This is a genomic window from Pseudoalteromonas sp. APAL1, assembly GCF_021532475.1.
GTDB lineage: Bacteria > Pseudomonadota > Gammaproteobacteria > Enterobacterales > Alteromonadaceae > Pseudoalteromonas > Pseudoalteromonas lipolytica_C.
Genome location: NZ_JAKGAW010000016.1, coordinates 1 through 57409, shown reverse-complemented (window position 1 = coordinate 57409; position 57409 = coordinate 1). Strand labels below are relative to the sequence as shown.

The window sequence follows — 57409 nt, the reverse complement described above, 5'->3', positions numbered from 1 at the left end:
GCAGAAAAGCTAAATGTAGCTCACAAAGAGATTTTGCATATTGGCGATAGTCTCGACACAGATGTTCAAGGTGCAAATAACGCTGGCTGTCAAAGTGTTTGGTTGAATAATCAGGCAGCAAATTACAAATACAAGGGATTAGCTGACATCGAAATTAACGATATCTTTTTATTGAATCATTTAGTTAAAAAGTAACCACTTTTTGTAATTTGTTTTATGCTTAATAAAGTATGGAAGATACATGGCAGTGTTAAGTTTAAATGTGCCTAGACTTCTCGTATGGAAAATTAATTAGTTAAGTAAGGCGAAGGCACAAGTGAATTATCTACTAAAGTTACTACTCGTGTGCTCTCTTAGCCTTAATGGCTATTTCCTATGGCAATATGATAATTATAAACGATCAGCTGAGAAGCTAACCGAAAAAAACACTGTTATAAAGCCCAGTAAAGTAACGAGGTTGCCAGAGAAGTTTCAACATGCAGTCGCCTTATTTCGCAATAATCTATTTGATGAAGCAGTTCTTGAGTACACGCAACTTTTAGAAAATAACCCAAGCTTTGCACTGCAATTAAAGCGTGCTTGGCAACAGCAGCTTGAGTCTTGGCTATCCCACCATGATGACGAACTTAGCGAGCAATTTTTAACTGCCTTTTTGAATAGTCACCCTTATGATGTATCAATGTTAGAACTCGATGCAAAACGAATGATCAATCAGGGCCATGTTCAACAGGGAATTATTAGTTTAATGGCTTTACATAATCAGCTTGGAAAAAGTAAGCAAGCGCGATTCGCGAAGAGAATTTCGGAGCTAACAAAGTTAAAAGCAGAGTCATTGATTGAAGAACAAAACTGGCAAGAACTTCTCAATCACAGCCAACAATGGCTAGATTATATGCCGCAAAACACCTTTTATTTATTAGTTCAAGCGCAGGCTTATTTTCACCTAGGTGACTTAGTCGCAAGCCAAATTGCGCTTGAGCAACTTCCTGCAAACCATGAGCATAAGCAAGAAGCTGACGAATTATATCGTTTGATACAGCAAGCATTAGCAGGGGTTGAGGTTGTGCCTCTCATCCCACATGGCTCACATTATTTAGTTAATAGCATAATCAATGACGACACCGACGCTAAGCTAATGATAGATACTGGCGCAAGCTTTACGGTATTGACGCAATCACTGCTAGAACAACTAAAAGAACCCGCCCATTATCTTGGTACTATGCAAGTAAATACCGCAAATGGACTCGTTGAAGCCCAGCATTATCAAGTACACTCTTTTCAAATCGGTCAACAGCGGCTCTATAACTTCGATGTTCTAGTACTTAAAAGTCATGGCAGTTATGGTTTGCTAGGTATGAACTTCTTAGAGAATTTTAAGTTTAATATCAATCAACAAGTGAATGAGTTAGAGTTGATAAAAGATAACTATTAAGGACAGGTAATGACACTTAACGATTTCTTATCGAAATTAGCTAACACGCCACAGCAGATAGAGTTTAACGATACAATGGCTGTGATAGAGAGTAACTACCATTTCACTCCTAGTGGCTTTAACAATCATGGATTGATCAGTGCAGCAAATGAAAATAATGGCTCATGTAAAATTTTCGCCTTTGCAAAACTTAACCAACTAAGCAAACAAAATACCCTAGATTGTTTTGGCGCGTTTTATCGTGATGATGTACTGAAGAATCCTGAAGGGCAAGACCACATGAACATTCGCACCTTTATGCTTGCTCCTGAAGCAACTCCTTTTTTAGGAGTTACTTTTACCGAGCAAGAAGTACTGAAAGCTAAGTAAACAAAGATTTTTCCATAAAATAACGGCAACCATCGAGTGGGTAATTACTCATTTCATATTTAACTTGGTAGCCGTTTTTTTCGTAAAAGGGTTTGGCTTGGAAATCGAGTGTATCGAGTTGTGCTGTGTTTGCGCCAAGCGCTTTAGCTTTGCTCTCTAATTCCGTTAGTAAGCGGGTTGCAAGCCCTTTACCACGCGTTTTATCATCACACCAAAGCCAACTAATTAGCAGCCAGTTACCAAATACTTGGCCATGAATACCCGCCACAACGGTGTTATGCTTATTAACAAACTTAAAACCAACGGGGATACGTTCAGCATTAAAATGTGCCGCATTGTAGGCAACAACATGTTCTCTTAGCTGGTTATTTAAGTCAGCTGAGTCATCACTTTTTAATTGATACATAGCATACCTATAAAATGTTATGACTCAGTATACGCTTATATCGTTAATCAGTATAAGTGGTTCTTACCATAGGGTACTTCGAGCATATTGCTGGCCAATTTTTCTGGCTGACCGCACATTTCGTCATAAGCACTGGTGTGGCGTAAAACCATATCACCGTAACTTAAATGATCTAGGCGCTTTTGAATATGCAACGGACTGAGATCTCGTATAAATTCACCTTTCTCATCAGTAACATAATACTCAACGTTATTAATTACCACAGACACTTGATACAGCGCCATTTCCAACGAATGAAGGATAACTTTTTGCAGTGGCTGATGATCTGCAAGCTCTGATAACTTGATAGGCATGTGCGTTCCTCTTTGGTGGTGGAACTATTCATACGTGATTTTGGTATACTGTGATCAAATTAATTGTACAAAAAGCATCCATGACTGAAAAAGTACGACTTGCTAAATTTATTGCCCATGCAGGAGTTTGTTCTCGAAAGCAAGCATCACGCTTGATAGATCAAGGTAAGGTAACAGTAAATGGCCGTGCTGCAAATCACATAGATCATGTTGATGAGCACGATGATGTAATTGTACTTGGCGAAAAAATTTCAGCTAAAGCGCCACTCACCTACTTTGCATATCACAAGCCTGTTGGTATAGATTGCAAATTAAATGCTGACGACCCAACAAGCCTTATTCATAGCCTGCCTAAAACCACTCGCGTTTACCCAATTGGCCGGCTCGACAAGGACTCCCGAGGTTTATTGATTTTGACCAATGACGGTGAGTTTTGTAATCAACTGATCCACCCTGATTACCACCATCCCAAGCGCTATTTAGTCACCGTAGATAAACCTCTTGATAGTGATTTTTGTAAAAAAATGGCAAACGGTGTGCCTGTAGATAAACAAATAACCCTTCCTTGTGAGGTGACTCAAGTCACCGAAACACAGTTTTGCATCGTCTTAAAACAAGGTTTAAACCGGCAAATACGTAAAATGGCACGTTTTTGTGGCTATAAAGTCATCGACCTTTTCCGCACAGATATCGCACAGCTATCACTAACCACGTTAAATTTGCCCGAAGGACAGATAGTCAGTATCAAAAAAAGTGACATTCTCTAACAAAAAAGTTTGCATTAATTGATTACGCGTGTAATCTTTAATTAAAGATTACATCTGTAGGCATAAAAATGATTGAACTTTCTAAAGCTGAATTCGAAGTATTAGATGCGGTATGGCTTGGCTACCCAGCCACGGCTAGTGAAGTAATTGCACGTTTAAGTGACGATAAAGAATGGCACGAAAAAACCATTAAAACGTTACTAAGCCGTTTAGTTAAAAAAGGCGCACTAAGCTTCGAGAAACAAGGTCGCCAATATAACTACACCCCTTGCATTGCCCGTGAAGAATACACTTTAAAAGAAAGCCAAAGCTTTATTGAACGCTTTTTTAATGGCCGTATTGCGCCATTGGTGAGTGGTTTTGCTAAATCAGAGCAACTCTCGCAACATGATATTGATGAGCTAAAAAAAGTCATTGATGATTGGGAAAAACAGCAAAAGTAAGGCTTTGTTATGTTAGATGCATTTTTTAATTGGCTGTTAGAACAACAGCTTTTGATCTCATCTGCAATTTTGTTTTTATTGCTGCTAGAGCGAAAATTATTGAGCCAGTTATCAGCGCGCTTGGTTTATACGCTGTGGGCACTACTACCTATTAGCTTACTGTTAGCGAACCTGCCAAATCACTTAAAGCCGATACAAAACGACTTTATCAGTAAGCTGACCATTACGCCAAACACAGCAATAATGCCGCAATTTACGCTAACGTGGTTCGCTATTTATGGCTTTATTACGGCTACTATGCTGATCACTGCCGTGTACTTTCATTATCGTTTTTTAGCGAAACTGCAACTAGAGCCAATTACTGCTGTTCATCACAACAGCCAAAGTATGCGCTTATACCAAAGCAAACAGGTGAGCTCCCCTATGGTTGTAGGCGTTATAAATACCAAGCTAGTGCTGCCTACAAACTACCAAAGCCACTACGATAACCATGCTTTAGCGCTTATTTTAGAGCATGAATCTGTGCACATTAAACGTAAAGATAATCTGATTAATGCCATTGCTTTGAGTGCCACTATTGTGCAGTGGTTTAACCCAATCGCTTGGCTTGGCTATGCAAGCCTGCGCCGTATTCAAGAGCTTTCATGTGATGAGCAGGTACTAAAAAATAAATCGACAGAGCAACGAATTTTATACAGTAAGGCATTAGTGCACTGTGCAAGCTTTAGCAGAACAGGCTTAATGGCTTATTCACAATACGGAGATAAAAACACCATGTTACAACGTCTAAATCAAATAAAGCAGATCGACAACAGCTCATTTATTGCAAAAACAGCATTAGTTATTTTTACAATGGGCATGCTTAGCAGTTTTGCCATTGCAAAACAGCCAATGTCAGTTGAAAAGACAAAAGACTATCAAGCGGTTATGCGCGTAGAACCGATATACCCAATTCAAGCTGCGGAGCAAGGCATTAGCGGTTCAGTCGTTTTGAAATACGATATTTTACCAAGCGGCGCCACCAGCAATATTAGTGTGGTAAGTGCAGAGCCTGAAGATGTTTTCAATCGAGAAGCGAAAAGAGCATTAAAACAATGGCAATATGCGCCATCTGAATCTGGCTTTAAAAACGCCCTAGTGCAACTCGATTTTGCCTTAGACGAAAACTATCAAGCTAAGGATTTAATTGAGAAAGTTAAAGTCAGTTCTAAATAAGCTGTAGCAACTTAAGACCCTAAAGCAAGCGCCTTATTTAAGCCGCTTGCTTTGTGGTTTTTAACTATTTACCTTATAACTAGAGGCAAAGAGCGATCATCGCCACAGCGCAAACATAACCAATAAACCAGACTAATGAGCGCAATATATCTTGGTTTATGTAGTAGAAAATACAGTACAGAACGCGAGCAATAACATGCACAATCGCAAGGGTTTCAGTCACCTGATAGATATTATTACTACCGATTACCACCGCCAGCGCTACTGCAAAAATAATCAGCGATTCAAAGCTATTTTGATGTGCTGCTAATGCACGAGCACCAAAGCCGGTTAGTTTTGCTTGTTGTTCGCGAGGGTGCTTATTGTCGTAGCCTGCTAGCTTATTTTGTGCAAAAGCCACGGGGGCTTTAGCTAAATAAGGTATGAGTACTGCGATGAGTGCGCAGATAATCAGTGTTGTCATGATATTTCCTTATTTTTAACTGTAATAGCTTACCCTACAGCAAACAAAAAAAAGCCGCTACTTCTAAAAGCAACGGCTAGCAATAGCATCATTGTCACTATAGCCTAATGATTACTTAAAAGCCCTGCGACATATTGTCACAGCTGAGTTTTTCTCAAGTTGGTCGATAAGCTAATGCCCTAATACTTTGGTTTTGATACTCTAATTGCCTCTCCTCATTAATATATTTTCAATATGACTTGGATTTTCTTAACTATTTTTGCAGCGTTTATGCAGTCATGGCGCAATGCTCTGCAAAGTAAACTCAGTGCAACAGTGAGTGTTGCAGGGGTGACGCTTGCCCGCTTTATTGTTGCCAGCCCGATTGCTGCCCTTTATTTATTTGCTCTTTATCAATACCAAGATGCTGCACTTCCTGACTTTAATCTGGCTTTTATTGGCTACATTGTTGGCGCCAGTATCGTCCAAATCCTTGCCACAGGCTTGATGGTAAAACTATTTAAAATGAATAACTTTGCAGTCGGTGCTGGGCTTGCCAAAAGTGAAGCGCTGATGGCTGCTATTTTAGGTGTTATGTTTTTTGGCTCCGCACTATCATTACTAGGCTGGATTGGGGTATTTATTGGTGCAATTGCGGTATTGCTATTAAGTGGCATCGCGAATGTTAAACACTTTAATTTGGGCACTGCACTGCTTGGGCTTGCTTGCGGTACTTCATTTGCTCTTTCATCGTCGTGGATCCGCGAAGCAAGTTTAAATTCAGGACTAACTTTCCCGCACTCTGCAGCTTGGGTGTTAGTGCTGACAATCAGCTTACAAACGCTTATGCTGTGCGTTTATATTGCACTCAAAGAGCGCGATACATTTAACAAAATTTGGCATCACAAAGGCACCACGACCGCTGTTAGTGTGTGTAGCTGTTTAGGTTCCATCGGTTGGTTTAGCGCCATGAGCTTGCAGCATGTTGCTTATGTAAAAACACTGGGGCAAATTGAAGTATTTTTTACCATTATGGTATCGATTCTTTGGCTAAAACAGCCATTAAAACGCCAAGACACGGCGGGGCTTGTGTTAATTGCATTGGCAGCCATTCTGGTAATGCTACCCAATTAGGCTTATTACTAGTCATTAAAAAAGCGGCTATGCCGCTTTTTTAATGACTAATTTTTAGGGTTATTACACCACTAATTATCAAAAGTACTCCGGCAATGCGGCCAAATGTGGCAGCATCACCATATAATAAAATACCAACCAAGAAGGTGCCTGCGGCTCCTATGCCTGTCCATACCGCATAGGATGTCCCCATAGGAATATCCTTTTGCGCCAACCACAACATAAACCCACTGGCGACCATAAAGGCGACAGCTATTGCAATACCTAACCAGCGACTATCTGGCTGTTGAGACATTTTAAGGCCGACTGGCCAACCAATCTCTAACAGTCCTGCGACAATTAAATACAGCCACGCCATTATTGCTCTCGCTTTTTCAAGATCACGTCATACAGATCTTCACGGCGGTCCTTTAAGTTTCTTACCGTACCTTCACTGTGAAGGATTTTCAGTTTATCCATATCTAAATCACTGAATAACAACATTTCGGTATTCGGTGTTGCTTCATTCAGGGTCGCATCATGTGGGAATGAGAAATCAGAAGGAGTAAGCACTGCCGATTGCGAGTATTGTACGTCTAAACTCTCTACTTCAGGTAAGTTACCAACAGAGCCTGCAATCACAACATAACATTCATTTTCGATTGCGCGTGCTTGGGCACAATGACGAACACGTAAGTAACTGTTTTTGGTGTCTGTCCAAAATGGTACAAACAAAATATCCAGCCCTTGTTTAGCGAGAATACGTGACAGCTCAGGGAACTCAACATCGTAACAAATTTGAATACCGACACGACCCGCATCCGTTTCAAATACGGCAATTTTGTCACCGCCTTGGATCACCCAGTCATTTTGCTCATGGGGCGTAATATGAATTTTGCGCTGCTCATCAATTTTACCGCTACGGTGGCACAAATAGCTGACATTATAAATCTTGTCGTCTTCAGCAAGCGGCATAGAACCGGTGATAATATTGGCGTTATATTCAACCGCCATACGCGACATAGCATCACGGAATGTTTCTGTGTATTCAGCCAGATAGCGAATTGCTTCGGTTTGATTGCTTTGCTCAGTAAGCCCCATTAACGGGGCATTGAAAAACTCCGGAAACAGAATAAAGTCACTCTTATAATCTGATACCGTATCAACAAAATATTCCACTTGCTTAAGCAGCTCTTCAACAGACTCAACACAGCGCATTTGCCACTGTACAGCACCGACGCGCACAATTGATTTGGTTGACTCAAGTACCGTATCAGTCGGCTCAAACATAATGTTATTCCACTCTAGTAAAGTGGCATAACCAACAGATTCCTGATCTTCAGGAAGATACTTTTTAAGTAGACGTTTTACTTGGAAATCATTAGATAGCTGAAAGCTTAAAATCGGATCGTACAGCTCTTTGTGGTCCACTTTTTCGATGTACTCCATCGGAGTCATCTCTGCACTATGATTGTAATAACGCGGTATTCGCCCACCTGCTAAAATGGCCCGTAAGTTATACTGGCGGCACAACTCTTTTCGCGCATCGTATAAACGACGACCAAGGCGCATACCTCGGTGAGTCGATGAAATGACCACATCTAAACCATATAAGGCATCACCTTCAGGGTCACTAAATACACGGTCGTGACCATCAACAATGTCTTCATAAGTATGTGGGTTAGAAAAGCGTCCGTAATCAACCTGTACGCTAAGCGCAATTCCGACCAAAACACCGTCATCAACAATGCCTATTTGCCCTTCCGGAAACTGGTCTATTAACCTAAAAATAGTGTGACTTGGCCAAGCACCACCGAGCCCCGGATACGCTTGATCCATGAGAGTTTTGATTTGTGGATACTGCTCTTTAGTTAAATTACAGATCGCTAAATGCGTTTTTTCCGCCGGCATACTTACTCCTTTTAGGCACGAGAGGATAATCAATAAAACAAGATATTCTCATGTTTCTAGATTGGTTTTATTTAGAGTGGCATCAATTATGAGCTCTGCCAAGCCTTAAACTTAGCAAACTGCAGGTGAACAAGGCTTTAATTAGCATTATACAAAAATTTTATTGTGCTGATATTAAAAGCACCTGACAACACTGCCGCATTGTTCAAATAATCATCTATACTTTAATTTCTCCCTGTAAGTGTGTATGAGGTTGGTTTGATAAAACATTTACTAAGACAAACCAAACAGTCTGGATTAGAAGAAATAGAGCATGTAAAGTTTCTTATTATTACTAAAATTGCCTATTTCGCATTAGCTGTACATGCTTTACTAATCCCCGCTTTCGCGCACATTGGCGCGAACATGCTCGCTATAGTTAACATTTTAAGTGTATTTGCTTGGGGCAGTGGTATTTTCCTTATAAAGCAAGGCTTAACCTCTCTTGCTTTGAGGGTGTTTTGCCTCGAAGTGCTTATTCATGCAGTTATTGTCTGCGCAACTCTTGGCTTAGGTGCTGGGTTTCAGTTCTATTTATGGACTGTGTCGTGTATTTTGATGATTGATTACCAGCTTACTTTTAAATGGGCTGCAACATACAGCTTGTTAATGATTGCTACCTTTGCTTCGTTGTATTTATTTTTCTCAGACGTAACCTATGGTTTCGCTTATCCTGAACTCCTTCCATATATCAATGTGATAAACATCATCATTGCCGGATTACCTATGGTGTATGGGATGGGGCTTATTCGTGAAATTACGCTTTCACAACGCGTTGAGCTCACCGAGATGGCCGCTCGAGATCCATTAACAAAATTATACAACCGACGGTTTGCGAAAAAGCTCATCTCAATGGCACATAAAAAGAGTATCGAGCAAGATGCCAATCTATGTATGGTTATGGCTGACATTGACAGGTTCAAAAGTATTAATGATACCTTTGGTCATGATAAAGGTGACACCATCTTAATAAATGTATCAAAACTAATTAGTGACTTTATCAGTGAGGATGATATTGCTGTTCGTTGGGGAGGTGAAGAGTTTTTATTGATACTTACAAATACTAATGAGCAACAAGCTTTTGCTAAAATAGAAGCGCTTCGTCAACAGATAGCCGAGCTTGATGCCCATCCCGATTTCCCTGATTTAACGATCACTATGAGCTTTGGTTTAATCGAGTGGCAGCCTCTTGCACCGATAGAAAAAATGCTACAACACGCTGATACGGCCTTGTATCAAAGTAAACACTTGGGTCGAAATCAAACCACTGTCGCGAAAGGTTCCAACCCTACTTTCGATGATATTGATGCGGTTAGTTAACCGCATCAATACGAATACTATGAATAATCTCTTGTGGTAACAGAGGAGTTAAACCGTTACTCACATAGTCGTCAAATCCAGCTCGATAAAACTCCGACAACGGATGCCCTGATTGACCACCAGGAATCGCCATAATCGCTTTATCTAAATGGCCTGGTTGTACTATAAAACGCTGTGAAGCGCCAAAGCTACGACCTTGGACTGCTGGCATGAAGGTATCTCCAAAGCCAGGAGCTGTAGGCATATTTAATAAGCTTTTAAGTGCCGGTATTTGCTTGGCAAACGGGTGCTCAATCACTAATTCGTTGACCTTACCCCATTGCCAACTGTATGGATTATTACCGTACTGCTCTGTAAGTTTAGTAATAACGCGGTCAAAGGCTCCTACCATTTGCTGTTGCCAGTTTGCATAATCAGGGTTTAACCATGTTTGAGGCTGAGCTTCGATAAGTTGCCAAACGGCAGGCTCTAAATCTCGCTTAACTGGCTTTAAACTACTGTCGAGCTCTTTTAGCTTATTTTCTAATGGGCTAAATAAGCTATTAATCACTTCACTGCGGTAACGTTTTACTAAGGTGTAACCAATTGAGTCGCTACAAGCACACGCCTGCCAGTTATTTAGCTCTTTTAAATACAGCGCATATTTATCGCCTGCAGTGCTAAGCTGTTTAACCAGTAATTGATGCCATGGTGCTAAAAAGCGCGCCTCGTTATCATGCTGTAATGAATAAAAATCTTGCTCGGTAAATTGCTGCTTTTCAAATAAACGATCGCGAATTTGTGCTGATCTTGCCCCCATCGCGTATGCACCATTACCAAATCGCTCATCATCTTTAGCCGAAACAACCCGAGAATTACCAGTCCATAAACGACCGCTCTCAGGATTTTTTACAAAGGGACGATCCGTTTCATTCTCATGCCAAGCTGCAGAGTAAGCTTGTTCAGACACAGCCAGTTGATGAGGCACTTTACGTGCAGGCACTGCTCCCATATTTTTCCATGCAGCATTGCCTTTATCATCGACCACCATTAAGTTTTGTACCGGAATACCAACGTCTGCAGCAATAGCTAGCGCATCATCAACCGTTTTTGCACTTTCAAGCTTTAATAAGTCCATATCAACGGCATAATCATGGTGAGCAACCCAACTTAAAGCATAGGGTTTGCCATTAATTTCTTTAACGGGACCATACTCACTCATGGTCAAAGCATAATTTTCAACCTTGCCATCATTAAGTAAAATGGGTTCATCTATTTGCCACGTTTTCTCTTTACTCTCAAGCGCTACCCAATCGGCGGTATCTAAATAACCATTGGTAAAACCCCACGCGATTTTATTATTTGTACCAACCACAATTGCTGGTGCCCCCGGCAATGATACACCGGTAATTTGCTGCATCTGACCATCAACAGGATAATTAAGTTGAGCGCGATACCAAATGATTGGCACCGCAAAAGAAAGGTGCATATCATCAGATAACATTGCAGCGCCCGTTTTAGTTAACTGCCCTGTAACGGCCCAATTATTACTCCCTAATTCTTTTCGGTCGAGAATATCGTTGATTACCCATGATGATTTGTTTAAAGCAGGGATCCCTGCACCGTATGCAGGTAACAGACTGTTATCAAGTGCAGCCTGATAAGGGCTTGGCTGGGTAATAAAGTCAACCATGTCTTTACCGTAAAGCTGCTCAATTTCTATCAGCGTTTTATCTCGTTCAAATGTTGCTGTTTGTAAGTCTAAGTACATACTAAAAATAACCAACAAACTGTCTTCGCTTTGCCAAGGTTGAGCACTCGAGCCTGTTAATATGTATTCAAAGCTATCAAAACCCAATTGCGCATAACCTTCGTTCACGCCATTAGCATAGGCTTTAAGTAGCGTCTTATCTGCAGCAGGTAGTTGCTCAACTAAAAACTGGCTACGCTGACGTAATTGATGAAAACGCATTTTTTTATCAAGCTCTAACGCAGCTTTACCAAACAGCTCACTTAATTCACCCGCCGCATTACGGCGCAATAAATCCATTTGAAAGAATCGGTCTTGGCCATGCGCAAAACCAAGCGCATAAGCAGCATCTAAGCGATTTTGAGCGCTAATAACAGCTTGCCCCAAAGCATCACGCTCAATCTTCACTGAGTGAGTAATTGCATTACTTTGTCCTCGACCATCAAGTGCTGGCAAACTTAGATTCAACACCCCATAGATGAGGCCTGTTGCCAATAGTCCGATGATGAGCGAAGCGACTAGTAACCATTTGATTATCTTAAACATGCTTGCTTCCCTTAGCTAAAGTAACACTATATTAACCTAAGTTTTGTGAAAAAATAGTGTCTTCATACAAAATAATGATCACTGAACTGAGAAAACGACCCACAGACAAATAACTTACATATCAAAGTCCCCATTGTTAATTACAAGGTAAATTGTCTATAGTAATTAAATAGTAAAAAAATCAATGCTTCTAATGCCATTAACGATCGACACTGATAATAAGAAATTACATAAATTAAAGTTAGCTTTTTGGCTATCTCTCGTGCTTGTTATCGTTATAAGTATCGTGATTGATCGGATAAATTATCACCGTGAAAAAGATGCTTTCCGTGCGCAAGAGCTAGCAAAAGTAAGTGCTTATCGGGCTGAATTAGAAGCGATCCTCGTCTCAAATATTCAACTTGTTCGCGGTCTCGCCGTAGCTATAACGGCGGAGCCAAATTTAGATCAAGCTCGTTACAGCCAAATAGCCTCTCCACTATTTGAAACCTCATCTGAACTAAGAAATATTGGTGCGGCTCCCAATATGGTTATTCGAATGACCTACCCCCTTGAAGGTAACGAAAAATCAATTGGGCTTAATTTTTTAGAAAATGCAGCACAACGCGCAGATGCGCTCAGAGCACGAGATGAAAACCAGATTGTTATGGCTGGCCCATTAGAGCTAGTACAAGGTGGACAGGCACTCATCGCACGTATGCCTGTATTTATTCCTCCAGAACAACAGTTTTGGGGATTATTATCTGTGGTACTTGATATCAATAAAATATATGTAAACTCTGGTTTAGTTTCGCTCAGTGAAAATTATGATGTTGCCCTGCAAGGGCGAAATGGTCTGGGCTCACAAGGAGATTTCTTTTACGGAAAAAGTGCAATTTTAAAAAATGATCCTCTCGATTTTATAATTCACTTCCCGGGTGGTAAGTGGCAAATGTACGCATCACCCAAAGCAGGTTGGCACCCCCCTGCTTCTGCCATTTGGCCACTACGGTTAGCCATTATTTTATTTTGTGTTTTATTTGCAGGTTGCTCATGGTTTTTTCTGAAAATGCTTGAGCGGCAATATAAGAGTGAGCGAATGCTAGAGACTATGAGTAGTCTTGCCAAAGTAGGGGCATGGTCGTTCAACCTAGAAACAAAATCTGTGTATTGGTCTGATATGACTAAACAAATTTTTAAATTCCCGCTGAGCAAGCAGCCCGAGTGGCCTCAAAATTATAGTTATTTTAAAGCCGGTGAAAGTCGCGATAAAATCCGCCAATTGAATGAGCGCGCTATAAAAAACGGCGAAAGCTTTGAAACTCAGGTACAAGTCGTCACAGCTGATGGGGATGAAATATGGGTGTTAGTTCACGCCGAAACCGAACATCGTAATGGCCGCTGCATAAAAGTATTCGGCTCACTGCAAAATATTGATGCCCGTAAACGAGTTGAAATTGAAAACAGGAAAGTAGCTTTACACAACGAGATTTTAGCGTCGCTCACAGTTAATGATGCTGTACTAACGGGTAATTTGAATTTATCAAAGCATGTCATTGTACAAGCTATTTGTCATGCTTTTGATGTTGACCGTGCCAGCATTTGGTTATTTAGTGACGACAGAGAGTCTCTAGATACCTTTGCTGTTCATGACGAGAATACACCACAAATACGAGAAGCAACCACACTAAAACAAATTGATTACCCTGATTACTTTGACGCCATTAATAACAATGCCGTTGTAAATGCTAGTGATGCCCCACACCATCCGTTTTTAAAAGAATTACGAACAACTTATTTTGAACGATTTAAAATATGCTCAATGCTCACGGTGATCATTCCCACCGGTAGTAAAACCATGGGGGTTGTGTGCGCAGAAAAATGCAAATCTCGCAGGCAATGGAGCAAAAACGAAGAAAGTTTTTTAATTGCCGTTGCAGCGCTAATTGGTAGTTTACACGCCAGCCAACGCCGTATAGAAACCGAGCAGCAACTAGTGCAAGCTAAAGAAGCAGCTGAACAAGCAGTAAAAGCAAAAAGTGAGTTCTTAGCAAGTATGAGCCATGAAATACGCACTCCAATGAATGGGGTGATTGGCATGCTCAATATCATTAAGCAATCTAAATTAGATAGCCAACAGAGTCATCATCTAGAGCTAGCACAATCTTCAGCCGAGTCGCTTTTGCATATCATTAACGACATCTTAGATTTCTCAAAAATTGAAGCCGGTAAACTAGATATCGAAAATGTTAGCTTTAATATTTCAAAACTGTTCGGCAACACCATCGAATCATTTGCAATTAAAGCCGAACAAAACAACACCAGACTTATCCTTGATACGACTGATATTTATCACGAATTTATTGTCAGTGATCCAAACAGGATCAGACAAATTATCAACAACCTTGTTAGTAATGCGGTTAAATTCACTAAAAATGGCAAAATAATTATTATTGCTAAGCTTGAGAAATTAGATGACGAGCACTTTTTAAACTGTTCCATCATTGATACCGGAGTCGGTATTAAGCCTGAAAAGCAAGCTACATTATTTGACTCATTTACCCAAGCAGATACCTCAACAACTCGCCAATATGGCGGTACAGGGCTTGGCTTAGCGATTGTTAAGCAACTATGTAACCTAATGAAGGGCGATGTGAGTGTAGTCAGCTCATATGGAGAAGGCAGTACTTTTAATTTCTCTGTAAAAGTGAAAATAGATCATAAAAAGAAAGCCCTAGAACCCAGCCATATTATTGATAAAAAACATATATTTATTGCAGATAATTGTAAGTTGAGTAGCAATATAGCGAAAAAACAGCTGCAACTATGGGGTGCCAGCGTTGAAGTATTTACCGATATGACACGTTTATTGAGTCGCGCGGCTATGACGGAACATGTCGAATGTGACGCGATTTTCGTTGATTTCTTGTTTTATACCAACGCAACTAAAGAGCAACAACAAGTTTTTGTTAAACACTTTAATGCTGAACAGTGTAAACGTATTTTAATGGCACCAATGAGTTTGACCGAAGTGCAAAGCAAACAGGCCTTAAAAGCTGAGAGTATCATTTTTAAACCTTTGACCCAGTCAGATTTATTTAACTCACTTGCTAACGAAAAATACATTGAGCAACAACAAGTAAACAACGACACACTGATTACAAAAGTTGCCACTCAAGATGAAAATTCTGCTTCACAAGTGCTGCTAGTTGAAGATAATAAGGTTAATCAAATTGTTGCTGGATCGCTTTTAAAGCAGGTAGGTATCAGCTTCGACATAGCTGAAAATGGCCTTGAAGCAATTGCTAAGCTATCTCGTCGCGAGCAAATGCCTTACCAACTCGTGCTTATGGATTGCCAAATGCCAGAAATGGATGGCTACCAAGCAACTCGGGCAATTCGTGCAGGTGAAGCTGGTAAGGCACATCAAGATGTAACTATCATTGCGCTCACCGCCAATGCAATGCAAGGTGACAAAGAACGCTGTTTAAATGCGGGCATGAATGATTATGTTACCAAACCTTTGAAGTTTGATACGCTCAGTAAAAAACTAACCGTGTGGTTAAGCACTGAAGAATAGAGAGTAAAACAATGCAATTATCAATAAATCAACAACGCGTCATTGGCTGTTTGCTCGAAAAACAAAGTACAACACCTGAACATTATCCATTATCTTTAAATTCACTTACCAACGCTTGCAACCAAAAATCTAATCGAGATCCAGTACTGTCGTTATCTGAATCACAAGTACAAGATACCCTTGATGAACTCATTGCGCAGCGATTAGTAACCTTAGATGAAGGCCTTTCTGGGCGGGTTAATAAGTACGCGCACCGCTTTTGCAATACCGAGTTTGGCAGCTTGCAATTTACCGAACAACAGCGTGCTATTATCTGTTTGCTACTATTACGCGGACCACAAACCCCCGGCGAGCTTAGAACCCGAAGTAACCGCCTTGCTGAGTTTAGTAATGTTAATGAAGTGGAAGCAGCTTTAGCTGCATTAATCGAGAAAGAATATGTCACTCGCTTAGCCCGTGAGCCAGGAAAACGAGAAAGTCGTTATATGCACTTATTCGTAGATCCAGATAGTATCGAAGAGATGCTGAGTGAGCCTGAAGCAATTAACAGTAGCGAAGTTCAACAATTAAGAGCTGAAATAGACGAACTTAAGCAACAAATTAACGAAATAAAAGCGCATTTAGGTCTTTAATAATAACCTGACCCGTAACATAATGTAGTTACCCCATTCGTCTTGGGGCTTCCACGCTGACAACCAAAAGTAAAAAAGGAGCTCTACCATGCGTGCCGACATTCTGGCAGAAATGAAAGTCCAACCCACTATTGATGTAAAAGCGGAAATCACTCGTCGCGTCAACTTTCTAAAAAGCCGTCTCATTGCTGCGCACTCACGCTCGCTTGTATTAGGGATCAGTGGCGGTGTTGATTCATCAACCTGTGGTCGTTTATGTCAATTAGCTGTAGATGAATTAAACCAAGAACATAACACCAACGATTATCAGTTCATTGCTGTACGTTTACCTTACGGTGTACAAGCAGATGAAGACGAAGCACAACTCGCGGTTGACTTTATCAAGCCATCAAAGCGCATGACGGTTAATATCAAAGCAGCTGTAGATGGTATGCATGAACAAGCTATGGCCGCGGTAGTCGGTGCAAGTGCTGAGCTTCCTGAACAAGCTAAAATAGATTTCATTAAGGGTAATGTTAAAGCACGCCAGCGCATGGTCGCACAATATGAAATTGCAGGCTTCTGCCAAGGATTAGTTGTTGGCACCGACCATAGCGCTGAAAATATTACCGGCTTTTACACAAAATTTGGTGATGGTGCATGTGATCTTGCTCCTCTATTTGGTTTATCTAAGCGCCAAGTTCGTGCTCTTGCAGAGCATTTAGGCGCACCAGCAGTGCTAGTGCATAAAGCTCCTACCGCTGATTTAGAATGTGACCGCCCAGGCTTAACCGATGAAGAAGCGCTCGGCCTAACTTATGATCAAATTGACGATTTCTTAGAAGGCAAAGAAGTCTCAGCAGAAGTTGAAGAGAAGCTAACTGCGATTTATCTTCGCACTCAACATAAACGTCAAGCTATTCCAACCGTTTACGACGCGCTGTAAGCAACAATATTATTTGCTGCACTATTTTCTAGCTGTAGGCAATTAACACTGTTTAATTGCCTACAGCTAACTCTTCCCTGATACCTAAAACTTCCTTTAGTCCGGCGTTAAAAGCTGCTAGGTAATGATTTTTTGGGTTTGCTTAAGACATGCTTTTCTTATCAAAACCAAGCTAACTACAATAACTCCATTACTAAAAATGATCTGGGTTATCTTCATTTGCGTAGAAAGTTTAGCAACATCATTGCAGTAAAGATGAAATAGTTCTGTAATTTGGTTTATAGTTGATAGTGTTAAACACATTACTCATTACATTAAAAATCTAAGGTTTTATATTAGTTTATGTCATCGCCCATATTAATTACTGGCGCAGGCCAACGAATTGGACTCGCTTTGGCCGAGCACTTTTTAGCGCAAGGGCAAGAAATCATTGTTACCTACCGTACGCGTCATCAAGCCATTGATGTACTAGCTGGACAAGGGGCTACATGTATTCATGCTGACTTTAATAGTGATGAAGCGATAGCCAACTTCATAGAACAATTAAAATCGCATACCAATCAACTTCAAGCCATTATTCATAACGCTTCTAGTTGGGACTGCGAAGCAAGTAACCATGATTATGCAGCGCTTTTCGATAATATGATGCGAATTCATGCAAAAGCGCCCTACCTAATAAATTTAGCAGTGAGCGATTTACTGCTACACCATTACGAAAATACAGGACACCCTGCCGATATTATTCATCTCACCGATTATGTCGTTGAAAAAGGTAGTCCAAAACACCTTGCTTATGCTGCAAGCAAAGCTGCACTTGATAACTTAACAAAATCATTCGCGGCTAAGTTTGCCCCTGCAATAAAGGTCAATGCAATTGCGCCGTCATTAATCATTTTCAATGAAGATGATAGCGACGAATACAAAGCAAAAACATTACAAAAATCACTGATGGGCATTGAGCCTGGTTGCGCTGAAATTATTCACAGCGTAGAGCTATTACTACACAGCCATTACATTACCGGGCGTTCGATGCCTGTCGATGGTGGCAGACATTTAAAATAACGAATTACTGAGAATCCTATGCACGATGATTTAAAAAAGAGTTACCACGAAATTATTAGCGCCGTGGGTGAAGATCCACAACGAGAAGGGTTACTCGACACGCCTAAGCGCGCCGCTAAAGCAATGGAGTATCTGACAAAAGGTTATCGCCAAACGTTAGACGAGATCACTAACAATGCGGTATTTACATCAGACGCCGATGACATGGTACTGGTTCAAGATATTGAACTTTACTCTATGTGTGAGCATCATTTGCTGCCATTCGTTGGTCGCTGTCATATTGCCTATATCCCAAATGGCAAAGTTCTTGGTTTATCTAAACTTGCGCGTATTGTTGACATGTACGCACGCCGTTTTCAAATTCAAGAGCAATTAACCCATCAAATCGCTAAAGCGGTTGAAGAAGTAACCGGAGCAAAAGGCGTGGGTGTAATTGTTGAAGCAAAACATATGTGTATGATGATGCGCGGCGTTGAAAAGCAAAACTCAAGCATGCGTACATCGGTCATGCTAGGCAACTTCAGAGCAGATCCAAAAACCCGTAACGAGTTCTTACAACTAGTTAGAGGGTAATGATGGCTAACGCAATTATTAATGTCACTAACCTCAGGCTACGAACCTTCATTGGTTTTAACCCTGAGGAACGCGAGAAAAAGCAAGATGTAGTGATTAATTTAGAAATTCACTACCCTGCTGATCAAGCTTGTGAGACTGACGCAGTCGATAAAGCGCTAAACTACAAGACTATTACTAAAGAAGTGATCAGCCTTGTCGAAGAAGGCCACTTTTTACTGTTAGAAAAATTGGTTGCTGAAATTTTAGCGATTTGCCACCAGCATCAAAGTGTTCACTATGCCAAAGTGCGTGTCGATAAACCGCATGCGCTGCGCTTTGCTGATTCAGTATCACTGACTCTTGATTGGCAAAAAAGTTAAAATAACTTTTCTAGTCCTACCGCAAAGGCAAGCACAGCTAAATAACGTGCGCCTTTGCCTAGGGTCACGAGTAACAAAAAGATTGAAAACTTAACCCTAAAAATTCCGCCAACAACCGTTAAAGGATCGCCGACAATAGGCAGCCAAGCAAATAGCAAGCTGTAGATACCATACTTATTAAATTGCTGTTCTGCTTTATCTATCGACTTTTGCGATACAGGAAACCATTTACGGTCTTTAAATCGCATGACTTGCGTGCCCAGCCAATAATTCACACAACTCCCAAGCACATTACCCACGGTTGCACTTAGCCATAACAACCAAAGTAGATAATCGCCACTGGCAATCATGGCGGTCATAACTAACTCAGAGGAGCTCGGTAATAAGGTTGCGGAAATAAACGCGCTGAGGAATAAGGAGAAATAGGCCATAAATACCACAAAATAAGCTCAGCAAAGGGCTGAGCCCTCATTATATGGCAATCAGTTTATTTTATAAATTCAATCGTCAATGGGTAATTAACTTCCTTCCCATCACTGGCTTTAATTGCCGAGACAATAACCATAATCAAAGAAAACAGTGCAACGATTGGTAATAAAATGACACCAACAACAACAAACACCAGTAAGAAGCTAACAATGTAAGCAATCATCATGGTGAGTTGAAAGTTCAATGACTTGCGGCCATGCTCAGCAACAAGCGGCATTTCTTCCTTTTTCACCAGCCAAATAATAAGCGGACCAATAACCGAGCCAAATGGGAAAAGTAATCCCGCTAATGCACTTAAATGACAAAACATCGCCCAATTACGCTGCTCTTTATCGGCCACAATTATTTCAACTTTTTGATTATCATCCATTTTAAATTCCTTGTTATGGTCTGTTTATGTTTCTACTATAAACCTTTAGGCTACTTTACCATAGATAATTTGCTTAGATTTAAAACAAAAACGTGCACAAAAGACAAACAAAAGGCTTTTGAGAAGATTTTTTTGGCTGTGATAAAAATGTGATAACTTTGTGAAAGTTTTTGGATATTGCTGTTCGATACTGATTCTGAATCATCAAAAACAGGAATCGATCATGAAAGCTTTACCTTTAACTTTGTTTGCTGCATGTGCAGTCACTAGCCTTACAAGCCAAGCTGCTGAGCTTGATATAAAACTAACTAACCTTACGCAAGGCTTACACTTTACTCCTATCTTAATTACTGCTCACACTAACGATAGCCAGATGTTTAACGTAGCTACACCTGCTTCTATGGCTCTTCAAGCGATGGCTGAAGGCGGTAACATAGAACCATTAATGAATGAAGCAGCTGCAGCAAATAACGATATGGTTGCCAACCCAGCCGAAGGCTTATTAGCGCCAACCAGCTCTACAATGGCTTCGCTTACCACCAGTGAAGGTAACAACTACTTGTCGTTAACAGCTATGTTACTGCCTACCAATGATGGCTTTGTTGGTTTAGACAGTTGGATGATCCCATCAGAAGCAGGGACTTACACCCTGTATTTAAACGCTTATGATGCAGGCACCGAAGCAAATGACGAACGAGTTGTCGATGGCTCTGGTGCTATGGGAATGCCTGGTATTCCGGCTGCGCCGGGCGGTAATGCCGGTATGAATGCAAGCGGTGTAACTAGTAGCGAAAGCAATATGATGGTTCATATTCACCCTGGGAACTTAGGTGACGATGATCCTGAAGGTGGAATGAGTGACCTTAATAATACCGTTCACAGATGGCTTAACCCTGTTGCTATGTTAACTATCACAGTGAAATAGGAGGTTATTATGCGCTTTTCAAAAAGCTTACTCATCATTGCACTCGCAGGAAGCCTCACAGCTTGCGGTGGCTCTGATAAAAAGACTGTTGATATGACAGACAGTGTGGATGAGATGACTAACCAAATGGGAGAAATGGCAGAAAGCCATCAATTTACCGTGCAAGTGACTAATCTCACTGCCGCTCAACCCTTCTCACCTGTTGCCGTGATTGCCCATACCGATGGCATGCTATGGCAAATTGGCGAACCAGCTTCTAGTGCTCTTGAATTAATGGCCGAAGGCGGCGACAACAGCGAGCTTTTAGCCAGTGAATACAATTTGCAATCCGCTTCTGCAGAAAGCCCACTACCACCGGGTCAACAGGTTACTATGGTACTAACAACCGGGGAGCTTGATTCATTAAAAATCAGTGTTGCAACTATGTTAGTGAATACAAATGATGCGTTTACCGGTCTTAATGCTATAGACGTGTCTTCGTTAGCGGTTAATGAGTCACTGTCTCGTACTAGTTTTTCCTATGATGCTGGCACTGAAGCCAACTCTGAAGCTGCTGGCACTATTCCTGGTCCGGCTGATTCAGGTGAAGGTTTTAACGAAATGCGAGACGACATTAATCGTGTAGCAATGCACCCGGGAGTTGTAACTCAAGATGATGGTTTAGCAAGCTCAGTGCTTACAAGCCAATACAAGTTTGATAACCCCGTTGCTCGAATAGTCATAACGCGGACGCAATAACAATCGCACTCCTTACGCTAAGGTCATAAGGATGTGCCTTAGCTACTTGGATTAAACGATGCGCCCTGAAAAATTACTCATAGTTGAAGACGATAAAACCATTCGCCAACTCATCACCACCCAGTTGACTAGCTTAAACCTGCACATTGACGAAACAGCAAGTGCTGAGGCCGCGATAAAAAAGCTGGCTAATCAAAGTTATGGGTTGGTGTTGCTAGATATCAATCTACCGCAAATGGATGGCCTTAGCTTATGTCGAAAAATTAAAGAGCACTATCCGCAAACAGCTGTCATCTTATTGACTGCACTAAGTAGCGACATGGATCGGGTAATTGGTTTAGAGATGGGTGCAGATGATTATATTTGCAAACCTTTCTTTGCGAGAGAGTTACAGGCAAGGATCAAAACACAACTGCGCCATAGAGCACAATTGCTCATCGCACAATCAACTAATGAACAAGCGCATAATGCCGAATCCATTCAACTTGGGGATCTACATATCGAGTTTTCAAGTCATCAGGCTTTTTTAGCTAATCAAGCAATCAATCTTACTGCCACCGAATTTGATTTGCTGGTGTATTTTGCTAAACACCCAAATCATGTATTTAGTCGCCAGCAATTACTTGATCACGTTTGGGGGTATCAACACTGTGGCTATGAACATACAGTCAATTCACATATAAATCGTCTGCGTAGTAAGTTTGAGCAGTATCACGCTAGCAACTTTATTGAAACGGTGTGGGGGGTTGGCTACAAACTAAACCCATCGCAACTGAGCACACACTAATGAAAACAATGACACTCTATCAAAAGCTCGCATGGTCGCTTGTACTTATTTTTAGCCTACTATGTGCCCTAGTATTTAGTTGGAGCAAGCATCTTGAGCAAACTTCGCAGCACCATGCACAGCAAAACTTACACTTACAGCTGGCTGAGCATCTCGTTCATGACAATCCCTTAATAAAACAAGGCGTGTATGATTATGAAGCCTTAGAGAATTTATTTCATACCCTGATGATATTAGGCCCCAACTTTGAATTTTATTTTGTAGACCCTCGCGGAGAATTACTTACATACTCTGCAAAACCGGGCCAAGTTATTAAAAAACAGATCAACCTTACTCCCATTAAAAAGCTCATTAACGACCCCACTGCCACACCTATTTATGGTGACGATCCACGTAGCCAGGACGCAAAAAAGATTTTCTCTGCCGCCCCGGTGTTTAATCAACAACAACTGCAAGGCTATTTATACGTTATTATTGGTGGTCAAGCATTTGATACAACCTTAAACAATATCAAAGAAAATGATGCACTGTGGCTAGGTGCGGCTTGGTTTATAACAGCTATGCTCGCGCTTTTTATAGCCATGCTAATATTATTTAGGTTCTTTACATTACCGCTAAAACAACTCAACAAAGAAATTTGTCAGATTGAAGCGGCCAATTACAGCCTGACAAAGATGTCGCTCAGACCAAGTTACACGGGTAACAATGAAATTGGTAATTTAAGCAAAGGCGTACATGCAATGTTGTCGCGCATCGATGAGCAATTTCAATCCCTACAGCATGCAGATAAGCAGCGTCGCGAATTACTAACCCACCTCTCTCATGACTTAAGAACACCGCTGTCGTCATTACATGGCTTTATCGAAGTAATTAATAAGCCTAACAGCCATTTAAGTGAGCAAGAGCAGCAACATTATCTAAATTTAGCGATGGATAATTGCCAACAGTTAAAACAACTCATTGAGCAAATATTTGAATTAGCTAACTTAGAGTGCGGGCAAGTAAAAATAAATGCCGAAACATTTAATTTGGGCGAGTTAATTTATGACTGTGTGGCAAAACTGGAATTAACCGCTCGCTCTGCCGGTATTAAACTTAAGGTTATCCCTGAGATATGCGATTTCACAGTAACTGCTGACATTGCCAAGTTAGAACGAGTGCTAACAAACTTAATCGAAAATGCTATTCGCCATACCCCAGATGGCGGAGTGATTTCAGTTAGCGTTTCTGAGCAAGCTAACGAACTATTTGTAGCGGTATCAGACACTGGTGTTGGCATTCATGCCGACGAGCTCACTGCGATTTTTGAACCACATTATCAGGCTCGCAATAGTATAAAACGTGGCTCTACCGGATTAGGGTTAGCTATATGTAAACAACTACTTATGCTAATGAATAGTAAAATCGAAGTACAAAGTACTGTTGGAAAAGGCAGTGAATTTCGCTTTAATTTAACCATGCAGGCATCCGCTTAATCACGGATGCCTGATGGGTGATTATTTTTCTATACCCGCTAAATCTAACATAAAGGCATAATATAACGCGGTATCTTGCAAGCTTTTAAAGCGCCCAGATGCACCACCATGCCCTGCTTCCATGTCGGTTTTGAACAGTAATAGGTTATCATCAGTTTTATATTCACGTAGCTTAGCCACCCACTTTGCCGGTTCAAAATATTGCACCTGTGAATCATGCAATCCGGTAGTGACTAACATGTTTGGATATGCCTGCTTTTTAACTTGGTCGTATGGTGAATATGACAACATATAATCGTAATAGACTTTATCGTTCGGATTACCCCACTCGTCATACTCATTTGTTGTTAATGGTAAGCTGGCATCAAGCATGGTCGTCACTACATCGACAAAAGGCACTGCTGCAATAACGCCTTTATAAAGCTCAGGTGCTTGATTGACAACAGCCCCCATTAGCAAGCCACCAGCACTGCCACCCATGGCAAAAATATTATCTTTATCACCATATTTTTGAGCCGCTAAAGACTTAGTCACATCAACAAAGTCATTAAAGGTGTTTTGTTTATGCAGCAACTTACCATCTTCATACCAAGGACGGCCTAACATTTGCGAACCACGGATATGCGCAATTGCAAATACAAAACCGCGATCAAGAAGGCTTAAACGCGAGCTTGAAAAGCTCGGATCCATAGTTGCACCGTACGAGCCATAGCCATATTGCATAAGTGGATTAGAGCCATCTTTTTTGAACTTGTCTTTACGATAAACAAGGCTAACGGGTACATCAACACCATCTCGGGTCGTTACGTAAACACGCTCAGAGGCATAGTTGTCTGGGTTAAAGTCACCTAACACTTTGCGCTGCTTCAGTAGCGTTTTTTCACCATTTTCAAGATTGATATCGTAGCTGCTACCTGGGGTCGTCATGCTTGAATAGTAAACACGTAAGTTAGGGTTATCTAACTCACTATTACCATAGCTAAAAACCATGTAAGTTGGGTCATTAAAAGCAACTACTTGCTCTTGTTGGTTACGAAGATCGCGAATAGTGATACGGGTTTGACCCTTTTCACGCTCTTCGTAAACCAAATGATTATTGAATAACTCAATATCTTCAAGTTTCACATCATCACGACCAGCAATAAGCGTTTGCCAATTTGCTTTATCATGCGCTTTATCGCGGTGAACTTTCATCAGTTGGAAGTTAACTGCATTTAAATTGGTAACAATATAATACCAATCACCCAATTTTTTGATGTCGTATTCAAGCCCTGCTTCGCGTTCAATAAAACGTTTTGGCATTGCTTTTACATCATTGGCATCAATAACCGAGATGCCCGAGGCACTGGTGCTGCCATGACTAATATAGATTTCTTGTTGATCTTTGCTTTTCGAAATACCCGTGTAGTAACTGGTATTTTTTTCTTCATACACTAGCTCATCGTCGGCTTGAGATGTTCCTAGTGTATGGCGATAAACTTGGTAGCCTAACAGTGTCTGTAGGTCTTTTTTAATGTAGTAAAAGGTTTTGTTGTCATTCGCCCAAACAACTTCACCTTCAGTGCCTTCAAGGCTCTCTGACAACATTTTACCTGTGCTTAAATCTTTTACTTTAATTGTGTAAATACGACGACTCACCGTATCTTCACCGTAAGCAAGCAAATTGCCATTTGGGCTCACTGCCAAACCTGTTACAGCAAAATAATCATGATCTTTAGCAAGGTCATTTACGTTCAAGATAACCTGCTTATTCTCACCCTGGCTATCTTTGCTGCGCACATAAACCGGGTATTCGTCATCACCGCGCGTTTGTGAAAAATAGTAATAATCACCTTTTTTGGTTGGCACTGTATCGTCATCTTTCTCAATACGTCCTTTAAGCTCTTCGAACAGGGTGTTTTGCAATGGCAGAGTGTGTGCGAGCATACTTTCTACATACTCATTTTCAGCATTTAAGTGGGCAATGACGGCTTCATCTTTACGCTCATCATCTCGCATCCAATAATAGTTATCGATACGAGTATCACCATGGATGGTCATTTCATAGGGTATTTTTTTGGCGACGGGAGCAGATATCTGAACTTGCTCTGTAATAATTGCTTGTTCTTTATTATCTGGAACTTTATTACACGCTGATAGAACAGCTAAAGAGAGTGCCGCAAGGCAAAGTGAATGGCCAACTTTCATAGGGATCCTAATTAATTTTTATTATTAAGTCCCTAATATAAGTAATTAACCGTGAATTTATAAGTAGCCTTTGTGAAGCAATGTAAAAAGGGAGCCGAAGCTCCCTTTATTAGTTACTTATCAAGCAATTACTTTTGCTTACGACGACGCATAAATGCGAACGGCGCAGCAAGTAATGTTAACCATGCTAGCGAACCTGAAGAAGATTTTTTCTTCGCAGGTTCTTCAGCTACAACATCTTCTGCCGGGTCTTGTGTTACTGCAATAGTAATCGTCACCGCTTCAGACATATTGCCTGCAGAGTCAACTGCTGTCACTGATACTTCGATAGAGGTTGTTTGCTCATAATCGATTGCACCCGCAACCATTAACTCACCTGTATCGCTGATGCTGATGCTATCACTGCCTGTCACTTCATAAGTAGCGATAGGAGTCAGATCTGCATCTGGGTCAGTCGCAGTCACAGTGCCAATTACAGTACCTTCTGCTGCGTTTTCTTGAACCGTGAACTCACCAAGATCAGCATCGATTACTGGGTTAACTTCTTCTGGCTCGTCAGCAACGTTCATAACTTCAACAGTCACCATCGCAGGTTCAGAGATATTGCCTGCAGAATCTGCAGCAACAACTTCAAGCTCAATAGACGTAAGGCCTGCATCGTAATCTAGCATCTCTGCATTCATTACCACAACTTCTCCAGCCGCGTTCACAGAAACCGCTGTAGAAGAAGAGCTCAGTACGATGTACTCAGAAATTGGATTTGCAAGTTCAGCACCGTAAGTCGCTTCAAGCATACCGATAACAGTACCTTCTGCGCTATTTTCATCAACGCTGAACGAAGCATCGGCAAGCTCAGGCGCTGTATTAGCATCTGCACTCGGTGTTGCTGCGTATGCTTTAGAACCAGAATCAGATAGGATCATGAAGTCTGCACCAGCATTCAATAATGTTGCTGAAGCGCCTGGTTCAATTGAACTTACAGCCTCACCAGATTCATCAACAAGCGCTGCATAGACATCATTTGATGCATCAGTGAATGTATATGTGCCCATTGCAACATCGCCTTCGCCTGATGCAATTGGAGTCCAAGTTTCTTCTTCTGTACGGAAACGTACATTTGCAGTTGCTTTACCAATATCATCAGCCGTTAGACCAAATGCACCTAAACAACTTTGCATCGTTAGATGGTTATTACCAATAATTTGGTAAATGTTATTAAGATTACCTGAAGAGCTACCGTAGCCATGAGTGAAGGTAATAGCAGTGCCTGGCTCAACATCGTAGAACCATTCTAACTTGCCATTTTGTACTGTAACGTCGTACGTGCCATCCTGATCAAGGTCGAAGTCAGCCATGAAGCCACCCACATAAGAGTGAGTGATACCATCATTTAGTACCATAGTTGTTAATGTTACATAACCGCTATCACAGACCTCTGCTGGTACTGCAAATGTTTCAATCGATGCGCCAACCAAGTCTAAACGTTGATCTTCATCGACTTCATCAGTCGCTACCGTTGGTGCAAACACAGGCTCTAAAGCAACAGCGCCAGTATTTGTCAGTTGGTGAGCAACACCATCATCAGTCATGACTGGCATAAAGCTCATTGCTGCATTCGCTTTTGGCAATACGTGGTAAACAAGGTGGAATGCTTTCTCGTCACCATCTGAGAATATTAACGCACCGTCTAACTCAAGGTTCGTTAAATCCGTCGTTGAGTCTTGAGAACCAATGTTGTCATCAGTCAAAGTCCACTCAGGTAATGTTGTCGGGTCGATTGTCGCAGTGACATCAAATGACAGCATTTGACCAGCTGGAACTGTGATTGTTTCTGGGTAATCAAGTGAGAATGAACCACGTTCTATATCGTCTTGATAACGCTGTTCAAGTGAAAGCGTATAAACCTTTGCTTCATTTGAGAAGTTTTTAACGTGAACAGTTTTAGTTAGTTCTACTGTTTCTGATGCATTTACTAAACCAAACGAAAGCGCAGCTTGTTTAGTATCTGCAGCCCACGCAGCAACTGGTAAGTTAGCCGCTTTATTTACATCAACTAAACCTGCCCCGATATAACTAATTGGCGCAAGCTCAGCATCAGGGTTAATCGCTAATGGCTCCATTGTGACATTGAGGTTAGCGGTATTCATTAGCGTAGCTTTTAACTCAAGTGCATTACGTTCAGGCAGTGCTTCTTTTAATAAGCTCACCGCACCAGCCGTGATTGGACCTGAGAATGAAGTACCTGTTGCGCCAGTAAGACCATCACCTAAACCTGGGTGAGCAGTCATGATGTTTACACCTGGTGCTGTAATTTCAGGTTTTAACAGACCACCCATTGAAGGACCACGCGATGTGAAGTCAGCAATAGCGCCAGAAAGAACTAAACGTTCAACTGTTAGGTTAAATGTACCGCCTGCTTTAAGTGCTGTACCTGCGGCAAATGTTACGCCGACAGAAGGGATAGTTACACTTGGATCAGAACCACCCATAGGAGCTGGCGTACCATCATCGTTATTGTTTGCAATAATAACAAACTCTGCACCTTTAGCTTGTGCTGCTAATACTTTAACTGTAAATGCACATGCACCACGGTCGATGATAACTCCCTTACCAGTAAAATCTACGTCATCAGCAAACGCTTCACATGCTGTTTGGTTCGCATCTGGGTAAACAAGTTCAATATCGTCATTTGAGAAACTAAACGCAGTTTGAGGACCAAAACTTGCTGGCTGCACAATTGCTTCTTCGCCATTAACTGTACCACTACCAATTGACTCAGCACCTGTAGGGTGAGTCATTGCCCCAACAGAAAGAGCATGCTCAGTGGTACTTGGGCCACCAACGATAAATGGATATGCGCCATCATTACCTGCAGAGATAACCACGTTGGTACCTAGTTTAACTGCTTGGTTGATGAATAAGCCTACAGCATCATTTGCAATATCACCGTAATCACCACCTAAAGACATGTTGATTACGTCAACACGGTCACTGATATCACCATTACCATCTGGGTCCATTGCACTTTCAAGCGCTAATAATTGCGCAAGACCAGGACAACCACTATTACATACAGAGTAAACGAATAAATCTACGTTTGGTGCGATACCGTTAACCGAGTGAGAAACGTGTGTACCATGATTTGTATCTACATCAATTGGATCATTATCATTATTGATGTAGTCATAACCGCCTAAAACTTTACCTTGTGGCCAATCAACTGATGCAGGATCAGCAATCGCAGCAGCATATGCTTCATCAGTACCTTCACCACCGAATGCTTTGTGTGTGTAGTCGATACCTGTATCAAGTACCGCAACGCGAACACCTTCACCTGTTGCTAAACCATTCGCGACAAGAGGTGTTGCCTCAATATAATCGGCACTGTCTGCAACATGCAATTCATAATCATAAACAGGGTAGATACCCTCAACTTGCGCGTTAGAGAGAAGCTTTGCAACGTCCTGCTTATTACCATTGACTACGATTGAGCTGACAAGTGTTGATGTTTTCGCAACAACTTGCAGCGGTAAATCCATGCTACTAATCGCTTGCTCTACACTTACTTGTGCCGCTTGTGCTTGTGACTGAATACTCGCAATATCTGCACCACGTGATGTTGCATTTACTGTTGCTGGTGCATTTAACTTAACTAACCAACTTGTTGCTTCGCTGCGAACTTTTTGCTCTTTTTTAGTAACAGCACTTGATTTAATTAACTTTTTGCCTGCTAGATTGTATTTTGAAAAGTCATTGGCTTGTGCACTAGCGCACATTGCACTTGTTACAGCCAAAGCAACTGCTGTTCTTTTTATTAGATTTTTAGACATGGGTTCCCCTGGGATATGTTATTTTATCGTCCTAAATAGTGATTGAAACAAAGTTTCATCACCAATATAAAGCGTAAACACACTCAAGAACAACATTTCAGTTACATTATAGTTACAGTAAATTTATTAGATGCGAGAAAAAAACTGACAAGACTTTGTTTTAAAAGCGTTTAATGAAAAAGCATGGGTTGTAAATATTTGTAAATGAATCAAATGCAAAAAGGTAAACATAATGAACTCAGAGGTTATTAATATTCTTACTATGGCTAAGGTGATTCAAACAGCCGTAGCCCCGGTATTCTTAATTACGGGTATTGCTGCCACATTAGGTGTGTTATCTAACCGTCTAGCCCGCATTACCGACCGTGCAAGGCAGCTTGAGCGTAAGTTAAAGGTCAGTACTGATGAAGACTTTAATAAGTCTCTAACGACTGAATTAAGAGCGTTATTAAAGCGCTCGCGCTGTATCCATATTGCATTTAGTGCAAGTGTGCTTAGTGCCTTATTAGTGTGCGCTGTGGTTATGTGTTTATTTCTATCACATATCCAATCTATTAACCTAAGCGTGACAATTGCCAGTTGCTTTGTGGCCGCTATGGCCCTGTTGATCTGTGGTTTTTTATCTTTACTAGGCGAGGTTTTCTTAGCAACCAGAAGTATGCGCCGCGGGATGATATTCGCCGATATTGATATAAATGATTAGGGCGTATTGACCTTTTATGATTAATTTTGCAGCAGTGTGTTTGGTATTTAGGCAAGGCAGAGCCTATGTAGTGTGGTTGTTCCACATAAATAGGCGATAACGCAGCATCAATGCCAAACACGCGCTGCCCTTCGGGTTCTTCCTAGGGGCGATTAACTCTTTGTTGCTCGATTTTTACTTAGCCCACTAGGTTACAAATCTCGCGCCGCGATTAAATCGCCCCTAGAGTGAACAAATTTAATCCACAAAGGTAAATACGCCCTAGTAAACCGCAATACACTTGAATATTATATTGAGCTAAGATACAACTCAGTTAGTTTACTTTTATGACATCTTAAGGGGCAAAAGGAATGAAATTAAAACAATTAGTATTGGGTGCAATGCTATCTACAATGGCACTAGGCGCATCAGCAAATTCTGTATTTGAAGAACCAAGTGATGCAATTGAGTATCGTCAGGCAGCATTTTCAATGATCCGCGTACAAATTGGTGACATGGGCGATATGCTAAAAGGAAAAGTACCTTTTGATGCTGAACGCTTTCAAAAGCGTGCCAACAATGCAGCTGCACTATCAAAAATGCCTTGGGAAGCTTTTGTCGCGGGTTCTGATAAAGGCGATACATCTGCACTTGCTGCTGTATGGAGCGATAACGAAACCTTTATGAAAAAAGCAGTTGCTTTCCAACAATATGCTGATGAACTAGCAGTTGCAGCACAGAGTGGCGATGAAAAAGTAATTGGTAAAGCATTTGGCGCATGGGCTAAAGGCTGTAAAGATTGCCATAAGTCTTTCAAAGACTAGTCTAGTAATTATGTAAACTAAAAAGGCGCTGATAAGCGCCTTTTTAGTATCTTGAGAGGTCTACCCAAGCAAATAACTGAGCGGCTCTGCGCCCCAAGTTGTAAATAGCACCACTAAGCACACAGCAAAAATAATAAAAGCGAGCATAGGTGATTTAGTGACAGGCTCAGTGACTGAAACCTGGTCGCTACTGCCCGTTAGCATAGGTTTGACTAAATTCTTTCCCTTAATGCGGTAAATCACAATTGCCAATACATGCAACACAATGGCATACAACAAAATATCAAAGTTCAAATGATGCAACCATCCCGCAAATTCTACGGTATCTGATGATACATGTGCGACTAGCGGGCCGTCTGTTAAGATATCGTCGCTGGTCATAAGTCCCGAGGTTAACTGCACAAGTATTAAAACAAAAAATGCAATCACCATATAACTGCCCGCCGCACCATGACCTGCCTTATGCTCATTGCTTGTAAATGACTTAATTGCAGCAACAGGAGAGTGAATAAGAGCAGAGAGCTTTGCTGTTTTGCTACCAATAAGCCCCCAAACAAGACGTGTAATAATCAGCGCCAAGGTGAAGTAGCCTGCTGCAAAATGCAGCTCTAACATACCCTCTTCAGCACTAAAATAGAGTGTTGCGATGGCTGCAACTAACAACCAATGGAAGCTTCTTATAAAGCCATCCCATACTTTAACTTTCGACATTGTAACTTCCCCTTTAAAAGATGCTTATACCAATTCGCTTAATTAAGTGATCTATTTTGAGGCAATAAAACCTCGTAGATAGCAAGGCAAAAATTTCGTTATTTAGTTGTTCTAAATCAGAAATTTTTAACGCAGATAGCGACAGGTTTAATCCCTCAAAATGATTAAGTATTATTGCGGATTGGTATCATAACTTGCAGAACTGAATTTCAGCAACGGGTTCGGCTATACATTATTACAAACTTCAGTTATTTTGACACACCTCTATTTCAGCTGTTTTGATCTGAGCCACAACAACAAACATGAGCGATAAAATGCATAAATCAACAATAAGAGCATTACTAAAAGGGTTTTTCGACATGCTCCCCTTGTGCCTTGCGGTGTTACCTTGGGGCATTTTATGTGGCTCGTTAGCCGTCCAAAATGGCTTTAGTGCTTTAGAAACACAAGCGATGTCATTGTTGGTATTTGCAGGCTCTGCGCAGCTAGTCGCAATTGAATTAATGGCCGGCAATACCCCTTTGCTTACTATATTGTTTACCACACTCATTATTAGCTCGCGGCACTTTCTATATGGTTTAGCTATTCGCCACAAAGTCATTGATCAACCTTTTCGTTGGCGCCTTCCTGTTAGCTTTGTACTCACGGATGAATTATTTGCGTTTTCGCACCATCGCAAAGCCTACCGAACAAAAGTGCGCCTTATTTACGCGCTCAGTGCAGGGTTTAGTTTTTATATTGCGTGGAATATATGGACTTTGCTTGGCATAGTCGCGGGTAGCTTACTGCCTGACTTAACAGACCTTGGGCTTGATTTTGCCATTGCTGCCACATTTATTGCCTTAGTTATTCCAGGTGTAAAGAACCTTGCTACGTTGGCTACTGTGCTCACCGCAGGCGTTGTCGCTACGCTTTTAAAAAGCCAAGGCTTTCAGCTATGGTTAGTGACTGCAGCGCTAATAGCCATGACAGTAGGTTATTTAATTAGTCGCTGGCAAGCAAAAGAGGAGCATACACTATGATGACCACCATTTTATTGATGGCGTGTATTACCTTTTTCACACGTTACTTATTTTTGCACCGCGCATTACCGTTTAAAGTCGGTCCGAAAATGCAGCAATTTTTAAGTTTTAGCGCCCCTGCGGTACTTACCGCAATTTGGGTACCCATCGTCTTTATAAATGAGGGAGAGATTAACTTAGATTGGCAAAACCCTTATTTAAGTGCGGCTGTATTAGCCATTATTGTCGCATATAAAACACATAACATTTATTACACCACGCTTGCAGGCATGGGGCTATTTATCATTTTAAGTTAGTCTTTTTTGTCGCCAAATTTGTACTTTTGGCCTTTCAGAGCAACATACTTTGAGTTTAAAAAACTGACATCAACTCTAACACTGCTCACAGTTGGCTATAAGGTATAAAGTGTGATTAAAATTTATACTTTTATACCTCTCTAAAGCGGGTTAGAATTAATTCAACAATAATAATAAGTGATACCTATGAGTGAATTTTATCAACTGAGTGCCACCAGCCTTCAAGGTCAAACTATTGATTTTAATGACTTTGAAAATAAAGTCGTTCTAATTGTAAATACGGCGAGTAAATGTGGCTTTACCCCTCAGTATGAAGGCTTGCAAGCACTCCACGAAAAATACCATGATCAAGGCCTCGTCATTATCGGCTTTCCATGTAATCAGTTTGGTAAGCAAGAACCGGGAGATGCTAAAGAAATAAAAGAAGGCTGCCTAATTAACTATGGCGTTAGCTTTTTGATGATGAGCAAGGTCGATGTAAATGGCGAACATGCACACCCTGTTTTTAGATACCTAAAATCAGAGTTACCTGGGTTTATTACCCGCAAAATAAAATGGAACTTCACCAAGTTTTTAATTGGTAAAGATGGCAAAGCTATTAAACGATTTGCTCCTTTAACAAAACCAGAGCAGATCGAAGCTGCGATTATTGCTGCATTAAACAAATAAAATCACATGCCAATAAGCAATAAAGAGGCAAAATGCCTCTTTATTTAAATTTATGCTTAGTCGTTCATGTACTCGTCAAAGTCGTCTTCGCCTAAGTTTCTGCGTAAGCGTTTTTGCTCAAGATAATCTTCTAGCTTCTTCTTAACGCGTTGCTTTTTTTTGTCATGTTGATTACGCCCAACCATTTCGTACTCGTCTTCAACAAAATCGTCATCTAGCGCATCATAACTAAATGTCTTACCCACAACCCACTCCATAAAGTGTTTGAGACCAATTTCACAAATTTAAAGTTTGCTCTGTGAATTGGCAAAGTTTAAAAAGCTCAGTGATTAATTAGTATGTAAAAAACCACCAAAATAAAGCCATATCGCCATGCTAAATGGGTGATATGTCAATATTGTGAATAAATAGCGCTAAATTCGGATTCTGAAAAGTGAGAGTTTTTTATCGTTTCGATAAAACCCATTTATGCATGTTTATTTTTTAGTTAATTTGACCAAATTTTAGTTAAAAATTTAATTCTCATAACTTCTAACTACACTTAATAAAATGATAACCCTATGAAATAAAATAAAAATATAAATTTGGCATTAAGTTTGATTATGTCTAAATGTCATTTCAAACAGGAAAGAAAAAAATGAAAAAGTTATTGTTAGTAAGTTCTTTATTTATCGCTACCAGCGCAATGGCTCATAACGATAATGATACAAATATTTCATTCAGCGGTGAGCAATGTGATGTTGAATTTAAAAATGATGTACGCATCACACCAAGCGAGTTAGAAGTATACACAGCCGATAATCGCTCTATGAAAATCATCGATCAGCACACTTTGTATATCGATGGTCAAAGCGTATCACTTGATGCTTCACAACAGCAAGCAATTGCAGATTACTCAGACAGCTTACGCAGCCAACTTCCTGAAGTAGCAAATATCGCACTTGATGGCGTAAAAATAGCAGGCGTAGCAATTGAAGAAGTGTCAAAAGCCTTCAACATTGACGGCCTAAACGACATTTCAGAATTAATGGACGATATCAGCGTAGAAGTGCAAAACGCCTTCTATCAACAAGGTGCGTTCACAATGGGTCAGCAAAATTTTGAAAAATTTGGTCAAAACTTTGAAGACCAATTCGATGAGCAAATCGAATCAGCAGTTGAATCAGCCATGATGCAATCAATGGGTAGTATTTTGGTCGCGCTAGGCTCTGAACTTTTAGGTTCGGGTGGCGACATGAATGAGTTTGAACAACGTATGGAAAACATGGGCGCACAAATAGAAGCGCGCGTTGAAACACAGGCAGCTCAACTTGAAGAGCGTGCAGATGCATTATGCGGCAGCTTTGCTGATATCGCTCATAAAGAGCAAGAGTTAGTGGCGCTAGTACCAGAACTAAAAGAGTATCAACTTTTTATCTTCAAACAAAACGCAGAGTAATGAATTAACATCCCTGAACCAAAACACTTGGTCCTTTCGCGCAGAGCTTGCTCTGCGCTTTTTTATTTTTTGGCCAACACAGTCAGTTGCGATAACGTTTTAATCGCCTGCTCTAAATTTTCAGACCAAGGCAAGCCATAACTTAAGCGAAAACAACTACGGTACTTTTTACCCGCTGAAAATATCAGCCCTGGAGTAATACTGATCCCCGCCTCAAGTGCCAAATGAAATAATTTTACCGCATCATATTGGCTACCAAGATCAACCCAAATAACACAACCCCCTTGCGGGTTACTTATGCGTGCACAACTTGGCATGTGCTGCTGCAAACACCAAATCATACGCTCTTTGTTGGTACTTAAGCGCTGTCTTAGTAAACGAATATTACGATCGTACTCGCCAGTGGCTATAAATTCATACAAGGTCCACTGATTAATAAGTGGCGCAGAGCAACTAAGCGCCCTTTTATAGCGCCTTGCTTGTTCAGCAAACTTACCGGCAATGATCCAACCAATACGGTAACTTGGCGCAGCTGTTTTTGAAAATGACGCGCAGGTGATCACTAAACCCTTTTTTGAATAAGCTTGTGCAGGAGTCGCTCGCTTAGCTGTAAAATGTAGGTCGCCATATACATCATCTTCAATAAGCACGACATCGCGCTGCTCTAAAAGTGCCACCAATTGTTCACGCTTGGCATCAGGCATAAAGCTGCCAACCGGGTTATTTAATGAGGTAGAAAATACACAGGCTTTTATATCATGCTCATCGAGTGCTTGAGCCAAATCATCTAGCCATATTCCTTCATCAGGACACAGCGGTATTTCCAGTGCCTTTAAGCCTAAGCTTTCGATTAATTCGATAATGCCAAAATAGCAAGGCGACTCGATAGCAATAACATCTCCGGGTTTAGCGACACACTTAAGGGCTATCGCCAACGCCTCTTGAGCGCCATTGGTGATCACTAATTCATCGCTATCAACCCCAATGCCGAAGTCTAAATAACGATGAATGAGTTGTTTTTTAAGTGGTGCAAAGCCATCCATCGGACCGTAATTAATTGCCGATGCCCCAGCGAGTGTCATTACCCGACGCATGGTTCTTGCCAATGCTTTATCTGTCGGTGCAGCAGCCACAGGATTGGCAATACCAAATGGCACCACATTAGCTTTGTGGATAGCGCTATATACTTGTTCTATTAAGCCTTGTTTGTTGACTGTGGTAGGTTCTCGACTCAGCCTGACTCGCTTTGGCCGCGACTGATTTAATTGTGAAGACTTTAAAAAGTAACCTGACTTTTCTCTGGCTTCAATTAGCCCCTGTCCTTCAAGTAATTGATAAGCTTGTTTTACCGTCGGAATACTAATATTAAGCTTGTCAGCCATTTTTCTGAGTGATGGTAATTTTTCACCTGGTAATAACGAGCCTTGCAAACAAAGATCTCTAACTAACTGAATAACTTGTTGATATAAGAACTCACTGTTACTACGACTGATTACTTGTGACATAGCCCACCAAACTGTATAGGTTGCATTTCTAGTTTTCTGTATATGTTAAGTATACAGAAGCGATTTAAAATGAACATACTTTCAATTTTTAGGTACTAACTATGAAAAGCGCTGCTCTCTACCTTGCTACAGTACTGATCTGGGGATCGACTTGGCTTGCTATTGAGTTTCAACTGGGTGATGTCGCTGTTGAGGTCTCTTTATTTTATCGCTTTGCCATTGCAGCTATTTTAATGTGGGCCTTTGTGCTCGTAAAAAAACTTCCTATGCAATATTCACTGCGTGATCACGGCTTTTTTGCATTATTAGCTTTATTTAACTTTGGTTTAAATTATTTAGTACTGTATTGGGCGCAGAACTACCTTACCTCAGCAATGGCTTCAATTGCCTTTTCGATGTTGTTATTGATGAACATTATTAACACCCGCTTGTTTTTCGCAAAGCCAATTGCGAAACGAATTTACTTTGGTGCTCTGCTCGGCGTAATGGGTATTGCAAGCTTGTTTTGGCCACAAATTCAGCAATTCGACTTGAGTAATGGTGCGTTGGTCGGGTTACTACTTGCGCTATCTGGGACCTTTGTGGCTTCATTGGGGAATATGGTCAGTGTTCGAAACTCTCAGCGAAACATTGGCGTACTTCAGGGCAATGCCTGGGGTATGTTATACAGCGCTTTAGGCCTAGCAGCGTATGTTTTAGTAAGCGATGTTGAGCTTACATTGAATGCCCCAACCAGTTATTGGATATCGCTTTTCTATTTAGCTGTGTTTGGTACCGTAATCGCATTTGCTTGTTACTTCGCACTACTTAAAAATATTGGCCCTGAGCGCGCAAGCTACGTAATCGTATTATTCCCACTGGTTGCAGTGGTATTAAGTACCTTATTTGAAGGATTCGAATGGCAAGCGAATACCTTTATGGGCTTTAGCCTAGTGTTATTCGGTAATGCTATCGTGCTAACTCCAACTCGACAAATTAAAGCATTTTTTGCTGCACGTAACCTACAGCAAAAAAGCTCCGTCCCCAGTTAGATGTGGCAAGGTCACCTCTAACACCAAGCGCTGGCAAAATATGCCGGCGCTTTTTTATGGCACATGAAAACGAAGCGCTTGTTTATGCACCTTAACTTTGGCTGGTGTAAAACCAACGAGCTCTCCATCAGCCTCAATACTAAGCCCTTTGGTGGTTACTTCCGCAGTTGTTAAACAGGTATATTTCAGCCTTTTTAAACTATGATGTTTCACAAGTAGTAAATATAAAAAGCTAATCAGGTTTTTCAACAAACCATCTGCTGGCATGCAGTAACAATCAAGCTGACCATCATTTAACTTTGCCCGAGGAGCAATCTTTAAGCCACCACCAAAGTAATGATGATTAGCAAAAATCGTCGCTAAATTACTGTAGCTAAGTGGTCTACCATTAAATTCACCCTGAAGTGACCGTGCCTGAAATGAAAATAGCTGCTTGATACCCTGCCAAGTGTAGCCAAACGAGCTAAAACTTCCGGCTTTGTTTAATTGAGTTACCACCTCAGCATCAAAACCTATCCCCGCTACATTGATAAAATAACGCTGATTTATTTGCCCAATATCAATGAGCTCAGTACGGCTATTGAAAACAGCGTCATGCCAAGCTTGCTGCTTGCGCGCAAAGCCGCGAGCAAAATCATTACCAGTACCTGCAGGAATTAAGGCGATAGAACAATTGCTCGTCATTAATGCATTAACAGCTAAATGTAGCGTCCCATCACCACCAATTACCACAACTTGTGTCTGGCTTTTAGCTAAAAGGGCAATATTAGCGCAATCTTGAAGAAAATTGCCTATGGTTAAATATAACTCAGGCTCAATCTGTCTTTTTTTACATTCTTTTTGTAGCCAATCAACACTATTTTTATGATTTTTTTTGTCACTTGGCTTTATTATTATCAACATTAATGGCACTTCTTGTCTTGCATGGTAAAAACACCACACTCGTTCAAATTATATTAATCTGAATAATTAGTCACTTTCTTACTCTAAAAACGCATAAATCAAAGTAACAATAATTAAAAACCTTTTATTTACTGACACTTCAACACAAAAACAACTGCATAAGCATGCAAACCACTGCAGATATAAAAACTTAACCCTATGTTAATAAAAGACTTTCGGATTAGAAAAAGTTATCCGGCAGACTCAATTTTTATCGTTTTATTTTTGTTCAGTTTGGTTGCAAAATACTCACGTTTTCAATCAAACACAACCCGGAGCAAAGTAATGAACCCAATTAATACATTAAACCAAAACGCAGCAGCTCATGTTGCCGTAAAACCAACAAACCGCAAAGCAAAAATGTTGGCAAAGCTTAATCGCTACGGCAAAAAGTTAGCACTTGGCGGCGCAGTACAACACAAGTAACCCCCAACCATGGTTACTTTATCGGTGCAGTAAACAACCAACCACTAACGAAGATCCTTCTTTAGCTCCTCCGTTTACTGCCCCAACCCTCTTCTTTTAAGTCAAAAACAGCAAAAAATTAAACCTTTTTACAAAAAACGCCCTTATTACGCTCAAAAAACAAGCAAACAAACTTTTTCCTATTTACACAGCCGATTCAGCTAAGTATTATTCTCGCATCACGACGTGGAGAGATGGCAGAGTGGTCGAATGCACCGGTCTTGAAAACCGGCAGGGGTTTGTAGCCCCTCTAGGGTTCAAATCCCTATCTCTCCACCACTTATTTTTATTTGTTGATTAATTTCAGCAAGTTACAATCAGAATTATGCGTTGGAGAGGTGGCCGAGTGGCCGAAGGCGCTCCCCTGCTAAGGGAGTATAGGGTTTGTAGCTCTATCGAGGGTTCGAATCCCTCCTTCTCCACCATTTTATTATTTAAAACCGCTTTTTAGCGGTTTTTTTATGCCTAAAAAACTTGCACACTTCAGTTAATTTCATGCATGCTAAATGTATATATATTAGTCAAAGTGATTAGTGCTATGCTCCGTTTTGCCTCTTTCGCTGCAGCCTTGTTGCTCAGCTTTTACAGCCAAGCCACGATCTATAAATGCATGATCGATAATGTTGCCACATTTTCGCAGCAACCATGTGGTAAAGATGCCGAAATAGTTAATATCACTCCACCACCCAAAACCAAGCTACCACCAGAAAAAACGCAAGAGACAAATGAGCTAAGTGTTGAAAACTTTCTCAAAACCAAAGAAGCTGATCGCGAAATTGAGCGCTTAAAACTAGAAAGTAAAGAATTACAAAAAAAGCAAAACGAGCGTATAAAAAAAGTGTACGAAATGACCCAAGATGCTGCAAATAGACTAGGTGCAGAATCGATCGATGATGCCATTAAAAAACAAAGTGAGCGCATCAATGCCTACTATAACAGCCAGTTAAATATCATAAATAAGCAGATTGAAAAACTAGAAGAGAGTAAAAGGCGACTTACAGAGAAGCAAGACTTCTAACTTACCTAAACTGGTCAGACATGCTATAACAGGGTTTATTAAATTATTAAGGCCTTATGTAGCAATGCACATTCATACTTTAGAAGGTTATATTCAAAACATCTATTTGGTTGAATATCCAGACAAACTAATGCTGCTTGATGGCTGTTGCCGTGCCGATGTTGATACCGTGTTTGATTATATCACCGAGCAACTAAAGCGCCCTGTTACCGACCTAAAACTAATTGTAGTTACCCACATGCACCCAGATCATGCCGGTGGTGCGCATGCATTAAGAAAGTTAAGCGGTGGCAAAATAGCCACGTCGAATGCCCCTGGGCAATGGTATAGAGGTATTGATGGCTTCTTAATGCATTTAACCGATATCGCTTTGGCTTGGTGGGTTGCGGGGAGATTAAATAAAAAACGCCACAACCTTTGGTACAACCGCCATCTCGATGCCGACTATTATCTTGCTACCGATGCAATTTTACCCGGCTTTGATGACTGGCAAGCACTTCACACCCCCGGTCATACCGACCGAGATATCAGCTTATACCATATTCCCAGTAAGAGAATTTACATTGCTGATTTACTGGTAAAAGTAAAAGGGCAGCTCGTGCCACCCTTTCCTGTTTTTTACCCAAAGCTGTATTTAAACTCTTTACTAATGTTAAAAGCCTTACAACCAAAACGGATTATGTTTGCCCACAGTAACGAAGTCGGTATTGATGACATCGACTTTGAGCAAATTTTAGCGCTGGTCCCCAAAAAACCAATGACGCACTGGCGTTCCGTCAAAGCAAAGGCCCGACAAGCACTTAACCTAATACCAACTCGCAATAACACTTAATTAAGCGTTTTGTTATAAAGTGCTTTTCACAGTCTTGATAAATGTATCAATATCCTGCTGATCATTATAAATATGAGCAGAGACTCTTAAACCCAAGTGACGCTCATCAACAGCGATATTCGCAGCTTCAAGCGCAGCTTTAACAGCCGCTTGTTGCTCGCCAAAATGCATAATGGCCGTTCCAGAGCATTTGTCAGCCTGTATCGGTGAGCGCATATAATCAGCTAATTGGTCATGAAACTGAGCGAGCATAGCTAAGTTATGAGCGCGTACTTTCTCAATCCCAAGCTCTGCAAAGTAATTAATACTATGGGATGCCAAAATATAAGGTGCAACTGAAGGGGTACCGCCCCAAAAGCGTAGCGCGGTTTGATGATAAGCAAAGTGCTTAATATCAAATTCAAACGGGTTTTGATGTGAAAACCAACCAACATCTTTTGGCTGACAAAGTGATAGCTGCTTGCTGTTAACCCATAAATAAGCAGCACCAGGCCCACCGCATAGCCATTTTACACTCGAGCCCAGCATAAAATCGGCATCAAGCTTAGTTAAGTCGACCTCTAAAATACCCGCAGACTGCGCAACATCAACTAAGCTCAATGTGTTGTGTTGTTTCGCGATATTTATAACTTCTTGAATAGGCGCTTGTTGACCCGTGTTTGAGTAAACATGGCTAATAAAGACTAAATCAATATCATTATTCGCTAAATATGACTGCCAAACCTGCGCACTGGTTAAATCTTCATGCTTATCAATGAACACGATTTCAGCACTTTCCGGTAAGGCTTTTTGCATTGCAAAACCCATACTTGGAAAGTCACTTTCGGCCATCAACACTTTGCAATTTTCTTGTTGAAGTCGCGGGTGCGACATCAAAAGCTTTGTTAAACCACTCGATAAGTTAACTTGTGGACAAAACAACTCACTGTGCGAGTTAAATAATTTAGCGAGACTACTCGTAAACGCCTCTACACCTTGCAACCACTGTTGCCATGGCTCTTTATTTTCATTTTGCCAAGCGGCAAAAAACTGCTGATGGAAATGCTGCTCAGCAGATTTTAAGGGGCGCCCAACAGAGTGGTTAAGCAAATAGCTGCCTTGTGGAATTACAAAATCGTCTTTATTCATTACTTAATCCACTGTTTTAACTTAGTTAAATCATCGAAACGGGTGCGAATATCATCCCGTTTTGCTGCCGCACGGCGATCACGTAACTGCTCTAATGAGTTAAGTAATACATGTAAAGGCGGCCCACTGGCAGTAACTTTATCCATATGTTGTTGCTGCATTTGCTGTGAAGGCTGCGCAATGTATTTACTAACCAATTGATTATGGTGACCAATCGCAGTATCACCATGCAGTTTACACACTTGAATAAACAGCTTTAAGTTAGTTTGTAGCCACTCGCTATCGCGCTCAGCTTCTGCTGCTAAAAAGTCATCCATAATACTTGTCATACGCATACTTTCACGCAGAATCTGCTGATCTTCAGGCATCATATACAAGAATTTATCCACCAGCATTTGCGAGTAGCTAGGTTCATTGGCAAAACAAAGACCAAGTAATAAATCGATGACATTAATGCCCGCAAAATCACCGGCATTCGCACCACGATACACCTCTTTACCTACTCGATAAGGCTTGTAATACGGGCGTACACAATAGAAAAAGCGGTCTGTATCAAGCTTATTGTATAACGTATTGTTCGACTCAATTACATCAAGCAGTGCTTGCTTTGCCACGGCAAGTAAATCTGCCGTGATAGGGTGCGATATTCCTAATGGCTGAATTTTTAATAAAGCATCCGCTGCACGCTTATACGCTAAAATGCCCTTGGTATTATAATCAACAAAGATTTTCTCATCTTCAAGGTCAGTAAAGCGCTTATACAAACCATCAACCGCTTTGTTGTGGGTGGTTAAATGCGCCGTTGCAAAACGCGGGGTAACACCAATAGATGCACCGATGTGCATTGCCAATGCAGAGGCTTCAACGAGGGGTGAGCTTGTTTCACGAGAAGGCTCAGTGATCTCATGTCGACGGCATGCCGCCATATACAAGCCAACATTACCTAATAAGTCGAAAGCGTTATCAAACCCTTCATCGGTATTACCCTCTGCAAGTAAAGCACGAATATGCTCATTACCTTCTTGCTCTAATTGACGCTTAAGGTGCTCACCGACCCCCTCTACATTCGCTTTATCGTCTTGTTGCCAATATAGTTTTTCTAGTTCGCTATTGATCTCAACAAAACGAGTGCGAAGCCAGCTATCAAATGCCTTGGTGTTCTCAGTCACAGGCTCACTCCAAAATAATTATATTGCGATAATGTTAACAGAGTTCAATGAGTGCTAATCGCCAAAATATAGACTAGAATCCACCTAGATTAGTGAAAATCACTCAAATTAAAATGAAATTAGATAAAAAAGACCAACAATTACTTAATGCTCTACAAGACAATGCAAGAACTTCTGTCTCAGATCTGGCACAGTCGGTTAGCCTGTCAGATACCCCTTGCCTGCGCCGCATTAAAAAGCTCGAATCAGCGAATGTGATCAGTGGTTACCATGCTGCAATTAATCCTAAAGCGGTTAATTTAAACGTGTCTGTGTATGCCTTTGTACGCTTAAACCAAAACTCAGTTGCCGCTGCTGAGCAATTTGAACAACAAGTAGCAAAACTTGAACATGTGCTTGAGTGCTCAGTTATTTCAGGTAGTTATGATTATCTACTCAAGATTGTTGCTACAGATTTAGAAAGCTATGAAAGCTTTGTGAAACATAAATTAGGTAGTATTGATTGCATTGCTAACATCGAGTCGACGGTGGTCTTAAAACAAGCATTCACTAAGCGCCATTTACCGCTAGCTTGACGCAGCTTGCTTGCAAATAAAACATAACTCGATAAGCTAAAAACAGGCTTTAAAAGGACGCTTAAAATATGAAATTCATAAACTTAGTTGCTATCTCTTTGGCCATCAGTGGACTATTTAGCAGCCCATTAATGGCACAGCAGCAAACCTGCCTTTCTCAGCTTGAAGACCAAGCTTTGATGATGAAAAGTAAGCGCGAAGGACTGTTTAGAGAGCCATTACCACGCAGCCATAGCACCTTTAGCTATAATATCGAGCAAGCATTTAGTGACTATTTAACCGCTGCTTACCTTGAAATTAGCAGTGAAAATCCGCGAGCGAACTTACCATGCCCAGTTTATACCGATACCTATCAGCAACTTGTTGCACAAGGTTCTCGACCTGCTAACGCAACAATTGCCGATTTAATTAGCCCATTCGAACTTAAACAGGCCGATAGCCGCAAAGCTGTACTTTTAATCCATGGTTTAACCGACTCTCCATTTACCTACCATGACCTTGCACAGGTGTATTATCAACAAGGTTATACAGTTCGCACAATTTTACTGCCGGGGCATGGCACTGCCGCAGCAGCTTTGCAAGAGGTTGATGCTGATGATTGGCGAAAAGCCAGTGTGTATGCCATTGAGCGCACTTTAAAAGACTTTGATCAGGTAATATTAGGGGGCTACTCAACGGGTGCAGCACTGGTTGTTGATTACTTAACTCAAGCTCCTGTTGATAATAAAATTACTGCTGCGATGTTGTTTTCACCAGCAAGTGAGCCACACAATAAAAACGGTTGGTTGGCCAAATGGGTCGATGCAATTCCATTTGTTAATTGGATTGATAAAGACGCGGATCTGGATTTTGCTAAGTATGAGTCGTTTCCATTCAGTGCAGCCTCAGCTAGCCACGAAGCAATGAGCCGTATTAGTCTTGATGAGCTTCGTTATCGTCAACTGCCGAATGTCGCAATATTTAGCACCTTTAGTGATGTTGACACCACAATAGATAATCAAGCGACCTTTAAATTACTAGCTAAACTGCACGACCCAAAAGCGCGTAAAAATAACCAGCTTGATCGGCTAGTTTACTACGGTGACGACGATAATATTCCAGCCAACTTTCCTGCTGATTACCACATAATCCGTGATGACTGCGATACCGATGACTGTAAAAAGATCAAAGGGATGTCACACATTGGTATCGTTAATAAACCCAGTAATCCTTACTATGGCCGTAAAGCTTCGTATCGCAATTGCGGCAGCTACTTAGATGACGATAAACTTTATACAGCCTGCAAATACCAAAAAGACATCGTGATGGGTGAGCGCACAGTCGAAAATTTACAAGCACACAAACCCTTTGCACGACTCACGTTTAACCCTTATTTCGATAAGCTAGCTATGCATATAAACAACTTCATCAAAGATATAGAATCGGCTGCACAATGAGTGAGTTTAGTCACCGCTGGTTTAATCAAATAAGCGAGATTGATGCCGCACTTTGGCAGTCATTTTTTGATGATACACCCTTTACTGATCACGCTTTTTTAGCGGCTTTAGAACAAAGTGGCTGTGTGAGTGAAGAGTCGGGCTGGCAACCCATGCACTTAGCAATTTACCAGCAAGAACAGGTCATAGCCTTACTACCGGGGTATCTAAAACATCATTCTTATGGTGAATATGTATTTGACTGGGCTTGGGCTGAAGCTTATCAACAGCATGGCTTAGAATATTACCCTAAATGGCTGTGTGGCGTGCCATTCACACCTATTGCAGGGCAACGAATTAGTATAAATCACAATGACGCCGCAAAGGTCTATGCGTATATTCAGCACATACTCACAGCAACAGCAGCGCAGTTAGGCTGGTCAGGTTGGCATATAAATTTTTGCCACCAGCAACAAGCTACTGCATTAACTAGCGACACCGTAATGCAACGTCATGGCGTGCAGTTTCAGTGGTTTAATGAAGACTATAAATGCTTTGATGATTTTTTAGCTTCACTCACCGCAAGAAAGCGTAAATCGCTCAAAAAAGAACGCGCTAAAATAACTGAACAACAGATAGTCATAGAATGGCTCGAAGGTACTGACATCAGCAAGCAACACATGCAGCAATTTAGTCATTTTTACCGCCAAACCTATTTGAAGCGCTCAGGCCACAATGGTTATTTGAATACCGCCTTTTTCGAATTATTACAGCAGAGCATGGCCGACAAACTGGTGTTAATGTTCGCTAAGTATCAAGGAGAGGTGATTGCCGCCACACTCAGTTTTAAAGATAAGAATTGTTTATATGGTCGTTACTGGGGAACAAATTATGAGCTTGATAGTTTGCACTTTGAGCTTTGCTACTATCAAGGCATTGAGTACTGCATTGCCAACAAACTTAAACAGTTCCACTCTGGCGCGCAAGGTGAGCATAAAATAAGTCGCGGATTTAAGCCCGTATAAACCTATTCACTGCATCATATTCAGCACGGTGATTTTGCAGCAGCCATTAATGATTTTATTCGCAGAGAACGCCAACATATGGCGCTCTATAAAGCCCAATGCGAAAGCTTACTGCCGTTTAAACAGCAATAATTGGTTGTTCGCTGGCATTTGCACATCTTCAACAAAGGTTAAGCCAGCTTGCTCTGCAAGTTGGCAAATCGCTTCAAAATCACGAATTGCACTATTAGCATCTTGCTGTTTTAAAAAAGCATCAAACTCAGCATTACTGGCACTGGTATACTTACCTTGATACTTAAATGGCCCATAAATACATAACTTTCCTTTAGGCGCTAAATGCTTTGCTACCCCTTGAAAAAAGCGCTCCACCAGTGGCCAACTAATAATGTGCATCGTATTCGCGGTGAAAATAGCATTCACTTTATCAACTGGCCAAGGATCATTAAGATCGAGTGTGAGTGGTGCATGCAAGTTAGTTAGTGCAGCTTCTTGATGCCATTGTAATATCCCAGGGTGATTAACCTCACGATCACTACAATGCCACTGCAAGTGTGCTAAATGCGTTGCAAAATGCACGCTATGTTGCCCGGTACCTGAGCCAACCTCTAATACATTCGTTACATCAGAAAAGAACTCTTTTAATACCTTTAAAATAGGTGACTTATTGTTTTCACAGGCTTGAGAGAAGGGTTTATCCATACAAATTAATGCACCATGTTTGGTAATTAGTGCACAACAGTAAAGCAAAAATAATCACTAAAGTCGCGGGTAATTTATTAGATAAAAATATAAAAACAACAAATTCAAAAACTTATCTGTTTTTGTCAATATTGGTACAGCTTATGCTATTTCATAAGTGAATTAATCAATAGGAGCAACATTATGTATATCTCACCCTACACCGCTGTAGATGCAGCACTTGCAGCCAGCGAACGTGCTGAAAGCGAAAAAGCCGCCTTAACTAGTTGTGACGACAGAGCAACCGTTATCGACCTTCTTTCTCAATGTAACAAAGAAAATGTACAGGCGCCGAAAAAACATGAAACAGACCAGATTTTTATTCTCGGCTACAATTAATCACACACAGTTAATCCATTCAGTCTTAGCTACACTAGATAAGACTTGCACTAAAACCGATTAGCTGTAATGATAATAGTTATCATTACAGCTAATCGGTTTTTCTATGCACTCTCACAATGCTATGCTCCAGTATCAGCGGCAAATGAAATGTGTTTGCCAAAGACCAGGGCTACATGCCCCAGCACTTGTTGCTAACTATGTTGAAGCGGGTTTGAACATTGCACGCTATTACGAAAAACATCACAACTTTATTTTGCAAGAGCTGTATCTAAGACGCACCTTTCATGAACTACTTGAAAAGATGTGTGATTCATTAGTGCATAATGCAATTCGTAAACAATGTTTGGCCCAGCTTTATAAACCGCAACTTGCGCTAAAGCGTTACTACAAAACTCATAACTGTATTGAAAAGTATTTCAGTTTGGAGCGAGAAGCGTGCCTTCTCAGCCAAGAATTTAACCCGATTTAGGAGTGTTTATGAGCCAATTTAGAACCGAATCAGATAGCATGGGTGAACTACAAGTCCCTGCCAATGCTTTGTATCAAGCTCAAACGCAACGTGCTATCAATAATTTTAAAATTAGTGGCTTAGCCATGCCTAAGCAATTTATCACCGCCCTTGCCTACATTAAACAAGCTGCTGCGCAAAGCAATACAGCTTTAGGCCATTTGAGCCAAGGTAAAGCAAAAGCAATTGAGCAAGCATGCCAAGAGATCATCGACGGTAAACATTTTTCAGAGTTTCCAGTTGATGTATTTCAGACCGGCTCAGGTACTAGCTCAAATATGAATGCCAATGAAGTTATTGCAACACTAGCGAGTAAATTTGCTGGCGAAACCATTCACCCCAACGATGATGTGAACATGGGACAAAGCTCAAATGATGTGATCCCTACTGCGATTGCAGTAAGTAGCGCCATTAACATCATTTATGAACTATTTCCTAAACTCGATAAACTTAGTCAAAGCCTTCAAAACAAACAAGCCGAAGTGGGCCATATTGTTAAAACTGGCCGCACTCATTTAATGGATGCAATGCCTGTGAGTTTTGCACAAACATTGGCTGCATGGCAGTTACAAGTGGATCATGCAATGGCTGGGATTCGCCAAGCACTTGAGCGAGTTTGTGAACTTGCACAAGGTGGCACAGCAGTTGGTACCGGTATTAATGCCGACCCTGCGTTTGCTGGTGAGTTTTGCCAACACTTGAGTGAGAATGTGGGTATTCGCTTTAGCCCAAGCAAAAACTTCTTTTATAACATAGGATCACAAGACGCCATTGTTGCGCTGTCAGGTCAGCTAAAGGTACTTGCCGTAGCACAAATGAAAATAGCCAATGACTTACGCTGGATGAACTCAGGCCCTCTTGCTGGCCTTGGTGAAATTGAGCTTGAGGCTTTACAACCGGGCTCATCAATTATGCCGGGTAAAGTAAATCCAGTGATCCCTGAAGCGGCCGCTATGGTCAGCGCACAAGTAATTGGCAATGACGCGACTATTACAGTGGCTGGTCAAGCGGGTAACTTTGAGCTCAATGTAATGCTACCTGTGATTGCCTTAAACATTTTGCAAAGTATTGAACTGCTGGCGAATAGCAGTGAAGCACTGGCAGATAAAGCGATTGCCAGCTTTAAAGTAAACCAAAGCAATGTTGATAAAGCGCTCGCTAAAAACCCAATTCTGGTTACTGCGCTTAATCCGGTGATCGGCTATAGCAAAGCCGCAAAAATTGCCAAATTAGCTTATCAAGAAGGTCGTCCTATTATTGATGTTGCTGCAGAGCACACTGATATTTCGCGCGAAGAATTGAGTGAATTACTTGACCCTGCCAAACTAACCCAAGGTGGTTTATAGAACTTTTATCTTACTGTAGCTCTGTGAATACAGAGCTACTTACTGAAAGCTAACGTTTTTATTGCTCCACTTTGAGCAATGTGTATGATAGTGAGTACTTATTCAACGATTTTTAGGTATGTTATGCGCTATCCTCTATTGGCAATTTTATTTCCTGTGTTATTAACTGCGTGTTCGGACAATAATGAGCAAGCCGAATCAACGGCAACCAGCAATAAACTTGTCGAGGCGCCAAAAGCCGTTGAAATAAAAAACGCTGAAGAAGTGAGCAAAGCAGCCCCAGATAAAGCCACTATTAGCTCTGCCCACGAACAACTTAAACAGCTAATCGATGATCCAAGCTGTGATAACAGCAGCCAATGTAAAGTATTACCTGTTGGTAGTCGCGCCTGTGGTGGGCCAAGTAGCTTCATTGTTTATTCAAGCAAAACAGCTAACACTGCTGAGGTTGAAAAACTTGCAAAAGACATCACCGCCCTTGAAAAGCAATTTAACGCAGCAAACGACATGATGAGTATTTGTCAGCATCTAACCGCACCGGGTGCGCAGTGTTCTGAGAATACTTGTGTTAGAATCGAAGGCTCAGCGGCAAGTGTATACTAAGGAATAAGCAATAATGGTTCGTTCATCGACTTTTAAGAAACTTTTCATCACCACAACTGTGTTAGCAAGTATTGCTTTAACTGGTTGTGAAACAACAACGTCAGGTAGTTCTGCACGCGTTGATTTAGGTGATTTAAATGATCAGCTGAACGATATCGTTAGTAATAATAGCTGTAATGCAAGCTTTCAATGTAAGGTGTTAGAAGTCGGTGAACGAGCATGTGGTGGCCCAAGTCGCTATGTGGTCTATTCAACGTTAAACACCGCACAAGAACAAGCGGAGCAACTTGCAGAGCGAATTACAGCGGCTGAGAAGTCATCTGAGCAAGCATTAACCGTTAACGATTGCTCGCCAGTCCTGCCGGTACAATCGCTGTGTATTTCACAGCAGTGCCAAGCAATCGAGATTAAGTAAACAATGCAATAAGGCCGGATACTATCACCACGCTGATGATACAAATCCCGGCCTTATAAATGTACTTTACCTGCATTGTATTATGCACCCAGTAAGCGTAAATGTAGCGAACAAAGTAACTTGCTGCAGTGCCAAATAATGCAAAAATAACTAAATACGCAAGTAAAATAATATCCAAAGTCATGTCACTTCTTTAAAACATCTAGTCTCAGTGTAAGGGCATAAAGAAGTAAAGGCAAAACCTTAGCTTTTTTTACTGTGCGCAATGAGTAGTTCTGCCACACGCTGTTTCACAGCTCGCTTATCATCAGCAGCAACACCAAACCGCTCAGCCAATAGGGCAATTTCTTCATCATTTAAGTTAAACGATAAACGCTGTCTGGTTTTTTTCGACTTAACGTCGAGCTCCAAAATCTTACGGATCATATCTGATGGCGTAAGCTCTTGGTCAATGGCTTGCTTCTTAATTGATTTTTGCACTTCAGAGCTTAAATCAAACGCCATTTGTGTGGCTCTAACTGCTTGTTCCTGACGCTGCCACTTAGCTTTTGCATCACTCACTTGGCATCCCCAGGAAATAAGTCAACAATATCGCTAATTGGTCTGGTTAACGTCAGTGATACCTCTGTTTCACCGCCTTCCCAAATTTCAATATTTAAACTATGCGATTCATCATCAGAGCTTAAACAGATCATTTCACACGGCTCACCGCCCTCGTCTTCATAGCGAGGTAAAGGCTTATTGCGGTAGTCCTTATTATGGAAATAACACACATAAGGTGCTTCTGTTTGTTTGTAGCTCGATGCCAAAAAGTGACTAAAACGTTCTGGGCTATTTTGTACATTAATTGCCGTTAATTCGTCTTCATCAAAAATACGAGCGAACTCATCAAGAGTAAAAATTTCATCAACATCATCGCGTTGAACTTTGATCGCAAAGTGTGCCCACTGTTCACCGTCATCTGACTCGATTTGCAAAAACACCACTTGGCCCGATTCGCTTTCGAGTACCAACTCATACTCTGCACTACGTTGATACTGATACGTTTGCACATCAGTAACTCGCAAAGTCTGTCCTTTTAACCAGCTTGGGTAAGCAAACGAATCAATCACAGTTAACATATCACCAACGAGTAATTGGCTTGGATCAGTGAGTTGACGCTCTGGAGCTTTTTTAGATTTAAAAAAGTTAAACATTGGCTGACTCCTTGTTGAAGCAAAAAAGGTAACCCAGTGCGTGGGTTACCTTTTATCTTTCCGTTAACTGATTAGCTATTTTGTTTTGCTTTAATACGCGCCAAAATATCCGCGCTTTTCGGGCTCGTATCACCAATACCCGCTTCAGCCATTTTCGCTTTTAAATCATCGCCGTTAGTGTCAGCTTCTAATTGCTTAGCCGCACCTAACTGGTCTTGGCGGTCTTGCTGGCGTTGTTTAATACGCTCTAGAGACTCACGTGCTGATGTCATTGATGAGCTATTCGTATTTAGCGTGCTGTTTACAGCCATTGTTGCTTGCTGCACACTTTCTGTCGTTTTAACCATCGTTAATTGGCGTTGGTTTTCTTTAATCGATTTTTCAGCTTCTTTAACTTGCTGCTTTAACTGCACGATATGGTTACTAAAACCAGCTAGCACTTCTTCGTGCTCTGCTTTCTCAGCTTCAAAATCACCAATTTTTTCTGCGATTTCTAATGCTAGCGCTTCGTTGCCTTTTTCAAGCGCTTGACCTGCATACGCTTCATGCTCAGCAATTGATGCATCTAGTGCGCTAATTTTACGCTTCGTTTGCATCTCTTTTGCCATTACTTCAGTCAGGCTTTTTTTTGCACGTTGTAAGGCATTTTGTGCATCAGCAATTTCTTGTTCAAAGATACGGATACCGTTTGCATCAACAATTGCTTGTCCTGCTTCACGAGCGCCACCACGTACAGCTGTAAATAGTTTCTTTAAAATACTCATAATCTTAACTCCAGAAATTGCTAATTAATCGTTTAAATAAATGGTCACGGCTTCAAGCGCATCAATCGCATTGTCTGCCAGTGTTACCAACTCATGGGTAATATCATCAAACGATGAATTAACCGATAAGGCGCCAAAAATAGCGTACTTATCATCAATTTTTGCAAATGCGCTTAATGGAATTGGTACATTTAAACGTAGTAACGTTTCGTTTAACTCATTACGCATATCTGCTTGTACTTCGTCTTCAGCAAACAGGTAGCTAATACACAGTAATTGCTCTTCTGTTTGAGTAACAAAGATAGGTAACTCATCATTCCCATCGACGATAACTTGTAACACATCTTGCTCACCTTCGTTGGCAATCAAGAAAGACTCAAAGCTCACACCTTCCGTTTCAAAAGAAGCCAGTTTGATTGATAGTTCATTTAATTCCATGTCTCACCTTTTTACGTTTTGACATATTATGTCTGAGTTAAGATTTGCATAGCCGACATATTATGTCAACTATAAAATATCAATTTTTGTACAATTCGGTTTCAACTTGCCACGCTTGACGGTAATAATCATATAAGGTTCCAGAACCTAATCTATTGACTTCAATCGTGTTTACTTGTTCAAAAAAATGATTCGGAAATACAAAAGAAGCCAATAAATATTCTTTACTTACCCAACGAGATGGCACGGGTAATTCGTTAATTTCACGAATTCGCTGACTTGCTGATTTGCCAGCAGTGGTCGCGATTGTCCAACCCCATTGACCAAACGAAGGAATATTTTGCTGGTATTGCTCAACATAACCAAAACCAGCTGCTTTCATTGTTTTAGCAATACTCAAAAATGCTTTCTTCGCATGATAAGGCGATGTTGATTGCACAGCCACAGCCCCGTCAGGCGCCAATAGCTGACGCACATGATTATAAAAATAATCACTGTACATCTTATTGAGATCAGGGTGATTAGGGTCTGGTAGGTCAATCAAAATAGTGTCAAAACGCTCACCTTTAGCAAGCATTGCTTCGACTTCTAAAAATGCATCTGCAATACGAATATCAGCGCGAGGATCGCTCATAGAGTGATTATTAAGGGTTGTTAAACGTGTTCTGATCTCTTCTGGCGCATCATAGTCACCTACATCATTGCCAAATAAGTTTAACAGTTGACCATCTAAATCAACCAAGGTTACATGCTTTACAGGCCACTTCAAAACATCACGAAGTGCCAGCCCGTCACCACCGCCGATGATCAGTACACGGTCGTGGCGATTTGAAGCCAACATGGCAGGATAGACAAGCATTGAATGATAAATTTGCTCATCCACACTTGAGAACTGTAAACGGCCATTTAGATAAAGATCAGTAATTGCATTCGGCTGATTGCGACTCAAACGCTCAGTTAACACCAAGTGCTGATACTTAGTTGCTTGCGAGTAGATGACTTTATCTTTGTATAAAACATTACTTAGGTTTTTCATCCAGCTAGTGCCAAGCACAAGCACAAACGCAAAAAACACCAACAACAGTCCATGACAAATTAACAGTAGCTTAGCGAAGCGAACATGTTGATGATAGCGCCATAAGAACACGAGACCGGCAATAATATTAAATAATGCCGTCCAAGCTGCTGCTTGCATAATTGGCATCGCGAGCATAATACTCACCCAAATAGCAGCACCGACACCGGCACCAATATAATCTGCCCCGTAAATGGTACCCGCATTGTTTTCTAAAAAGCGCCCGTAGACTTGCTGACGAATACGCGCAATTAGCGGGATCTCCATACCGATTAATAGCCCAAGTAATAGACCAAACACATAGGGCAAGAAACGCGACCACTCTTGCAGCTTTTCAAACACGTAGCCGTTAAGTACGGTATCTGGAGGCAGGTTAAAAATTTCAGAGAAGATATGTGGTAATGAATAACTGACAGCGATAACACTCGCAATCGCTAAAATACAGCCCATGCCGACCAAAGCAATAATGCTCTCAAGCCAAGCAAAAGCAGTAAATGCATCTTTAAACCAACGCGCTAAAAATGCACCGATCCCCATTGCTACAATCATGGTGCCAATCATGGCATAAATGGCACTCTCGACCGAGCCTAAGACACGACCTGCATAATGAGATAGAAGGTATTCATAAATAAGGCCGCACCCAGCGAGTACGGCCATAACAGATATTAATAGGAAATCATGCCCAAGTAGATTGGCTCTACTTGGGACGCTTGTTGTAGTAGACACTAATTAGGCACCTAACAAGGTTGCCATAGTCGAACCAATCGCAAATGAAACCGCTGCTGAAATAGCGGCTACACCTACGTTCTTCTGACGGTTCACTTCGTCTGAAATATCACAACCAGATAGGATGATTTTGATAGTCACTAAGTGTAGTAAAATGAAGGCAACTAAACTTACCGCTGCACTTAATGCCCAGTAACCTAAACTAGCTACAATATTGTCAGCCGCATAAGGAGCAATACCTGATGCAGCAGTTAATGCCAATGCACTACCCACTAAAAAGCCAGCGTAACGAATACCTACCGCTAAGTTGCCGTCAATAACCGCCTGTTGTAAGCAGTCACCACTGCGATTAGTGCGCTTAAATAACTGCACTCGATATTGGCTGATCAGTAGCATCGCAATGCTGCCAATTGCAAAGGCCGCGATCACGATTGGAATACCATGCCAGCCTTCGGTTGCCACCCAAAATAAAGCTGAGCGAATCACAATAGCGACACTCACTACATGACCAAAATCAATCAGTGCAGCAGTTGCGTTACCTTTTACGATTTCGTCATGCAGACTCACTTTACGAAGCGCTACCTTGTCTTGGAAGAAATGACCAAGCTTAATAAGCACAATTGCCATCACACCATAACCTAGCATTTGTAATGCTTCTTGTTGCAAGGTTGGTGCAAATGAGCCGCTGCTTACACCACTAAGAACAATTGCCAGTGCCACAAGCCCCGCAGCAAAGCTAATACCAAAAGCAAAATTGTCACGCTCAGTTATTTCATCATTAGCGTGTAAGTTAGACACCCAGCCTTTGATAAATTTTAGGCTGACAAATAAAGCGATAATGATTGCAAAGTCGATTGCTAAAGCTTGCAACGACCAAGTTGTTATTCCATTAAATTCATACATATGTTGTAACTCCGGTGGTTATTCTTTTCACTACTTACCGCGGCTAATGCCACGTGATGTTCTGCTCGAGCTGTTGCGTAATGACCCAGAGCTTTTACTGTAACTACTGCTAGAAGCATAGCTACTACGTGTGCGTGGCGGCGTATAGCTGCTACGGCTTAATCCAGATGCACCACTGCGCTTAGTGGCATACGGACTAGTGAATTGTTTACCTTGGCGTTGATAAGACTGACGAGTTCGCGTCTCTACAGTCTGTTGTGCTTTAATCTGTTTTGGACTCGAATAACGGTAACGGCCATAGTCATTGTAATAACTGTACTTTCTATGACGGCTCCAGCGACCATATTCAACTCGGTCAAATACATCACCCAACATGCGATACATTCCATACCAAACCCAAAAGCTGGTACCGCTGCTATTTGTTTGCCACTGCCCATAGTTAGGGTTGCCAACTAATTGGTTACCAACGCTTTCACCTTCAGCTGCTTCACTAATTGCACCAACCCGCGCTAGTGAGCCCTGCGACATATCGGCAAGCATATTAATAGGATCAGTCAGTGCATCCTGAAATAAAGATGGCTTGGCAGCATCACGAATAAGATCAAGTTGATGAAGGGTATCTTCATAAGGGGGTATTAGATAAGTAGACTTAACATCTGCTAAACGTTGTTTAAGACCTGTATAGATAGCCCCTTCACGAGTGGCATCAAGACTAATTACTCGCGCGATCTCAGAAAGTTGCGGCTGCTGCTCAGCAAGCACCTGTCCGTATTGTTTAAGTATCGTCGCATTACGCAAAGAGCCATTATCAAGCGCCGTACCAAGCTGATTTAATTCAACCTCAGCTTTTTCTATGGATTGTTGTATTGTTTGTTTAAGCTGCTCTTCTTTCGACTCACAGCCCATAAGCAAGCTTACCAAACAAAACAGGCTAATAAGTTTCCAAGCTTTTATTTGAGACATTCATGTCACCTGATTGTGGTTTAAAAACGCAAATAGTTTTACATAGCTCAGGTACTAAACCAAGATTAAAATTGCAACAAAGGGTAAATTGGGTCGTGAATTGCTAGTTAGAAAGGGGAAAGTTTAAAGCCTGGCGTAGGTTGGGTAGAGCGAAGCGAAACCCACCACAGAGCTATCAGCTTTCAGCCTTCAGCGATCAGCCGCGCGATGTGGGTTTTTGGTACTGCGTCTTCCTCTAACGAAGGTTCTAGGCAAAGTGTACTTGTAGGAATGGCTTTAGCCATGAATGTGTTTGTTATGGTCTAGATTCGACACTGAAGTGCCTCCTACGGGGGTTGTTGCTGAGGGTGACTCTGTACTAAACAACCACACAGTTCAACTTTACCCTTGCTAACTTGTAACTAGCTAACTCGTTGGGTTTCGCTCCGCTCTACCCAACCTACCTGGAGAATGGATAGGGCACGTTGTATGAATAGCTGAAACGCAAAAAAGCCCGACTCTTTCGAATCGGGCTTTCTCTAATTTGGAGCCTGGCGATGTCCTACTTTCACATGGCAAATGCCACACTATCATCGGCGCTGTTTCGTTTCACTACTGAGTTCGGCATGGGGTCAGGTGGGTCCAAAACGCTATTGTCACCAAGCAA

General features: G+C 41.2%; 60 protein-coding genes, 2 tRNA genes, 1 rRNA gene and 1 pseudogene (1 of these 64 cut by a window edge). 38 read left to right on the top strand and 26 right to left on the bottom strand.

What is annotated here, in order from left to right:
• The 3 genes from L1264_RS10060 to L1264_RS10050 all read left to right on the top strand — a co-directional run.
• Window positions 1-195, top strand: partial view of an HAD-IA family hydrolase gene (locus L1264_RS10060; RefSeq protein WP_138557874.1) — the end only. It extends 516 nt beyond the left edge of the window; only the last 195 of its 711 coding nucleotides appear in the window; its start codon lies off the left edge, out of view; it ends in the stop codon at window positions 193-195.
• A gap of 262 nt (window positions 196-457) precedes the next feature.
• Window positions 458-1432, top strand: coding sequence for a retropepsin-like aspartic protease (locus tag L1264_RS10055; protein WP_199526014.1), 975 nt, complete (start codon window positions 458-460; stop codon window positions 1430-1432).
• Window positions 1433-1441: 9 nt separating this feature from the next.
• Window positions 1442-1801, top strand: coding sequence for a HopJ type III effector protein (locus tag L1264_RS10050; protein WP_138557876.1), 360 nt, complete (start codon window positions 1442-1444; stop codon window positions 1799-1801).
• Here the strand turns inward: L1264_RS10050 and L1264_RS10045 are convergent.
• The gene (locus tag L1264_RS10045; RefSeq protein WP_135923158.1) at window positions 1794-2207 is read right to left on the bottom strand and encodes a GNAT family N-acetyltransferase; all 414 of its coding nucleotides are present in this window, start codon (window positions 2205-2207) and stop codon (window positions 1794-1796) included. The two genes, L1264_RS10050 and L1264_RS10045, sit on opposite strands and share 8 nt — an antisense overlap.
• Before the next feature lie 47 nt (window positions 2208-2254).
• On the bottom strand, window positions 2255-2560 hold the full coding sequence (locus L1264_RS10040; RefSeq protein WP_063528566.1) for a DUF6482 family protein: 306 nt from the start codon (window positions 2558-2560) through the stop codon (window positions 2255-2257).
• A gap of 80 nt (window positions 2561-2640) precedes the next feature.
• Between L1264_RS10040 and L1264_RS10035 the strand changes: the two genes are divergently transcribed.
• The 3 genes from L1264_RS10035 to L1264_RS10025 all read left to right on the top strand — a co-directional run bounded on the left by L1264_RS10035 (window position 2641) and on the right by L1264_RS10025 (window position 4985).
• The gene (locus L1264_RS10035) at window positions 2641-3327 is read left to right on the top strand and encodes a pseudouridine synthase (RefSeq protein ID WP_199526051.1); all 687 of its coding nucleotides are present in this window, start codon (window positions 2641-2643) and stop codon (window positions 3325-3327) included.
• A gap of 68 nt (window positions 3328-3395) precedes the next feature.
• Window positions 3396-3770: a BlaI/MecI/CopY family transcriptional regulator gene (locus tag L1264_RS10030; protein ID WP_054554650.1), complete on the top strand. Its 375-nt coding sequence runs from the start codon at window positions 3396-3398 to the stop codon at window positions 3768-3770.
• A 9-nt stretch (window positions 3771-3779) separates the two neighbouring features.
• The gene (locus L1264_RS10025) at window positions 3780-4985 is read left to right on the top strand and encodes a M56 family metallopeptidase (protein WP_199526016.1); all 1206 of its coding nucleotides are present in this window, start codon (window positions 3780-3782) and stop codon (window positions 4983-4985) included.
• 79 nt (window positions 4986-5064) lie between these two features.
• On the opposite strand, the gene L1264_RS10020 is transcribed toward L1264_RS10025, so the two are convergent.
• Window positions 5065-5448 (bottom strand): MAPEG family protein, encoded by a 384-nt coding sequence (locus L1264_RS10020; RefSeq protein WP_135923156.1) that lies wholly within the window; start codon window positions 5446-5448, stop codon window positions 5065-5067.
• 234 nt (window positions 5449-5682) lie between these two features.
• Here L1264_RS10020 and L1264_RS10015 point away from each other — a divergent pair, with 234 nt between their 5' ends.
• Window positions 5683-6561, top strand: a complete 879-nt coding sequence (locus L1264_RS10015; RefSeq protein ID WP_199526017.1) for a DMT family transporter — start codon at window positions 5683-5685, stop codon at window positions 6559-6561.
• Window positions 6562-6601: 40 nt separating this feature from the next.
• Here the strand turns inward: L1264_RS10015 and L1264_RS10010 are convergent, their stop codons facing one another.
• Window positions 6602-6919: a DMT family transporter gene (locus L1264_RS10010; RefSeq protein WP_199526018.1), complete on the bottom strand. Its 318-nt coding sequence runs from the start codon at window positions 6917-6919 to the stop codon at window positions 6602-6604.
• A complete protein-coding gene (locus L1264_RS10005; protein WP_135923153.1) occupies window positions 6919-8451 on the bottom strand; it encodes a carbon-nitrogen hydrolase family protein in 1533 nt (510 codons plus the stop codon). The genes L1264_RS10010 and L1264_RS10005 overlap by 1 nt, the downstream gene beginning before the upstream one ends.
• Before the next feature lie 258 nt (window positions 8452-8709).
• On the opposite strand from L1264_RS10005, the gene L1264_RS10000 reads away from it, so the two are divergent.
• Window positions 8710-9810 (top strand): GGDEF domain-containing protein, encoded by a 1101-nt coding sequence (locus L1264_RS10000; RefSeq protein WP_206769074.1) that lies wholly within the window; start codon window positions 8710-8712, stop codon window positions 9808-9810.
• Here L1264_RS10000 and L1264_RS09995 read toward each other — a convergent pair.
• Window positions 9803-12085 (bottom strand): penicillin acylase family protein, encoded by a 2283-nt coding sequence (locus tag L1264_RS09995; RefSeq protein WP_199526019.1) that lies wholly within the window; start codon window positions 12083-12085, stop codon window positions 9803-9805. The two genes, L1264_RS10000 and L1264_RS09995, sit on opposite strands and share 8 nt — an antisense overlap.
• 193 nt (window positions 12086-12278) lie before the next feature.
• On the opposite strand from L1264_RS09995, the gene L1264_RS09990 reads away from it, so the two are divergent.
• The 6 genes from L1264_RS09990 (at window position 12279) to folX (ending at window position 19198) form a co-directional block, all read left to right on the top strand.
• Window positions 12279-15644 (top strand): ATP-binding protein, encoded by a 3366-nt coding sequence (locus L1264_RS09990; protein ID WP_199526021.1) that lies wholly within the window; start codon window positions 12279-12281, stop codon window positions 15642-15644.
• Window positions 15645-15655: 11 nt separating this feature from the next.
• A complete protein-coding gene (locus tag L1264_RS09985; protein ID WP_135923150.1) occupies window positions 15656-16276 on the top strand; it encodes a YceH family protein in 621 nt (206 codons plus the stop codon).
• 88 nt (window positions 16277-16364) lie between these two features.
• On the top strand, window positions 16365-17201 hold the full coding sequence (nadE, locus tag L1264_RS09980; protein ID WP_135923149.1) for an ammonia-dependent NAD(+) synthetase: 837 nt from the start codon (window positions 16365-16367) through the stop codon (window positions 17199-17201).
• A 342-nt stretch (window positions 17202-17543) separates the two neighbouring features.
• Window positions 17544-18263, top strand: a complete 720-nt coding sequence (gene folM, locus L1264_RS09975) for a dihydromonapterin reductase (RefSeq protein ID WP_135923148.1) — start codon at window positions 17544-17546, stop codon at window positions 18261-18263.
• 18 nt (window positions 18264-18281) lie between these two features.
• Entirely contained in the window at window positions 18282-18836 is a 555-nt protein-coding gene (folE, locus tag L1264_RS09970) for a GTP cyclohydrolase I FolE (protein ID WP_235403950.1), read from the top strand.
• A gap of 2 nt (window positions 18837-18838) precedes the next feature.
• Window positions 18839-19198 (top strand): dihydroneopterin triphosphate 2'-epimerase, encoded by a 360-nt coding sequence (gene folX / locus L1264_RS09965; RefSeq protein ID WP_054554637.1) that lies wholly within the window; start codon window positions 18839-18841, stop codon window positions 19196-19198.
• Here folX and L1264_RS09960 read toward each other — a convergent pair.
• Window positions 19195-19629, bottom strand: coding sequence for a YqaA family protein (locus L1264_RS09960; RefSeq protein WP_235403948.1), 435 nt, complete (start codon window positions 19627-19629; stop codon window positions 19195-19197). The two genes, folX and L1264_RS09960, sit on opposite strands and share 4 nt — an antisense overlap.
• A gap of 56 nt (window positions 19630-19685) precedes the next feature.
• On the bottom strand, window positions 19686-20057 hold the full coding sequence (locus tag L1264_RS09955; protein WP_135923145.1) for a DUF4870 domain-containing protein: 372 nt from the start codon (window positions 20055-20057) through the stop codon (window positions 19686-19688).
• A gap of 223 nt (window positions 20058-20280) precedes the next feature.
• On the opposite strand from L1264_RS09955, the gene L1264_RS09950 reads away from it, so the two are divergent.
• Genes L1264_RS09950 through L1264_RS09935 form a run of 4 tightly spaced genes read left to right on the top strand, consistent with a single transcriptional unit; the run spans window position 20281 to window position 23982 of the window.
• Window positions 20281-20982, top strand: a complete 702-nt coding sequence (locus L1264_RS09950) for a spondin domain-containing protein (protein ID WP_135923144.1) — start codon at window positions 20281-20283, stop codon at window positions 20980-20982.
• Between the two features lie 9 nt (window positions 20983-20991).
• Window positions 20992-21720: a spondin domain-containing protein gene (locus tag L1264_RS09945; RefSeq protein WP_235403946.1), complete on the top strand. Its 729-nt coding sequence runs from the start codon at window positions 20992-20994 to the stop codon at window positions 21718-21720.
• 58 nt (window positions 21721-21778) lie between these two features.
• Window positions 21779-22507 (top strand): response regulator transcription factor, encoded by a 729-nt coding sequence (locus L1264_RS09940; protein WP_138557886.1) that lies wholly within the window; start codon window positions 21779-21781, stop codon window positions 22505-22507.
• A complete protein-coding gene (locus tag L1264_RS09935; RefSeq protein WP_235403944.1) occupies window positions 22507-23982 on the top strand; it encodes a sensor histidine kinase in 1476 nt (491 codons plus the stop codon). Before L1264_RS09940 ends, L1264_RS09935 begins: the two co-directional genes overlap by 1 nt.
• Before the next feature lie 21 nt (window positions 23983-24003).
• On the opposite strand, the gene L1264_RS09930 is transcribed toward L1264_RS09935, so the two are convergent.
• Together L1264_RS09930 and L1264_RS09925 are read right to left on the bottom strand one after the other, a co-directional pair.
• On the bottom strand, window positions 24004-26169 hold the full coding sequence (locus L1264_RS09930) for a S9 family peptidase (RefSeq protein ID WP_235403942.1): 2166 nt from the start codon (window positions 26167-26169) through the stop codon (window positions 24004-24006).
• Window positions 26170-26297: 128 nt separating this feature from the next.
• On the bottom strand, window positions 26298-29999 hold the full coding sequence (locus L1264_RS09925; RefSeq protein WP_235403940.1) for a S8 family serine peptidase: 3702 nt from the start codon (window positions 29997-29999) through the stop codon (window positions 26298-26300).
• 232 nt (window positions 30000-30231) lie between these two features.
• On the opposite strand from L1264_RS09925, the gene L1264_RS09920 reads away from it, so the two are divergent.
• Window positions 30232-30702 (top strand): DUF2721 domain-containing protein, encoded by a 471-nt coding sequence (locus L1264_RS09920; protein WP_135923138.1) that lies wholly within the window; start codon window positions 30232-30234, stop codon window positions 30700-30702.
• A 350-nt stretch (window positions 30703-31052) separates the two neighbouring features.
• Window positions 31053-31505 carry a c-type cytochrome gene (locus L1264_RS09915; protein ID WP_135923137.1) on the top strand — a complete coding sequence of 151 codons (453 nt, stop codon included), beginning with the start codon at window positions 31053-31055 and terminating at the stop codon, window positions 31503-31505.
• Window positions 31506-31565: 60 nt separating this feature from the next.
• On the opposite strand, the gene L1264_RS09910 is transcribed toward L1264_RS09915, so the two are convergent.
• Window positions 31566-32216, bottom strand: coding sequence for a cytochrome b/b6 domain-containing protein (locus tag L1264_RS09910; protein ID WP_135923136.1), 651 nt, complete (start codon window positions 32214-32216; stop codon window positions 31566-31568).
• A gap of 314 nt (window positions 32217-32530) precedes the next feature.
• Between L1264_RS09910 and L1264_RS09905 the strand changes: the two genes are divergently transcribed.
• The 3 genes from L1264_RS09905 to L1264_RS09895 all read left to right on the top strand — a co-directional run bounded on the left by L1264_RS09905 (window position 32531) and on the right by L1264_RS09895 (window position 34203).
• Complete coding sequence (locus L1264_RS09905) at window positions 32531-33238, top strand: AzlC family ABC transporter permease (RefSeq protein ID WP_135923135.1); 708 nt, start codon at window positions 32531-32533, stop codon at window positions 33236-33238.
• Complete coding sequence (locus tag L1264_RS09900; RefSeq protein WP_135923134.1) at window positions 33235-33534, top strand: AzlD domain-containing protein; 300 nt, start codon at window positions 33235-33237, stop codon at window positions 33532-33534. The genes L1264_RS09905 and L1264_RS09900 overlap by 4 nt, the downstream gene beginning before the upstream one ends.
• Before the next feature lie 186 nt (window positions 33535-33720).
• Complete coding sequence (locus L1264_RS09895; protein WP_135923133.1) at window positions 33721-34203, top strand: glutathione peroxidase; 483 nt, start codon at window positions 33721-33723, stop codon at window positions 34201-34203.
• Window positions 34204-34259: 56 nt separating this feature from the next.
• Here the strand turns inward: L1264_RS09895 and L1264_RS09890 are convergent, their stop codons facing one another.
• Window positions 34260-34448, bottom strand: coding sequence for a PA3496 family putative envelope integrity protein (locus L1264_RS09890; RefSeq protein WP_036974357.1), 189 nt, complete (start codon window positions 34446-34448; stop codon window positions 34260-34262).
• Between the two features lie 392 nt (window positions 34449-34840).
• Between L1264_RS09890 and L1264_RS09885 the strand changes: the two genes are divergently transcribed.
• Window positions 34841-35641, top strand: coding sequence for a YggN family protein (locus tag L1264_RS09885; protein WP_235383899.1), 801 nt, complete (start codon window positions 34841-34843; stop codon window positions 35639-35641).
• 62 nt (window positions 35642-35703) lie between these two features.
• Here the strand turns inward: L1264_RS09885 and L1264_RS09880 are convergent, their stop codons facing one another.
• Window positions 35704-37146 (bottom strand): aminotransferase-like domain-containing protein, encoded by a 1443-nt coding sequence (locus L1264_RS09880; RefSeq protein WP_135923130.1) that lies wholly within the window; start codon window positions 37144-37146, stop codon window positions 35704-35706.
• A 101-nt stretch (window positions 37147-37247) separates the two neighbouring features.
• On the opposite strand from L1264_RS09880, the gene L1264_RS09875 reads away from it, so the two are divergent.
• On the top strand, window positions 37248-38177 hold the full coding sequence (locus L1264_RS09875; RefSeq protein ID WP_235403938.1) for a DMT family transporter: 930 nt from the start codon (window positions 37248-37250) through the stop codon (window positions 38175-38177).
• Between the two features lie 54 nt (window positions 38178-38231).
• Here the strand turns inward: L1264_RS09875 and L1264_RS09870 are convergent, their stop codons facing one another.
• Complete coding sequence (locus tag L1264_RS09870) at window positions 38232-39080, bottom strand: diacylglycerol/lipid kinase family protein (RefSeq protein ID WP_199526036.1); 849 nt, start codon at window positions 39078-39080, stop codon at window positions 38232-38234.
• Between the two features lie 324 nt (window positions 39081-39404).
• Here L1264_RS09870 and L1264_RS09865 point away from each other — a divergent pair, with 324 nt between their 5' ends.
• From L1264_RS09865 to L1264_RS09845, 5 genes are all read left to right on the top strand, one after another.
• Complete coding sequence (locus L1264_RS09865; RefSeq protein ID WP_167350231.1) at window positions 39405-39545, top strand: hypothetical protein; 141 nt, start codon at window positions 39405-39407, stop codon at window positions 39543-39545.
• A gap of 227 nt (window positions 39546-39772) precedes the next feature.
• A tRNA-Ser gene (locus tag L1264_RS09860) sits at window positions 39773-39863 on the top strand.
• Window positions 39864-39916: 53 nt separating this feature from the next.
• Window positions 39917-40009: transfer RNA gene (locus L1264_RS09855), tRNA-Ser, on the top strand.
• Between the two features lie 113 nt (window positions 40010-40122).
• Complete coding sequence (locus tag L1264_RS09850) at window positions 40123-40602, top strand: DUF4124 domain-containing protein (RefSeq protein WP_235403936.1); 480 nt, start codon at window positions 40123-40125, stop codon at window positions 40600-40602.
• Window positions 40603-40666: 64 nt separating this feature from the next.
• The gene (locus tag L1264_RS09845) at window positions 40667-41434 is read left to right on the top strand and encodes an MBL fold metallo-hydrolase (RefSeq protein WP_235403934.1); all 768 of its coding nucleotides are present in this window, start codon (window positions 40667-40669) and stop codon (window positions 41432-41434) included.
• 12 nt (window positions 41435-41446) lie between these two features.
• On the opposite strand, the gene L1264_RS09840 is transcribed toward L1264_RS09845, so the two are convergent.
• Complete coding sequence (locus L1264_RS09840) at window positions 41447-42562, bottom strand: aminotransferase class V-fold PLP-dependent enzyme (protein ID WP_235403932.1); 1116 nt, start codon at window positions 42560-42562, stop codon at window positions 41447-41449.
• Complete coding sequence (locus L1264_RS09835) at window positions 42562-43731, bottom strand: PrnB family protein (RefSeq protein WP_135923124.1); 1170 nt, start codon at window positions 43729-43731, stop codon at window positions 42562-42564. Before L1264_RS09835 ends, L1264_RS09840 begins: the two co-directional genes overlap by 1 nt.
• Window positions 43732-43844: 113 nt before the next feature.
• On the opposite strand from L1264_RS09835, the gene L1264_RS09830 reads away from it, so the two are divergent.
• From L1264_RS09830 to L1264_RS09820, 3 genes and pseudogenes are all read left to right on the top strand, one after another.
• Window positions 43845-44306, top strand: a complete 462-nt coding sequence (locus L1264_RS09830) for an Lrp/AsnC family transcriptional regulator (protein ID WP_138557897.1) — start codon at window positions 43845-43847, stop codon at window positions 44304-44306.
• 68 nt (window positions 44307-44374) lie between these two features.
• A complete protein-coding gene (locus tag L1264_RS09825) occupies window positions 44375-45742 on the top strand; it encodes an alpha/beta hydrolase (protein ID WP_235403930.1) in 1368 nt (455 codons plus the stop codon).
• Window positions 45739-46878 (top strand): annotated as a pseudogene (locus L1264_RS09820) (GNAT family N-acetyltransferase). The gene L1264_RS09825 and the pseudogene L1264_RS09820 overlap by 4 nt, the downstream one beginning before the upstream one ends.
• Here L1264_RS09820 and L1264_RS09815 read toward each other — a convergent pair.
• The gene (locus tag L1264_RS09815) at window positions 46855-47445 is read right to left on the bottom strand and encodes a DUF938 domain-containing protein (protein ID WP_138557900.1); all 591 of its coding nucleotides are present in this window, start codon (window positions 47443-47445) and stop codon (window positions 46855-46857) included. The pseudogene L1264_RS09820 and the gene L1264_RS09815 sit on opposite strands and share 24 nt — an antisense overlap.
• Before the next feature lie 183 nt (window positions 47446-47628).
• Here L1264_RS09815 and L1264_RS09810 point away from each other — a divergent pair, with 183 nt between their 5' ends.
• The 5 genes from L1264_RS09810 to L1264_RS09790 all read left to right on the top strand — a co-directional run bounded on the left by L1264_RS09810 (window position 47629) and on the right by L1264_RS09790 (window position 50698).
• The gene (locus L1264_RS09810) at window positions 47629-47823 is read left to right on the top strand and encodes a hypothetical protein (RefSeq protein WP_054554610.1); all 195 of its coding nucleotides are present in this window, start codon (window positions 47629-47631) and stop codon (window positions 47821-47823) included.
• Window positions 47824-47929: 106 nt separating this feature from the next.
• Window positions 47930-48295 (top strand): hypothetical protein, encoded by a 366-nt coding sequence (locus L1264_RS09805; RefSeq protein WP_167658784.1) that lies wholly within the window; start codon window positions 47930-47932, stop codon window positions 48293-48295.
• Between the two features lie 8 nt (window positions 48296-48303).
• Window positions 48304-49680 (top strand): class II fumarate hydratase, encoded by a 1377-nt coding sequence (locus tag L1264_RS09800; protein WP_235403928.1) that lies wholly within the window; start codon window positions 48304-48306, stop codon window positions 49678-49680.
• A gap of 123 nt (window positions 49681-49803) precedes the next feature.
• Entirely contained in the window at window positions 49804-50283 is a 480-nt protein-coding gene (locus L1264_RS09795; RefSeq protein WP_135923118.1) for a hypothetical protein, read from the top strand.
• A 13-nt stretch (window positions 50284-50296) separates the two neighbouring features.
• The gene (locus tag L1264_RS09790; RefSeq protein WP_138557902.1) at window positions 50297-50698 is read left to right on the top strand and encodes a hypothetical protein; all 402 of its coding nucleotides are present in this window, start codon (window positions 50297-50299) and stop codon (window positions 50696-50698) included.
• On the opposite strand, the gene L1264_RS09785 is transcribed toward L1264_RS09790, so the two are convergent.
• The 9 genes from L1264_RS09785 to rrf form a co-directional block, all read right to left on the bottom strand.
• Complete coding sequence (locus L1264_RS09785; protein ID WP_054554683.1) at window positions 50691-50876, bottom strand: hypothetical protein; 186 nt, start codon at window positions 50874-50876, stop codon at window positions 50691-50693. The genes L1264_RS09790 and L1264_RS09785 overlap by 8 nt on opposite strands.
• 65 nt (window positions 50877-50941) lie before the next feature.
• Entirely contained in the window at window positions 50942-51259 is a 318-nt protein-coding gene (locus L1264_RS09780) for a hypothetical protein (RefSeq protein WP_063700569.1), read from the bottom strand.
• On the bottom strand, window positions 51256-51894 hold the full coding sequence (locus tag L1264_RS09775) for a hypothetical protein (protein ID WP_199526048.1): 639 nt from the start codon (window positions 51892-51894) through the stop codon (window positions 51256-51258). Before L1264_RS09775 ends, L1264_RS09780 begins: the two co-directional genes overlap by 4 nt.
• 71 nt (window positions 51895-51965) lie before the next feature.
• Window positions 51966-52658, bottom strand: a complete 693-nt coding sequence (locus L1264_RS09770) for a PspA/IM30 family protein (protein ID WP_135923115.1) — start codon at window positions 52656-52658, stop codon at window positions 51966-51968.
• Between the two features lie 24 nt (window positions 52659-52682).
• Complete coding sequence (locus L1264_RS09765) at window positions 52683-53096, bottom strand: YjfI family protein (RefSeq protein ID WP_063700564.1); 414 nt, start codon at window positions 53094-53096, stop codon at window positions 52683-52685.
• 79 nt (window positions 53097-53175) lie between these two features.
• Window positions 53176-54828, bottom strand: a complete 1653-nt coding sequence (locus L1264_RS09760; protein WP_244667088.1) for a polyamine aminopropyltransferase — start codon at window positions 54826-54828, stop codon at window positions 53176-53178.
• A 72-nt stretch (window positions 54829-54900) separates the two neighbouring features.
• On the bottom strand, window positions 54901-55800 hold the full coding sequence (locus L1264_RS09755; protein ID WP_135923113.1) for a DUF350 domain-containing protein: 900 nt from the start codon (window positions 55798-55800) through the stop codon (window positions 54901-54903).
• A 30-nt stretch (window positions 55801-55830) separates the two neighbouring features.
• Window positions 55831-56763, bottom strand: a complete 933-nt coding sequence (locus L1264_RS09750; RefSeq protein ID WP_135923112.1) for a CHAD domain-containing protein — start codon at window positions 56761-56763, stop codon at window positions 55831-55833.
• A gap of 528 nt (window positions 56764-57291) precedes the next feature.
• A 5S ribosomal RNA gene (rrf, locus tag L1264_RS09745) occupies window positions 57292-57406 on the bottom strand.
• Between the last annotated feature and the right edge of the window lie 3 nt (window positions 57407-57409).

Bases quoted from the DNA above. Each gene is read 5' to 3' on its own strand.
- L1264_RS10050 (WP_138557876.1), top strand. From the start codon at position 1,442: ATGACACTTAACGATTTCTTATCGAAATTAGCTAACACGCCACAGCAG.
- L1264_RS10045 (WP_135923158.1), bottom strand. From the start codon at position 2,207: ATGTATCAATTAAAAAGTGATGACTCAGCTGACTTAAATAACCAGCTA.
- L1264_RS10040 (WP_063528566.1), bottom strand. From the start codon at position 2,560: ATGCCTATCAAGTTATCAGAGCTTGCAGATCATCAGCCACTGCAAAAA.
- L1264_RS10035 (WP_199526051.1), top strand. From the start codon at position 2,641: ATGACTGAAAAAGTACGACTTGCTAAATTTATTGCCCATGCAGGAGTT.
- L1264_RS10030 (WP_054554650.1), top strand. From the start codon at position 3,396: ATGATTGAACTTTCTAAAGCTGAATTCGAAGTATTAGATGCGGTATGG.
- L1264_RS10025 (WP_199526016.1), top strand. From the start codon at position 3,780: ATGTTAGATGCATTTTTTAATTGGCTGTTAGAACAACAGCTTTTGATC.
- L1264_RS10020 (WP_135923156.1), bottom strand. From the start codon at position 5,448: ATGACAACACTGATTATCTGCGCACTCATCGCAGTACTCATACCTTAT.
- L1264_RS10015 (WP_199526017.1), top strand. From the start codon at position 5,683: ATGACTTGGATTTTCTTAACTATTTTTGCAGCGTTTATGCAGTCATGG.
- L1264_RS10010 (WP_199526018.1), bottom strand. From the start codon at position 6,919: ATGGCGTGGCTGTATTTAATTGTCGCAGGACTGTTAGAGATTGGTTGG.
- L1264_RS10005 (WP_135923153.1), bottom strand. From the start codon at position 8,451: ATGCCGGCGGAAAAAACGCATTTAGCGATCTGTAATTTAACTAAAGAG.
- L1264_RS09995 (WP_199526019.1), bottom strand. From the start codon at position 12,085: ATGTTTAAGATAATCAAATGGTTACTAGTCGCTTCGCTCATCATCGGA.
- L1264_RS09990 (WP_199526021.1), top strand. From the start codon at position 12,279: ATGCCATTAACGATCGACACTGATAATAAGAAATTACATAAATTAAAG.
- L1264_RS09985 (WP_135923150.1), top strand. From the start codon at position 15,656: ATGCAATTATCAATAAATCAACAACGCGTCATTGGCTGTTTGCTCGAA.
- nadE (WP_135923149.1), top strand. From the start codon at position 16,365: ATGCGTGCCGACATTCTGGCAGAAATGAAAGTCCAACCCACTATTGAT.
- folM (WP_135923148.1), top strand. From the start codon at position 17,544: ATGTCATCGCCCATATTAATTACTGGCGCAGGCCAACGAATTGGACTC.
- folE (WP_235403950.1), top strand. From the start codon at position 18,282: ATGCACGATGATTTAAAAAAGAGTTACCACGAAATTATTAGCGCCGTG.
- folX (WP_054554637.1), top strand. From the start codon at position 18,839: ATGGCTAACGCAATTATTAATGTCACTAACCTCAGGCTACGAACCTTC.
- L1264_RS09960 (WP_235403948.1), bottom strand. From the start codon at position 19,629: ATGGCCTATTTCTCCTTATTCCTCAGCGCGTTTATTTCCGCAACCTTA.
- L1264_RS09955 (WP_135923145.1), bottom strand. From the start codon at position 20,057: ATGGATGATAATCAAAAAGTTGAAATAATTGTGGCCGATAAAGAGCAG.
- L1264_RS09950 (WP_135923144.1), top strand. From the start codon at position 20,281: ATGAAAGCTTTACCTTTAACTTTGTTTGCTGCATGTGCAGTCACTAGC.
- L1264_RS09945 (WP_235403946.1), top strand. From the start codon at position 20,992: ATGCGCTTTTCAAAAAGCTTACTCATCATTGCACTCGCAGGAAGCCTC.
- L1264_RS09940 (WP_138557886.1), top strand. From the start codon at position 21,779: ATGCGCCCTGAAAAATTACTCATAGTTGAAGACGATAAAACCATTCGC.
- L1264_RS09935 (WP_235403944.1), top strand. From the start codon at position 22,507: ATGAAAACAATGACACTCTATCAAAAGCTCGCATGGTCGCTTGTACTT.
- L1264_RS09930 (WP_235403942.1), bottom strand. From the start codon at position 26,169: ATGAAAGTTGGCCATTCACTTTGCCTTGCGGCACTCTCTTTAGCTGTT.
- L1264_RS09925 (WP_235403940.1), bottom strand. From the start codon at position 29,999: ATGTCTAAAAATCTAATAAAAAGAACAGCAGTTGCTTTGGCTGTAACA.
- L1264_RS09920 (WP_135923138.1), top strand. From the start codon at position 30,232: ATGAACTCAGAGGTTATTAATATTCTTACTATGGCTAAGGTGATTCAA.
- L1264_RS09915 (WP_135923137.1), top strand. From the start codon at position 31,053: ATGAAATTAAAACAATTAGTATTGGGTGCAATGCTATCTACAATGGCA.
- L1264_RS09910 (WP_135923136.1), bottom strand. From the start codon at position 32,216: ATGTCGAAAGTTAAAGTATGGGATGGCTTTATAAGAAGCTTCCATTGG.
- L1264_RS09905 (WP_135923135.1), top strand. From the start codon at position 32,531: ATGCATAAATCAACAATAAGAGCATTACTAAAAGGGTTTTTCGACATG.
- L1264_RS09900 (WP_135923134.1), top strand. From the start codon at position 33,235: ATGATGACCACCATTTTATTGATGGCGTGTATTACCTTTTTCACACGT.
- L1264_RS09895 (WP_135923133.1), top strand. From the start codon at position 33,721: ATGAGTGAATTTTATCAACTGAGTGCCACCAGCCTTCAAGGTCAAACT.
- L1264_RS09885 (WP_235383899.1), top strand. From the start codon at position 34,841: ATGAAAAAGTTATTGTTAGTAAGTTCTTTATTTATCGCTACCAGCGCA.
- L1264_RS09880 (WP_135923130.1), bottom strand. From the start codon at position 37,146: ATGTCACAAGTAATCAGTCGTAGTAACAGTGAGTTCTTATATCAACAA.
- L1264_RS09875 (WP_235403938.1), top strand. From the start codon at position 37,248: ATGAAAAGCGCTGCTCTCTACCTTGCTACAGTACTGATCTGGGGATCG.
- L1264_RS09870 (WP_199526036.1), bottom strand. From the start codon at position 39,080: ATGTTGATAATAATAAAGCCAAGTGACAAAAAAAATCATAAAAATAGT.
- L1264_RS09865 (WP_167350231.1), top strand. From the start codon at position 39,405: ATGAACCCAATTAATACATTAAACCAAAACGCAGCAGCTCATGTTGCC.
- L1264_RS09850 (WP_235403936.1), top strand. From the start codon at position 40,123: ATGCTCCGTTTTGCCTCTTTCGCTGCAGCCTTGTTGCTCAGCTTTTAC.
- L1264_RS09845 (WP_235403934.1), top strand. From the start codon at position 40,667: ATGCACATTCATACTTTAGAAGGTTATATTCAAAACATCTATTTGGTT.
- L1264_RS09840 (WP_235403932.1), bottom strand. From the start codon at position 42,562: ATGAATAAAGACGATTTTGTAATTCCACAAGGCAGCTATTTGCTTAAC.
- L1264_RS09830 (WP_138557897.1), top strand. From the start codon at position 43,845: ATGAAATTAGATAAAAAAGACCAACAATTACTTAATGCTCTACAAGAC.
- L1264_RS09825 (WP_235403930.1), top strand. From the start codon at position 44,375: ATGAAATTCATAAACTTAGTTGCTATCTCTTTGGCCATCAGTGGACTA.
- L1264_RS09815 (WP_138557900.1), bottom strand. From the start codon at position 47,445: ATGGATAAACCCTTCTCTCAAGCCTGTGAAAACAATAAGTCACCTATT.
- L1264_RS09810 (WP_054554610.1), top strand. From the start codon at position 47,629: ATGTATATCTCACCCTACACCGCTGTAGATGCAGCACTTGCAGCCAGC.
- L1264_RS09805 (WP_167658784.1), top strand. From the start codon at position 47,930: ATGCACTCTCACAATGCTATGCTCCAGTATCAGCGGCAAATGAAATGT.
- L1264_RS09800 (WP_235403928.1), top strand. From the start codon at position 48,304: ATGAGCCAATTTAGAACCGAATCAGATAGCATGGGTGAACTACAAGTC.
- L1264_RS09795 (WP_135923118.1), top strand. From the start codon at position 49,804: ATGCGCTATCCTCTATTGGCAATTTTATTTCCTGTGTTATTAACTGCG.
- L1264_RS09790 (WP_138557902.1), top strand. From the start codon at position 50,297: ATGGTTCGTTCATCGACTTTTAAGAAACTTTTCATCACCACAACTGTG.
- L1264_RS09775 (WP_199526048.1), bottom strand. From the start codon at position 51,894: ATGTTTAACTTTTTTAAATCTAAAAAAGCTCCAGAGCGTCAACTCACT.
- L1264_RS09770 (WP_135923115.1), bottom strand. From the start codon at position 52,658: ATGAGTATTTTAAAGAAACTATTTACAGCTGTACGTGGTGGCGCTCGT.
- L1264_RS09765 (WP_063700564.1), bottom strand. From the start codon at position 53,096: ATGGAATTAAATGAACTATCAATCAAACTGGCTTCTTTTGAAACGGAA.
- L1264_RS09760 (WP_244667088.1), bottom strand. From the start codon at position 54,828: ATGGCCGTACTCGCTGGGTGCGGCCTTATTTATGAATACCTTCTATCT.
- L1264_RS09755 (WP_135923113.1), bottom strand. From the start codon at position 55,800: ATGTATGAATTTAATGGAATAACAACTTGGTCGTTGCAAGCTTTAGCA.
- L1264_RS09750 (WP_135923112.1), bottom strand. From the start codon at position 56,763: ATGTCTCAAATAAAAGCTTGGAAACTTATTAGCCTGTTTTGTTTGGTA.